The organism is Streptomyces sp. NPDC107550, from assembly GCF_055639095.1.
In genome coordinates this window covers 1-56,632 of sequence record NZ_JBVKBC010000030.1, presented here as the reverse complement: position 1 = coordinate 56,632, position 56,632 = coordinate 1, and the positions used below count along the sequence as shown (strand labels likewise).

50 protein-coding genes and 1 pseudogene (1 of these 51 cut by a window edge) are annotated in these 56,632 nt (G+C 71.8%); 23 read left to right on the top strand and 28 right to left on the bottom strand.

The genetic code is table 11. The annotated features are described in order from the left end of the window. Positions 1–91, bottom strand: the beginning of a protein-coding gene (locus ACZ7LY_RS28455) for a hypothetical protein (protein WP_471627592.1). The gene continues 662 nt to the left of window position 1, outside the view; only the first 91 of its 753 coding nucleotides appear in the window; its start codon is at positions 89–91; the stop codon falls past the left edge of the window. Positions 92–205: 114 nt separating this feature from the next. Between ACZ7LY_RS28455 and ggt the strand changes: the two genes are divergently transcribed. Beyond that, on the top strand, positions 206–2,020 hold the full coding sequence (gene ggt / locus ACZ7LY_RS28450; RefSeq protein ID WP_471627591.1) for a gamma-glutamyltransferase: 1,815 nt from the start codon (positions 206–208) through the stop codon (positions 2,018–2,020). A gap of 370 nt (positions 2,021–2,390) precedes the next feature. Here ggt and map read toward each other — a convergent pair whose 3' ends face one another. Next, a complete protein-coding gene (gene map / locus ACZ7LY_RS28445) occupies positions 2,391–3,158 on the bottom strand; it encodes a type I methionyl aminopeptidase (RefSeq protein WP_471627590.1) in 768 nt (255 codons plus the stop codon). A gap of 63 nt (positions 3,159–3,221) precedes the next feature. On the opposite strand from map, the gene ACZ7LY_RS28440 reads away from it, so the two are divergent. The 7 genes from ACZ7LY_RS28440 (at position 3,222) to ACZ7LY_RS28410 (ending at position 11,857) form a co-directional block, all read left to right on the top strand. Next, positions 3,222–3,473, top strand: a complete 252-nt coding sequence (locus ACZ7LY_RS28440; RefSeq protein WP_471627589.1) for a helix-turn-helix domain-containing protein — start codon at positions 3,222–3,224, stop codon at positions 3,471–3,473. A 235-nt stretch (positions 3,474–3,708) separates the two neighbouring features. After that, positions 3,709–4,998, top strand: a complete 1,290-nt coding sequence (locus ACZ7LY_RS28435) for an aspartate aminotransferase family protein (RefSeq protein WP_471627613.1) — start codon at positions 3,709–3,711, stop codon at positions 4,996–4,998. A 72-nt stretch (positions 4,999–5,070) separates the two neighbouring features. After that, positions 5,071–6,633, top strand: a complete 1,563-nt coding sequence (locus ACZ7LY_RS28430) for a PucR family transcriptional regulator (RefSeq protein WP_471627588.1) — start codon at positions 5,071–5,073, stop codon at positions 6,631–6,633. Between the two features lie 112 nt (positions 6,634–6,745). Continuing rightward, positions 6,746–7,588 carry a nitrilase-related carbon-nitrogen hydrolase gene (locus tag ACZ7LY_RS28425; RefSeq protein WP_471627587.1) on the top strand — a complete coding sequence of 281 codons (843 nt, stop codon included), beginning with the start codon at positions 6,746–6,748 and terminating at the stop codon, positions 7,586–7,588. A gap of 106 nt (positions 7,589–7,694) precedes the next feature. After that, positions 7,695–9,101, top strand: coding sequence for a dihydropyrimidinase (gene hydA, locus ACZ7LY_RS28420; protein WP_471627586.1), 1,407 nt, complete (start codon positions 7,695–7,697; stop codon positions 9,099–9,101). 20 nt (positions 9,102–9,121) lie between these two features. Then, positions 9,122–10,147 carry a TIGR03842 family LLM class F420-dependent oxidoreductase gene (locus ACZ7LY_RS28415; protein WP_471627585.1) on the top strand — a complete coding sequence of 342 codons (1,026 nt, stop codon included), beginning with the start codon at positions 9,122–9,124 and terminating at the stop codon, positions 10,145–10,147. Between the two features lie 198 nt (positions 10,148–10,345). Continuing rightward, positions 10,346–11,857, top strand: a complete 1,512-nt coding sequence (locus ACZ7LY_RS28410) for an NCS1 family nucleobase:cation symporter-1 (RefSeq protein WP_471627584.1) — start codon at positions 10,346–10,348, stop codon at positions 11,855–11,857. 141 nt (positions 11,858–11,998) lie between these two features. Here the strand turns inward: ACZ7LY_RS28410 and ACZ7LY_RS28405 are convergent, their stop codons facing one another. Both ACZ7LY_RS28405 and ACZ7LY_RS28400 read right to left on the bottom strand, forming a co-directional pair. Next, complete coding sequence (locus ACZ7LY_RS28405; RefSeq protein ID WP_471627583.1) at positions 11,999–12,724, bottom strand: CDGSH iron-sulfur domain-containing protein; 726 nt, start codon at positions 12,722–12,724, stop codon at positions 11,999–12,001. 36 nt (positions 12,725–12,760) lie between these two features. Next, positions 12,761–14,329: an MFS transporter gene (locus ACZ7LY_RS28400; RefSeq protein ID WP_471627582.1), complete on the bottom strand. Its 1,569-nt coding sequence runs from the start codon at positions 14,327–14,329 to the stop codon at positions 12,761–12,763. Between the two features lie 245 nt (positions 14,330–14,574). Here ACZ7LY_RS28400 and ACZ7LY_RS28395 point away from each other — a divergent pair, with 245 nt between their 5' ends. Both ACZ7LY_RS28395 and ACZ7LY_RS28390 read left to right on the top strand, forming a co-directional pair. Then, complete coding sequence (locus ACZ7LY_RS28395) at positions 14,575–16,065, top strand: NCS1 family nucleobase:cation symporter-1 (RefSeq protein ID WP_471627581.1); 1,491 nt, start codon at positions 14,575–14,577, stop codon at positions 16,063–16,065. Positions 16,066–16,223: 158 nt separating this feature from the next. Beyond that, entirely contained in the window at positions 16,224–16,949 is a 726-nt protein-coding gene (locus tag ACZ7LY_RS28390) for an aspartate/glutamate racemase family protein (protein WP_471627580.1), read from the top strand. Between the two features lie 52 nt (positions 16,950–17,001). Here the strand turns inward: ACZ7LY_RS28390 and ACZ7LY_RS28385 are convergent, their stop codons facing one another. Continuing rightward, a complete protein-coding gene (locus ACZ7LY_RS28385) occupies positions 17,002–17,655 on the bottom strand; it encodes a hypothetical protein (protein WP_471627579.1) in 654 nt (217 codons plus the stop codon). Positions 17,656–18,054: 399 nt separating this feature from the next. On the opposite strand from ACZ7LY_RS28385, the gene ACZ7LY_RS28380 reads away from it, so the two are divergent. Continuing rightward, positions 18,055–18,456, top strand: coding sequence for a cold-shock protein (locus ACZ7LY_RS28380; RefSeq protein WP_471627578.1), 402 nt, complete (start codon positions 18,055–18,057; stop codon positions 18,454–18,456). A 30-nt stretch (positions 18,457–18,486) separates the two neighbouring features. Here ACZ7LY_RS28380 and ACZ7LY_RS28375 read toward each other — a convergent pair whose 3' ends face one another. Then, positions 18,487–18,699, bottom strand: coding sequence for a hypothetical protein (locus ACZ7LY_RS28375; RefSeq protein ID WP_471627577.1), 213 nt, complete (start codon positions 18,697–18,699; stop codon positions 18,487–18,489). A gap of 632 nt (positions 18,700–19,331) precedes the next feature. Here ACZ7LY_RS28375 and ACZ7LY_RS28370 point away from each other — a divergent pair. Continuing rightward, positions 19,332–19,595 carry a hypothetical protein gene (locus tag ACZ7LY_RS28370; RefSeq protein WP_471627576.1) on the top strand — a complete coding sequence of 88 codons (264 nt, stop codon included), beginning with the start codon at positions 19,332–19,334 and terminating at the stop codon, positions 19,593–19,595. A gap of 342 nt (positions 19,596–19,937) precedes the next feature. Here ACZ7LY_RS28370 and ACZ7LY_RS28365 read toward each other — a convergent pair whose 3' ends face one another. After that, positions 19,938–20,279 carry a hypothetical protein gene (locus ACZ7LY_RS28365; RefSeq protein WP_471627575.1) on the bottom strand — a complete coding sequence of 114 codons (342 nt, stop codon included), beginning with the start codon at positions 20,277–20,279 and terminating at the stop codon, positions 19,938–19,940. Between the two features lie 644 nt (positions 20,280–20,923). Here ACZ7LY_RS28365 and ACZ7LY_RS28360 point away from each other — a divergent pair. From ACZ7LY_RS28360 to ACZ7LY_RS28335, 6 genes are all read left to right on the top strand, one after another. After that, positions 20,924–22,801, top strand: a complete 1,878-nt coding sequence (locus tag ACZ7LY_RS28360) for a gamma-glutamyltransferase family protein (RefSeq protein ID WP_471627574.1) — start codon at positions 20,924–20,926, stop codon at positions 22,799–22,801. A 78-nt stretch (positions 22,802–22,879) separates the two neighbouring features. Then, positions 22,880–23,758, top strand: a complete 879-nt coding sequence (locus ACZ7LY_RS28355; protein ID WP_471627573.1) for an inositol monophosphatase family protein — start codon at positions 22,880–22,882, stop codon at positions 23,756–23,758. Between the two features lie 621 nt (positions 23,759–24,379). Beyond that, the gene (locus ACZ7LY_RS28350) at positions 24,380–25,801 is read left to right on the top strand and encodes a phytoene desaturase family protein (RefSeq protein ID WP_471627612.1); all 1,422 of its coding nucleotides are present in this window, start codon (positions 24,380–24,382) and stop codon (positions 25,799–25,801) included. After that, a complete protein-coding gene (locus ACZ7LY_RS28345) occupies positions 25,798–26,328 on the top strand; it encodes an O-acetyl-ADP-ribose deacetylase (RefSeq protein ID WP_471627572.1) in 531 nt (176 codons plus the stop codon). The genes ACZ7LY_RS28350 and ACZ7LY_RS28345 overlap by 4 nt, the downstream gene beginning before the upstream one ends. 62 nt (positions 26,329–26,390) lie before the next feature. Next, the gene (locus ACZ7LY_RS28340; RefSeq protein ID WP_471627571.1) at positions 26,391–27,857 is read left to right on the top strand and encodes a DNA-3-methyladenine glycosylase 2 family protein; all 1,467 of its coding nucleotides are present in this window, start codon (positions 26,391–26,393) and stop codon (positions 27,855–27,857) included. A gap of 39 nt (positions 27,858–27,896) precedes the next feature. Next, positions 27,897–28,445, top strand: coding sequence for a methylated-DNA--[protein]-cysteine S-methyltransferase (locus tag ACZ7LY_RS28335; RefSeq protein WP_471627611.1), 549 nt, complete (start codon positions 27,897–27,899; stop codon positions 28,443–28,445). A gap of 8 nt (positions 28,446–28,453) precedes the next feature. Here ACZ7LY_RS28335 and ACZ7LY_RS28330 read toward each other — a convergent pair whose 3' ends face one another. The 3 genes from ACZ7LY_RS28330 to ACZ7LY_RS28320 are packed head-to-tail and all read right to left on the bottom strand — an operon-like array spanning position 28,454 to position 31,472. Then, a complete protein-coding gene (locus ACZ7LY_RS28330) occupies positions 28,454–29,197 on the bottom strand; it encodes an SIR2 family NAD-dependent protein deacylase (RefSeq protein ID WP_471627570.1) in 744 nt (247 codons plus the stop codon). Positions 29,198–29,211: 14 nt separating this feature from the next. Then, positions 29,212–29,736 carry an NUDIX domain-containing protein gene (locus ACZ7LY_RS28325; protein WP_471627569.1) on the bottom strand — a complete coding sequence of 175 codons (525 nt, stop codon included), beginning with the start codon at positions 29,734–29,736 and terminating at the stop codon, positions 29,212–29,214. Positions 29,737–29,771: 35 nt separating this feature from the next. Continuing rightward, complete coding sequence (locus tag ACZ7LY_RS28320; protein ID WP_471627568.1) at positions 29,772–31,472, bottom strand: BCCT family transporter; 1,701 nt, start codon at positions 31,470–31,472, stop codon at positions 29,772–29,774. Positions 31,473–31,629: 157 nt separating this feature from the next. Between ACZ7LY_RS28320 and ACZ7LY_RS28315 the strand changes: the two genes are divergently transcribed. The 3 genes and pseudogenes from ACZ7LY_RS28315 (at position 31,630) to ACZ7LY_RS28305 (ending at position 33,858) form a co-directional block, all read left to right on the top strand. Then, the gene (locus ACZ7LY_RS28315; protein WP_471627567.1) at positions 31,630–32,781 is read left to right on the top strand and encodes a glycerate kinase; all 1,152 of its coding nucleotides are present in this window, start codon (positions 31,630–31,632) and stop codon (positions 32,779–32,781) included. Positions 32,782–32,976: 195 nt separating this feature from the next. After that, a pseudogene (locus ACZ7LY_RS28310) lies at positions 32,977–33,264 on the top strand (SAM-dependent methyltransferase); the annotation flags it as partial. A 129-nt stretch (positions 33,265–33,393) separates the two neighbouring features. Then, complete coding sequence (locus tag ACZ7LY_RS28305) at positions 33,394–33,858, top strand: class I SAM-dependent methyltransferase (RefSeq protein ID WP_471627566.1); 465 nt, start codon at positions 33,394–33,396, stop codon at positions 33,856–33,858. Positions 33,859–33,926: 68 nt separating this feature from the next. On the opposite strand, the gene pssA is transcribed toward ACZ7LY_RS28305, so the two are convergent. The 9 genes from pssA to ACZ7LY_RS28260 form a co-directional block, all read right to left on the bottom strand. Then, complete coding sequence (gene pssA, locus ACZ7LY_RS28300; RefSeq protein WP_051127192.1) at positions 33,927–34,709, bottom strand: CDP-diacylglycerol--serine O-phosphatidyltransferase; 783 nt, start codon at positions 34,707–34,709, stop codon at positions 33,927–33,929. Between the two features lie 55 nt (positions 34,710–34,764). Further along, positions 34,765–35,421, bottom strand: coding sequence for a phosphatidylserine decarboxylase (locus ACZ7LY_RS28295; RefSeq protein ID WP_471627565.1), 657 nt, complete (start codon positions 35,419–35,421; stop codon positions 34,765–34,767). Between the two features lie 183 nt (positions 35,422–35,604). Next, entirely contained in the window at positions 35,605–36,810 is a 1,206-nt protein-coding gene (locus tag ACZ7LY_RS28290; RefSeq protein WP_471627564.1) for an acyl-CoA dehydrogenase family protein, read from the bottom strand. A gap of 2 nt (positions 36,811–36,812) precedes the next feature. Further along, positions 36,813–37,322: a MaoC family dehydratase gene (locus ACZ7LY_RS28285; RefSeq protein ID WP_471627563.1), complete on the bottom strand. Its 510-nt coding sequence runs from the start codon at positions 37,320–37,322 to the stop codon at positions 36,813–36,815. A 3-nt stretch (positions 37,323–37,325) separates the two neighbouring features. Next, the gene (locus tag ACZ7LY_RS28280; RefSeq protein WP_471627562.1) at positions 37,326–38,285 is read right to left on the bottom strand and encodes an HpcH/HpaI aldolase/citrate lyase family protein; all 960 of its coding nucleotides are present in this window, start codon (positions 38,283–38,285) and stop codon (positions 37,326–37,328) included. Next, complete coding sequence (locus ACZ7LY_RS28275; protein ID WP_471627561.1) at positions 38,282–40,330, bottom strand: protein meaA; 2,049 nt, start codon at positions 40,328–40,330, stop codon at positions 38,282–38,284. The genes ACZ7LY_RS28280 and ACZ7LY_RS28275 overlap by 4 nt, the downstream gene beginning before the upstream one ends. Positions 40,331–40,352: 22 nt before the next feature. Then, on the bottom strand, positions 40,353–41,690 hold the full coding sequence (gene ccrA, locus ACZ7LY_RS28270) for a crotonyl-CoA carboxylase/reductase (protein ID WP_471627560.1): 1,338 nt from the start codon (positions 41,688–41,690) through the stop codon (positions 40,353–40,355). Positions 41,691–42,562: 872 nt separating this feature from the next. Further along, positions 42,563–43,387 (bottom strand): TetR family transcriptional regulator, encoded by an 825-nt coding sequence (locus ACZ7LY_RS28265; protein WP_471627610.1) that lies wholly within the window; start codon positions 43,385–43,387, stop codon positions 42,563–42,565. 109 nt (positions 43,388–43,496) lie between these two features. Continuing rightward, positions 43,497–45,287: a 3-hydroxyacyl-CoA dehydrogenase family protein gene (locus ACZ7LY_RS28260; protein ID WP_471627559.1), complete on the bottom strand. Its 1,791-nt coding sequence runs from the start codon at positions 45,285–45,287 to the stop codon at positions 43,497–43,499. 325 nt (positions 45,288–45,612) lie between these two features. Between ACZ7LY_RS28260 and ACZ7LY_RS28255 the strand changes: the two genes are divergently transcribed. Then, on the top strand, positions 45,613–46,185 hold the full coding sequence (locus ACZ7LY_RS28255) for a HEAT repeat domain-containing protein (RefSeq protein WP_471627558.1): 573 nt from the start codon (positions 45,613–45,615) through the stop codon (positions 46,183–46,185). Positions 46,186–46,250: 65 nt separating this feature from the next. Here ACZ7LY_RS28255 and ACZ7LY_RS28250 read toward each other — a convergent pair whose 3' ends face one another. From ACZ7LY_RS28250 to ACZ7LY_RS28235, 4 genes are all read right to left on the bottom strand, one after another. Beyond that, the gene (locus ACZ7LY_RS28250; RefSeq protein ID WP_471627557.1) at positions 46,251–46,766 is read right to left on the bottom strand and encodes a GNAT family N-acetyltransferase; all 516 of its coding nucleotides are present in this window, start codon (positions 46,764–46,766) and stop codon (positions 46,251–46,253) included. A 60-nt stretch (positions 46,767–46,826) separates the two neighbouring features. Beyond that, positions 46,827–48,416, bottom strand: a complete 1,590-nt coding sequence (locus ACZ7LY_RS28245; protein WP_471627556.1) for an alpha/beta hydrolase — start codon at positions 48,414–48,416, stop codon at positions 46,827–46,829. A gap of 180 nt (positions 48,417–48,596) precedes the next feature. Next, entirely contained in the window at positions 48,597–49,622 is a 1,026-nt protein-coding gene (locus tag ACZ7LY_RS28240; protein WP_471627555.1) for a 2-oxoacid:ferredoxin oxidoreductase subunit beta, read from the bottom strand. Further along, positions 49,612–51,507, bottom strand: coding sequence for a 2-oxoacid:acceptor oxidoreductase subunit alpha (locus tag ACZ7LY_RS28235; RefSeq protein ID WP_471627554.1), 1,896 nt, complete (start codon positions 51,505–51,507; stop codon positions 49,612–49,614). Before ACZ7LY_RS28235 ends, ACZ7LY_RS28240 begins: the two co-directional genes overlap by 11 nt. 529 nt (positions 51,508–52,036) lie before the next feature. On the opposite strand from ACZ7LY_RS28235, the gene ACZ7LY_RS28230 reads away from it, so the two are divergent. Continuing rightward, a complete protein-coding gene (locus ACZ7LY_RS28230) occupies positions 52,037–52,777 on the top strand; it encodes a response regulator transcription factor (RefSeq protein WP_471627553.1) in 741 nt (246 codons plus the stop codon). A gap of 220 nt (positions 52,778–52,997) precedes the next feature. On the opposite strand, the gene ACZ7LY_RS28225 is transcribed toward ACZ7LY_RS28230, so the two are convergent. The 5 genes from ACZ7LY_RS28225 to ACZ7LY_RS28205 all read right to left on the bottom strand — a co-directional run. Next, positions 52,998–53,267, bottom strand: coding sequence for a hypothetical protein (locus ACZ7LY_RS28225; protein WP_471627552.1), 270 nt, complete (start codon positions 53,265–53,267; stop codon positions 52,998–53,000). Positions 53,268–53,398: 131 nt separating this feature from the next. Beyond that, entirely contained in the window at positions 53,399–53,836 is a 438-nt protein-coding gene (locus ACZ7LY_RS28220) for a DUF6069 family protein (RefSeq protein ID WP_471627551.1), read from the bottom strand. 129 nt (positions 53,837–53,965) lie between these two features. Continuing rightward, positions 53,966–55,549: an FAD-binding oxidoreductase gene (locus tag ACZ7LY_RS28215; protein ID WP_471627550.1), complete on the bottom strand. Its 1,584-nt coding sequence runs from the start codon at positions 55,547–55,549 to the stop codon at positions 53,966–53,968. Positions 55,550–55,708: 159 nt separating this feature from the next. Then, on the bottom strand, positions 55,709–56,365 hold the full coding sequence (locus tag ACZ7LY_RS28210; protein ID WP_471627549.1) for a DsbA family oxidoreductase: 657 nt from the start codon (positions 56,363–56,365) through the stop codon (positions 55,709–55,711). Positions 56,366–56,442: 77 nt separating this feature from the next. Beyond that, positions 56,443–56,632: carboxyl transferase domain-containing protein (locus ACZ7LY_RS28205; RefSeq protein ID WP_471627548.1), on the bottom strand; the 190-nt coding region annotated here is incomplete at its 5' end.

Below are 56,632 nucleotides of genomic sequence, written 5' to 3'. Positions count from 1 at the left end.
TCCAGAGGTAGGTACGGCCGAGCCAGCCCAGCGCGGCGCTGATGCCCGCCGCTATGAGGCCGAGGACGATGTTGCGCACGTCGTCAGTCATGGGCGGGCACTTTAGCGGGCACGGCGCGCGGCGGCGCGCGGGGGACCGAGGGGGTCCTGACGGCGGGCGGAAGTCAAGTTACGCTGCGCGGACGGCTGTTGACCGGAGGTATCGATGAGACGTTCAGTCGGGCGGAATCTGTCGTTCTGCGCGGTCGCGGCGAGTGTGACGCTCGTCGCCGGGGCGGTGGCGCCGGCGTCCGCCGCCGGGTCCCCGGGCACCCCCGAGAAGGTCCCGCTCGCGGTGGGCAGGGGCGGCGCCGTCTCCAGCGTCGACGCGGACGCCTCCGCCGCCGGCATCGAGGTGCTGCGGAAGGGCGGCAACGCGGTGGACGCCGCCGTCGCCACGGCCGCCGCGCTCGGCGTCACCGAGCCGTACTCCGCCGGCGTCGGCGGGGGCGGCTACTTCGTCTACTACGACGCGAAGACCCGCAGCGTCCACACCATCGACGGCCGCGAGACCGCGCCGCGCACCGCGGGCTCCGACCTGTTCCTGGAGGACGGCAAGCCGCTGCCCTTCAACGACGCGGTCAACAGCGGCCTGAGTGTCGGCACCCCGGGCACGCCCGCGACCTGGCAGTCCGCGCTGGACGCGTGGGGCAGCAAGCCGCTGCACAGCGTCCTCGGGCCGGCGACCAGGCTGGCGCGGGACGGCTTCACGGTGGACGGCACGTTCCGCTCGCAGACCGCCGCGAACGAGGCCCGCTTCCGTAACTTCCCCGCGACGGCGAAGCTGTTCCTGCCCGGCGGGAAGCCGCCCGAGGTGGGCTCCACGTTCAAGAACCCCGACCTCGCCCGCACCTACGAGGAACTGGCCCGCGAGGGCGTCGGGGCGATGTACCGCGGGGACATCGGCGCCGACGTCGTACGGACCGTGAACGCGCCGCCCGTCGACCCCGCCTCGGGGTACCGGGCGCGGCGCGGGGACCTCTCCGCCAAGGACCTCGCGGGGTACGCGACGAAGTTCCGGGCGCCGACCCGGACCTCGTACCGGGGGCTCGGCGTGTACTCCATGGCGCCCTCGTCCTCCGGCGGCACGACGGTCGGCGAGGCGCTGAACATCCTGGAGCGCACCGACCTGTCGAAGGTCTCCCAGGAGCGCTATCTGCACCGCTTCATCGAGGCGAGCCGGATCGCGTTCGCGGACCGGGGGCGCTGGGTGGGCGACCCGGCGTTCGAGAACGTGCCCACGAAGGAGCTGCTGTCCCAGCGGTACGCGGACTCCCGCGCGTGCCTGATCAAGGACGACGCGGTGCTGACCAGTCCGCTCGCGCCCGGCGATCCCCGGCACCCCGGGGCGTGCGGCAAGGCCGGGGACAAGGCCGCGCCGACGACGTACGAGGGCGAGAACACCACGCATCTGACGGTCGCCGACAAGTGGGGCAACGTCGTCGCCTACACCCTGACCATCGAGTCGACCGGCGGCAGCGGGATCACCGTGCCGGGGCGCGGGTTCCTCCTCAACAACGAGCTGACCGACTTCTCGTTCGCGCCGGCGAGCCCGGGTGTGCACGACCCGAACCTGCCCGGGCCGGGGAAGCGGCCGCGGTCCTCGATCTCGCCGACCATCGTGCTCGACGGGCGGCAGCGGCCGGTCGTCGCGCTCGGGTCGCCGGGTGGGGCCACCATCATCACCACGGTGTTGCAGACGCTGACGGGGTTCCTCGATCGGGGGCTGCCGTTGGTCGACGCGATCGCCGCGCCTCGGGCCAGTCAGCGGAATGCCGCGCAGACGGAGCTTGAGCCTGGGTTGTACGACAGTGCTGTGCGGGGGCGGTTGGAGGCGCTCGGGCATTCCTTCAAATTGAACCCGGAGATCGGGGCGGCGACGGGGGTTCAGCGGTTGCCGGGTGGCGCGTGGCTCGCGGCGGCGGAAAAATCCCGCAGAGGCGGAGGCTCAGCCCAGGTAGTAACCCCGTCCCCCCACTAGGGAAGCGCCCGTCCAGTCCAGCCCCGCCAGGGGCGCGGGGAACTGCGCGCCCAGCCCCAACGCACCCGGCACCCTGGGGCGCCACCCCAGCCCCCGCTCCTCAATCGCCGGAGAGGCTGGGAGTTGGCGCTGAGGTCGACTCCTTAAGGGGCGCGGGGAACTGCGCGAGAAGCCCCACCGGGGCTGCACCCGAAGCACAACGATCACGCACCCGGCGCTGGGGTGCCGCCTTGCCCACCCTGCCGCCCCAGGCGGCAGACTGCCCAAGGCGGCGGGGCGGCTCCCCCAGGGCACCGGTGCTGGCAGCCCCGTCAGGGGCGCGGGGAACTGCGCGAGCGGCCACGACGCACCCGGCACCTTGGGGGTCAGGTCAGACGGACGTGAGTACTCGGGGCCCCGTAGAGGTGATCGCCACCGTGTGTTCCGCATGCGCCGCCCGCGACCCGTCCCCACTCCGCAGCGTCCACCCGTCCGCCGCCTCGTAGTACGCGTCACCCCCACCCGCGATCACCATCGGCTCGATGGCCAGCACCATGCCCGCCCGGAGCACCATCCCCCGCCCGGCGCGCCCCTCGTTCGGCACGGACGGGTCCTCGTGCATGTGGCGTCCGATGCCGTGCCCGCCGAAGTCCTGCGGCACCCCGTATCCGGCGGCCCGGCACACCGTGCCGACGGCGTGGGCGATGTCGCCGATGCGGTTGCCGGCGACGGCCGCCTCGATGCCCGCCGCGAGCGCCCGCTCCGCCGTCTCGATGAGCCGCGTGTCCTCGGCCCGCGCACGCCCGACCGTGAAGCTGATCGCGGAGTCACCCGCCCAGCCGTTCAGGAGCGCCCCGAAGTCCGCCGAGAGCAGGTCCCCGTCGCGCAGCCGGTAGCTGTTCGGTACGCCGTGCACGATCGCGTCGTTCACGGAGGTGCACAGCACCCCGGGGAAGGGCGTCGGCGCGAAGGAGGGCCGGTAGCCGAGGAAGGGGGAACCGGCGCCGGCGGCGCGCAGCACGTCGTGCGCGACCTCGTCCAGCTCCAGCAGGCTCACGCCCACGGCGGCGTGTTCCCGTACGGCGGCGAGGCCCTGGGCCACGACACGGCCCGCCTCCCGCATCGCGTCGATCGATGTGTCCGTCTTCAGTTCCACCATGCCAATAACTATACCGGTATTTAAATCCGGTACAAGAATGGGTGCCTCGGGTACCCTGAGGGCATGGTCCGTACCCCCTTGACCCCCGAAGAGCGCGAGCGCGGCGAGCGCCTCGGCAGGCTGCTGCGCGAGGCCCGCCAGGGCCGCAGCATGACCGAGGTGGCCGCCGCCGCGGGCGTCTCCGTCGAGACGCTGCGCAAGATCGAGACGGGCCGCGCCCCCACGCCCGCCTTCTTCACCGTCGCCGCAGTCGCGGGCGTCCTCGGTCTGTCGATGGACGAGCTGATCGTCCGCTGCGCCCTCGTCCCCGTCTGAGCCCTACGGGCTTGACGGGTCGTCAGCGCGGCGAGCGCCCCCTCACCCGCACGGGTGCCGAAACATGATCGTTCCAGCGGGTTGACGGCAATGGTCTTGGCAAGCCCCCCGGGTGGGCTTACGTTCGCCCTCTACGTCCCTCTACGGGCGTAGAGGAACAGGCGGAAGGAGCGGGCACGAGCCGCGCGAGGGGCGCCGCCCGCGACGACGACCGAGGAAGGGACCCGCTGCCGTGATGACCCCCGACCTGCACGCCCGCCACCGTGCCGTCCTGCCCGACTGGCTCGCCCTGTACTACGACCGGCCCATCGAGATCACGCACGGCGAGGGCCGCCACGTATGGGACGCCGAGGGCAACCGCTACCTCGACTTCTTCGGCGGCATCCTCACCACCATGACCGCGCACGCGCTGCCCGAGGTCACCAAGGCGGTCAGCGAGCAGGCCGCGCGCATCGTGCACTCCTCGACGCTCTACCTCAACCGGCCGATGATCGAGCTGGCCGAGCGGGTCACCCAGCTCTCCGGCATCCCCGACGCCCGCGTCTTCTTCACCACCTCCGGCACCGAGGCCAACGACGCGGCGCTGCTGCTCGCCACCGCGTACCGCCGCTCGAACCAGATCCTGGCGATGCGCAACAGCTACCACGGCCGTTCCTTCGCCACGGTCTCCATCACCGGCAACCGCGCCTGGTCGCCCACCAGCCTCTCCCCGCTCCAGACGCTCTACGTGCACGGCGGCGTCCGGGGCCGGGGGCCCTACGCCCACCTCGGCGACGCGGAGTTCATCGACGCCTGCGTCGCCGACCTGCGCGACATGCTCGGCCAGACCCGGGGCGACATCGCCGCGCTCATCGCCGAACCGGTGCAGGGCGTCGGCGGGTTCACCTCCCCGCCCGACGGCCTGTACGCCCGCTTCCGCGAGGTCCTCGCCGAGCGCGGCATCCTGTGGATCTCCGACGAGGTGCAGACCGGCTGGGGCCGCACCGGCGACCACTTCTGGGGCTGGCAGGCGCACGCCCGCTCGGGCCCGCCCGACATCGTCACCTTCGCCAAGGGCATCGGCAACGGCATGTCCATCGGCGGGGTCATCGCCCGCGCCGACATCATGAACACCCTCGACGCCAACTCCATCTCCACCTTCGGCGGTTCGCCCATCACCATGGCCGCCGGCCTCGCCAACCTCTCCCACCTGCTGGAACACGACCTCCAGGGCAACGCCCGCCGGGTCGGCGGCCTGCTCATCGAGCGGCTGCGCGCCATCGCCGCGACCGTCCCCGCCGTACGGGAGGTGCGCGGGCGCGGCCTGATGATCGGCGTCGAACTCACCCGCCCCGGCACCGACGAGGCCGACCCCGCCGCCGCGTCGGCCGTCCTGGAGTCCTGCCGCGCGGGCGGCCTGCTCGTCGGCAAGGGCGGCGGACACGACACCAGCGTCCTGCGCATCGCGCCGCCGCTGTCCCTGACCGTCGCCGAGGCCGAAGAAGGCGCCGCCGTCCTCGAACGGGCGCTGCGCGACCTGCCCTGAACCGCCTGGCCCCCGCCCGCCGTCACCCGAGACCCGCGCCGCACGGCGCTCATCCGCACGAGGGAGGCGCCGATGCCCGGTCGAGCGACCGGCGACGCACACGCCCTGTCCGTCCGCCAGATACTGGCCCTGGAGCGCATCGCCGCGGGCGAGCCCGAGGTCGTCGCGGGGGCCGACCAGCTCGACCGGCCGGTGCGCTGGGTGCACGTCGCCGAGGCCGCCGACGTCGGCGTCATGCTCAGCGGCGGCGAGATGGTCCTCACCACCGGCGTCCTGCTCGCCGGTGACGCGCACGGCCAGACCGAGTACATCAAGTCGCTGCACCGCGCCGAGGCCGCCGCCCTCGTGCTCGGCCTCGGCCGCGCCTTCCCCTCCCCGCCGCGCCCCATGCGCAGCGCCGCCGAACGCTACGGGCTGCCGATGGTGGTGCTGCACCGGCCGTTCCCGTTCGCGCAGCTCACCGAGGAGGTCCAATCACGCCTGGTGCGCCGCAAGTTCGCGGCGGTCAGTCTCTCCGAGGGCATCCGCACCGCGCTCACCGGACTGATCACGGCCGGCGCCCCGTTGCAGAGCCTGCTCGACGAGATCGCCGCGCACAGCGCCTGCCCTGTCGTCGTCACCAACCTCGCCCACCGCGTCCTCGCCACCGCAGGCGAACGGCCCGCCGTGGACGACGTGTTGCGCGACTGGGAGCGCATCGCTCGCCAGCCCGGGGGAGTGGACGGCGAGGGCTGGATCCGCGCCGAACTCGGCGGCCGCGGCGAACGCTGGGGCGCCGTCGTCCTGTGCGGCCACCGCGGCGACGCCGCCTCCGGGCGCCTCCTCGCCGACCGCGCCGCCGAGGCCCTCGTCCTGCACCGCATGCTCTCCGGCTCCGCCGCCACCTGGGAGGAGCAGTCCGCGCGGTGCCTGCTCGCCGACCTCGTCTCGGGCGCGGCCCCCGTACGCCACCTCCTGCCCCGCGCGCGGGCCGCCGGGCTGCCCGTCAACCGGCGCGCCTTCCTGCCGCTCGCCGTGCGCGACGCGACACCGGGCGAACTCGACCGCGTACTGCGCCTGTTGGGGCTGCAAGGGCTCGTGGCCGACCTCGCCGAGCACACCACCGCCGTCCTCCTCAGCCTCGCCCGCGACCAGGAACCCGCCGCCCTCGCCGCCCACTTCGCCGCCCGGCTGCGCGCCGAGACCGGCCGCCCCGCCGTCGTCGCAGCCGGACCGGACTGCCCCGCCTGGGACGAGGTGCCCGACGCGCTGCGCGAGGCCCTGCACGTCGCCGACGCCGTCGCGGGTGCCCCGCCCGACCTGCCGCCCGTCGTCCGCATCGGTGACGTACGGCTGCGCGGTCTCGTACGGCAGTTGCGGGACGATCCGCACGTACAGGCCTTCGCGGAACGGGAGTTGGCCGGGCTGCTGCACGCCGAAGAGGACCCGGGCGGGCTCCTCGCCGTGCTGCGCACCTACCTCGCCACCGGGCGCAACAAGTCCCGCACCGCCCAGCTCCACCATATGAGCCGGCCCGCCCTGTACCGCCGTATCGAAGCCATCGAGCAGCTCCTCGCCATCGACCTCGACGACTTCGAGCAGGCCGCGTCCCTGCACATCGCGCTGCTCGCGCACGACTGCCAGCACCGGACGTGACACCGTGCAACGCGGTGCGCCGCCGGACGTGACACGGTGCGACTCCTCGCGCCGCACCGCCCTTCCTATCGTCGTGGGCACACCGAGCGCCCCACCAAGCCGGAGGTCCTGAATGAGCCCTGTCATCCGCGCCGCGATCTTCCAGACCGGGTGGACCGGCGACAAGGAGTCCATGATCAAGGTGCATGAGCAGGCGGTGCGTGACGCCGCCGCCCAGGGCGCCCAGGTCCTGTGCTTCCAGGAGCTGTTCTACGGCCCCTACTTCTGCCAGGTGCAGGACCCGAAGTTCTACGAGTACGCCGAGGCGATCCCGGACGGCCCCATCGTGCGCCGCTTCCAGGACCTCGCCCGCGAGCACGGCATCGTCCTCGTCCTTCCCATGTACGAGGAGGAGCAGCCCGGCGTCCTCTACAACACCGCCGCCGTCATCGACGCCGACGGCAGCTACCTCGGCAAGTACCGCAAGACGCACATCCCGCAGGTCAAGGGGTTCTGGGAGAAGTTCTACTTCCGCCCGGGCAACTCCGGCTGGCCCGTCTTCGACACCGCCGTCGGCAAGATCGGCGTCTACATCTGCTACGACCGGCACTTCCCCGAGGGCTGGCGCGCCCTCGGCCTCGAAGGCGCCCAGATCGTCTTCAACCCCTCCGCCACCAGCCGCGGCCTGTCCCGCTACCTGTGGCAGCTTGAGCAGCCGGCCGCCGCCGTCGCCAACGAGTACTTCGTCGGCGCCATCAACCGCGTCGGCGTCGAGGAGTACGGGGACAACGACTTCTACGGCACCTCCTACTTCGCCGACCCCGAGGGCCAGTTCGTCGGCGAGGTCGCCGACGACAAGGCGCCCGAACTCGTCGTGCGCGACCTCGACATGGCGAAGCTGCGCGAGGTCCGCGACCGCTGGCAGTTCTACCGCGACCGCGCCCCGCAGGCGTACGGGCCGCTGACCCGCCCGTAAGCCCGTAAGCGCGTGAGCCCGCAAGCCCGAACCCCCGTAAGGGCGAAAGGGCGTAGGCCCGAGGGCCCGCGCGTCATGTGAGTCCGTACTGCCCGAGGAGGAGAGCATGAGCGCCGTCCGTACCGTCGTCCGCGGCGGACTGGTCGTCACCGCCGCCGACGAGATGCACGCCGATGTCCTCATCGAGGACGGCCGGGTCGTCGCCCTCGCGGCGACCGGCAGCGACACCGCCGCGTCCTGGACGGACGCGCGGGTCATCGACGCCGCCCACAAGTACGTCATCCCGGGCGGCGTCGACGCCCACACCCACATGGAGATGCCGTTCGGCGGGACCTTCGCCGCCGACACCTTCGAGACCGGCACCCGCGCCGCCGCCTGGGGCGGCACCACCACCATCGTCGACTTCGCCATCCAGACCGTCGGCAGCACCCTGCGCGAAGGGCTCGACGCCTGGCACGCCAAGGCCGACGGGCAGTGCGCCGTCGACTACGGCTTCCACATGATCGTCTCGGACGTCAACGACGAGACGCTGAAGGAGATGGACCTGCTGGTCGGCGAGGGCGTCACCTCGTTCAAGCAGTTCATGGCCTACCCCGGCGTCTTCTACTCCGACGACGGCCAGATCCTGCGCGCGATGCAGCGCGCCGCCGACAACGGCGGCCTGATCATGATGCACGCGGAGAACGGCATCGCCATCGACGTCCTCGTCGAACAGGCCCTGGCCCGCGGCGAGACCGACCCCCGCTACCACGGCGAGGTCCGCAAGGCGCTCCTGGAGTCCGAGGCCACGCACCGCGCGATCAAGCTCGCCCAGGTCGCCGGCGCCCCCCTCTACGTCGTCCACGTCTCCGCGCAGGAAGCCGTCGCCGAACTCGCCCGCGCCCGCGACGAGGGCCTGCCCGTCTTCGGCGAGACCTGCCCGCAGTACCTCTTCCTGTCCACCGACAACCTCGCCGAGCCCGGCTTCGAGGGCGCCAAGTACGTGTGCAGCACCCCGCTGCGCCCCCGCGAGCACCAGGCGGCGCTGTGGCGGGCCCTGCGCACGAACGACCTCCAGGTCGTCTCCACCGACCACTGCCCCTTCTGCTTCGCTGGCCAGAAGGAGCTGGGCCGCGGCGACTTCTCCAAGATCCCCAACGGGATGCCCGGCGTCGAGAACCGCATGGACCTGCTCCACCAGGCCGTCGTCGACGGGCACATCTCCCGGCGCCGCTGGATCGACATCGCCTGCGCGAGCCCGGCCCGCATGTTCGGCCTCTACCCGAAGAAGGGCACCATCGCGCCCGGCGCCGACGCCGACCTCGTCATCTACGACCCGCACGCCGAGCAGACGATCTCCGCCGCCACCCACCACATGAACGTCGACTACTCGGCGTACGAGGGCAAGCGGCTGACCGGACGCGTGGAGACCGTGCTCTCGCGCGGCGAACTCGTCATCACCGACCGGGAGTTCACCGGACGCGCCGGGCACGGCAGTTACACCCCGCGCGGCATCTGCCAGAACCTGAACTGACGAAAGAGCGAGGGACCCACATGGACTTCGGGCTCGTCCTGCAGACCGACCCGCCCGCCTCCGGCGTCGTGGAGCTGATGAAGCGCGCCGAGAGCGCCGGCTTCAGCCACGGCTGGACCTTCGACTCGTGCGTGCTGTGGCAGGAGCCGTTCGTCATCTACAGCCGCATTCTCGCCGAGACCGAACGGCTCGTCGTCGGCCCCATGGTCACCAACCCCGGCACCCGCACCTGGGAGGTGACCGCCTCCACCTTCGCCACCCTCAACGACATGTACGGCAACCGCACGATCTGCGGCATCGGACGCGGCGACTCCGCGATGCGCGTGGCGGGCCGCGCGCCCAACACGCTCGCCCGGATCAGCGACGCCATGAAGGTGATCCGCGCCCTCGGCCGGGGCGAGGAGGCCGACCTCGGCGGCGGCAGCGTCGTGCGCTTCCCCTGGGTGCGCCCGGGCGCCGAACTGCCCGTGTGGATGGCCGCGTACGGGCCGAAGGCGCTGAAGATGACCGGCGAGGAGGCCGACGGCTTCATCCTCCAGCTCGCCGACCCCTTCCTCACCGAGTGGATGGTCAAGGCCGTACGGGACGCCGCCGTCGCCGCCGGCCGCGCCCCCGAGGACGTACGGATCTGCGTCGCCGCCCCCGCCTACGTCACCGACGACGACTCGCCGGCCGCGCTCGCCCACGCCCGCGAGCAGTGCCGCTGGTTCGGCGGGATGGTCGGCAACCACGTCGCGGACCTCGTCGCCAAGTACGGCGAGCACTCCGGGATGGTGCCGGACGAGCTGACCGAGTACATCAAGGCCCGCGAGGGCTACGACTACGCCCACCACGGCCGCTCCGGCAACCCCGACACCGCGTTCGTGCCCGACGAGATCGTCGACCGGTTCTGCCTGATCGGGCCCGCCGAGGCGCAGGTGGAGAAGCTGCGCGCGCTGCGCGACCTGGGCGTCGACCAGTTCGCGCTGTACGCGATGCACGACGCGAAGGAAGCGGTGATCGACCGGTACGGCCGCGACGTCATCCCCGCGCTCACCCCCGCATGAGCCCCGGCTTAGGGCCCGCGGCCCCGTTCGCCCCCACGCCCGTGCCGGTGCGGCCTCCCGCACCGGCACTCCCACCCGTACGACAGGCACCACCAGTGATCCCGTACGCGACACCCGCACCCGCCACGGCAGTTCGTGGCACGCGCACGCTCAGCCGTGCACCCCGTCCTCCTCCGTCCTGCGCAGAACGGACCGCCCATGACCGACACCGCCCCACCACCGCCCGCCGCGGTCGACCTGACCGCCGACACCTTCCCCGCCGATAGCCGCTACGCCAACGAGGACCTGCGGCCGGTGCCGCTCGCCGAGCGCCGCTGGACCACGTACAACTTCGTGGCCCTGTGGATCGGGATGGCGCACTGCATCCCCTCGTGGACGCTCGCCTCCGGGCTCGTCGCCCTCGGCATGGACTGGAAGCAGGCGGTCCTCACGATCGCGCTGGCCAACGTCATCGTGCTGCTGCCGATGCTGCTGACCGGGCACGCGGGACCCAAGTACGGCATACCCTTCCCCGTCCTCGCCCGCGCCTCGTTCGGGGTGCGCGGCGCCAATCTGCCGGCGATGGTGCGGGCCGCCGTCGCCTGCTGCTGGTTCGGCATCCAGACCTGGATCGGCGGCCAGGGCGTCTTCGTCCTGCTCGGCAAGATCTTCGGCGGCTGGGCCGACGCGGGCCGGATCGGCGGCTATCCGTGGACGCTGTGGCTCTGCTTCGTCATCTTCTGGGCGCTCGAACTCGCCATCATCTACCGGGGGATGGACACCCTGCGCCGCTTCGAGAACTGGGCGGCGCCCTTCGTCCTCGTCGGCGCGGCCGTGCTCCTCGTGTGGATCGCGAACAAGGCGGGCGGCTTCGGTCCCCTGCTGCACGAACCGTCCAAGGTCGGCTGGGGCGCCGACTTCTGGAAGGTGTTCTTCCCCGGACTCATGGGCATGATCGGCTTCTGGTCGACGCTGTCGCTGAACATCCCCGACTTCACCCGCTTCGGCAAGGGCCAGAAGGCGCAGATCTGGGGCCAGACCCTCGGCCTGCCCACGACCATGACCCTCTTCGCGCTGATGTCGGTCCTCGTGACGGCCGGCTCGGAGAAGGTGTACGGCGTCGCCATCTGGGACCCGGTCGCGCTCGCCGGCAAGACCGACAATGTCTTCGGCCTGCTGTTCGCGCTGGTCACGGTGTTCGTGGCGACGATCTCCGTCAACATCGCGGCGAACGTGGTCTCACCCGCGTACGACCTGGCGAACCTCGCGCCGAAGCTCATCAGCTTCCGCACCGGGGCGCTCATCACCGGCGTCGTCGGCGTGCTCGTGATGCCGTGGAAGCTGACCTCCACGCCCGAGCTGTACATCTTCACCTGGCTCGGGGTGGTCGGCGGGCTGCTCGGCACGGTCGCCGGCATCCTCATCGCCGACTACTGGATCGTGCGCAGGACCGTGCTGCACCTGAGCGACCTGTATCTGGAGGGCGGCCGGTACTGGTACCGGGGCGGGTGGAACTGGCGGGCCGTCGCCGCGTTCGTCATCGGCGGGGTGCTCGCGGTCGGCGGCTCGTACTCGACGCTCGACGCCGAGGGGGACAAGGCCGGGCCGTTCCCGCTCGACGGCCTGATCCCGTTCCTCAAGCCGCTCGCCGACTACGGCTGGGCCGTCGGCCTCGCCGCCTCGCTCCTCGCCTACCTGGCCCTCGGCGCGGGCTCCCGCGGCCGCGTCTGACCCGCCGCCGCGTCCGGCCCCGGCCCCGCGCCGACCCGCGTACGCCACCGCCCGCCGGCCCCCGGCGGGCGGTGGCGGGCGGTGGCGTACGCGGATGCCGCACGAGCACGGGTCGCGGATGCCTCAGGAGTCGCGGGCGCGTCAGGAGTCGCGGAAGCCGATCGCCGCGTGGGAGCCGTCGCAGAACGGCTTGTTGCGGGAGGCGCCGCAGCGGCACAGCGTGACCCGGTTGCGACGCTCGTACGAGGTCCCGTCGTGCGAGGTCAGCGGGATGCCGTCGCGCAGCCACAGCGGGCCCGAGACCTTCTGCTGGGGGTCCTCCACGACCCCGATGGACGGCGGCAGGTCCGGCTCGTAGGGGGTGCGCGCGGCGAGGTTCCAGGCGACGAGGCGGCCCGAGGGGCAGTTGCCCGCCTCCGCGACCACGGCGTCGCCCTTGCCGGGCTTGCGCACCTGCCGCCAGATCGAGCCGTCCACGTCGCAGAAGCGGGCGAACGCGCACAGCCGCTCCGCGTCCGTCAGGGTGACGTCGGGCCCGTCCTCCTCGCCGGCCTGCTCCAGGTAGGGGACGCGGGCGGCGGGCGACTCGGTGCCGTCGAAGCCGACGCGCTCGTGGGAGCCGTCGCAGAACGGCTTGTTCCCCGAGTGCCCGCAGCGGCACAGGTAGTACGGCTCGCTCGCCGCGTCTTCGGGCAGCTCGAACGCCTCGCCCTGCTCCCAGTCGACCGAGTCGCCAGCCGCGTCGGCGACGATCGTCTGGCGGTGCACGGGGACGGCGCCGGTCACCTCGTAGGGGCCGTTCTCCGTCACCCGGACGGCCATCGGTGGCGGGTCGGACTCGGCGGCGGGACGCGTCGGCTCACTCATGCGGGCTCGGCCTTTCCGGGTGCTCGGCCGGGGCGGTCACGCGGCCGGTCGCCCGGGACCGCCCTCCGGCTCGTCGTACGTCCCTTCCATGACACGGGGGATCGGGCCGCCGCGCGACTCGGGAGCGCGCTCGACGGCGGGCGGCGCGGAGAGCGCGGTGACGGCCGCCGCCACGAGCAGCGCCCCCACCGGCACCCACGCCGCCGTGGCGAAGCCGTGCAGGACTCCGGCGCGGCCCGCACCCGCGTGCGCGGCGGCCAGCGTCCCGAAGACGGCGACCCCGACCGAACCGCCCACCTGCTGCGCGGAGTTGACGAGCGCCGAGGCGATCCCGGAGTCCCGCTCGGGCACGCCCGCCGTGGCCGTCGTCATCAGCGCGAGGAAGCTCCCGCCGAGGCCGACGCTGAAGACGACCAGCGCGGGCAGCACCCCGGCCGCGTACGAGGAGGCGGGGGTGAGGGCGGTCAGCCGCGCGAGACCGGCCGCCGCGAGCAGCAGCGCGCCCGTGAGCAGCACCCGGGGCCCGAGCCGGGGCAGCAGCCGGGTGCCGAGCTGGGTGGCGGTGAGCGTGGTGACGACGTTGACGGGCAGGAAGCCGAGACCGGCGGCGAGCGCGGACCAGCCGAGGACCGTCTGCAAGTGGTAGGTGAGGAAGAACGACAGCGAGAGCTGCCCGGCCATCAGCGCCCCGCCCGCGAGCAGCGCCGCCCGGCGCGGGGCGCCGTGCAGCAGGCGCGGCGGGAGCAGCGGGTCGCGTACCCGGCGCTGGGTGAGCGCGAACGTGGTGAGCAGCGCGGCGGAAAGACCGAGCGCACCCAGCACCTCGGCGCCGGTCCAGCCGAGCGCCTCGGCGCGGGCGCAGGCGTAGACCAGTGAGGTGACGCCGCCGCAGCCGAGGGCGGCCCCGGTGAGGTCGAGGCGGGCGCGGGGCGCGGCCGGCGCGTCCCGGGGCACGAGGCGGGCGCCCACGAGGGCGAGCAGCGCGAGCGGCACGTTCACCAGCAGGCACCAGCGCCAGCCCGCGCCCTGCGTGAGCACCCCGCCGAGCAGCACCCCGAGCGAGCCGCCCGCGCCGCCGAGCGCCCCGAACACGGCGATGGCCCGGCGCCGCTCGGCGGGTTCGGGGTAGGCGGTGGTGACGAGGGCGAGCGCGGAGGCGGCGAGCAGCGCGGCGAAGGCGCCCTGGACCGCGCGGGCGGCGAACAGCCAGGGCGCGGCGGGCGCGAGCCCCGCGCCGGCGGAGGCCGCCGCGAAGCCGGCGAGGCCCGTGACGAACGCGCGGCGCCGGCCCGTGTGGTCGGCGATCCGCCCGGCGAGCAGCAGCAGCCCGCCGAACGCGAGCGTGTACGAGGTGACGACCCAGGCCCGCTGGCCGTCGGGCAGGGCGAGGTCGCGCTGGAGGGAGGGGAGCGCGACGTTCAGGATCGTGCCGTCCAGCAGGATCATCATCTGCGCGAGGCCCAGCACGGCGAGCGCGCCGGTGCGGTTCGCGCCGCGTCCAGGGGCGCTGCCGTCCCTTCTGTCGCCGCTGTCGCCGCTGTCGCCGCTGTCGCGGCTGCCGTGTGCGGGGTGCGGAGGTTTTGTCTCCGAAGTGTCCTGACCCATTGACGAGCGTGGCTTCACCCCCGTATTGGTATACCAAAGCAGCGCCGAGGTGAAGGGCGGGTTGCCGTCCCGTGCGCCACGGCGGTGCGGGTTGCCGTCAAATGCCGGAAATTCCACGGTAGTTGGCGCGTGAGAAACCGGTTCTTTCTTCGCAAACACCTCTTGACCCGGATGAAACCCCGACCGTAGCGTCACTCCGCCAAGAGGAAGTGAAATTCCTCATCGTGGAAAATCAGGAGCGCGTCATGGCTGCCGTGCACGAACAGTCCTCCGCCGTCGCCGCCGACGGCCCCGCCCGCACCTCGCCCGGCCTCTACAGCCCGGACCTCGCCCCCACCAAGAAGGAGGGGCGCCGCTGGGGCGCGTACAACGTCTTCACGCTGTGGGGCAACGACGTGCACAGCCTCGGCAACTACGCCTTCGCCATGGGCCTGTTCGCGCTCGGGATGAGCGTCTGGCAGATCCTCATCGCCTTCGCCGTCGCCTCCGCGCTGCTGTTCGGCCTGCTCACGCTCTCCGGCTACATGGGCCACAAGACGGGCGTGCCGTTCCCCGTCATGAGCCGCATCGCCTTCGGCATCCGGGGCGCGCAGATCCCGGCCGCCGTGCGCGGCGCCGTCGCCATCGCCTGGTTCGGCATCCAGACGTATCTGGCCGCCGCCGTCCTCGGCGCCCTCGTCAAGAAGCTCGCGCCGGGCGCCGACGCCCTCGCGCACAACTCGATCCTCGGCCTGTCCACGCTCGGCTGGCTCACGTTCCTGACGCTGTGGGTCGTCCAGGTCGTCATCGTCAGCTACGGCATGGAACTCATCCGCAAGTACATGGCGTTCGCCGCGCCGACCATCCTGATCACGATGTGCGCGCTCGCCGTCTGGATCTTCGTCAAGGCCGACATGTCCATCGCGGTCTCCACCGGCTCCGCGCCCACCGGCCTCGACGCGTGGCGGCAGATCCTGGAGTCCGCCGCGCTCTGGGTCGTCATCTACGGCACGTTCGTCCTGAACTTCTGCGACTTCACCCGCTCCGCGAAGTCCCGCCGCGCCATCGTCGCCGGCAACCTCGTCGGCATCCCGCTCAACATGCTGTTCTTCGCCGGCATCGTCGTCGTCCTGGCGGGCGGCCAGTTCAAGATCAACGGCCAGATCGTCGCGGGACCCGAGGACATCGTCGCCTCCATCCCGAGCACGGCCCTGATGGTCCTCGCCTCGCTCGCCTTCATCGCCCTGACCATCGCGGTGAACCTGCTCGCCAACTTCGTCGCGCCGGTCTACACGCTGGTCAACCTCTTCCCGCGCAAGCTCGACTTCCGCCGCGCCGGTGTCGTCAGCGCCGTCATCGGCCTGGTCATCCTGCCCTGGAACCTCTACAACAGCCCGACCGTCGTCAACTACTTCCTCGGCGGGCTCGGCGCGCTGCTCGGACCCGCGTTCGGCGTCGTCATGGCCGACTACTGGCTCGTGCGCCGCACCCGCGTCAACGTGCCCGACCTGTACACCGACGCGAAGGACGCCGACTACCACTACCGGGGCGGCTTCCATCTGCGGGCCGTCGGCGCGTTCGCCCCGGCCGCCGCCGTCGCGGTCGTCATCGCCCTCGTGCCCGCCTTCAAGGCCGTCTCCGGGTTCTCCTGGTTCATCGGCGCGGGGCTCGCCGCCCTGCTCTACCTCGCCGTCGCGGACCGCAGCCGGACGGCGACCGACGCGGACGGCGAGGAGATCGCGGTCCCGGCCGCCTGAGGTCAGGGGCGGCGCCTGGTTCTCCCACCCCGCTTCATCCACCCCCACCGCACGACCCGCGCCACCCGCATCGCCTGCATCACCCGCACCACCAGCTCCACCTCCGGCCGCGCCCACCGTCCTGGGCGCGGCCCCCGAACAGAAAGCCTGAGCCCGCCATGCGCATCCTCGTCTGCAACGTCAACACCACGCAGGACATGACCGAGAGCATCGGCGCGCAGGCCAGGGCCGTCGCCGCGCCCGGCACCGAGATCGTCGCGCTCACCCCGGCGTTCGGCCCGGAGTCCTGCGAGGGCAACTACGAGAGCTACCTCGCCGCCATCGCCGTCATGGAGACCGTGCGCGCCTATCCCGGGCCGTACGACGCCGTCGTCCAGGCCGGCTACGGCGAGCACGGCCGCGAGGGGCTTCAGGAACTGCTCGACGTGCCGGTCGTGGACATCACCGAGGCCGCCGCGAGCACCGCGATGTACCTCGGCCACAAGTACTCCGTGGTCACGACCCTCGACCGGGCGGTGCCGCTCATCGAGGACCGGCTCAGGGTCGCGGGCCTCACCGACCGGCTCGCCTCCGTACGGGCCAGCGGCCTCGCCGTCCTGGACCTGGAGCGCGACCCCGACGCCGCCGTCAAGGCCATCGTGGACGAGGCGGCCCGCGCCGTCGACGAGGACCGCGCCGAGGTGATCTGCCTGGGCTGCGGCGGCATGGCGGGCCTCGCCGACGAGGTCACCGCGCGGACCGGCGTCCCGGTCGTCGACGGGGTCGCCGCCGCCGTCACGGTCGCCGAGTCGCTGGTCCGCATGGGCCTGTCCACGTCCAAGTCCCGTACGTACGCGCCGCCGCGCCCCAAGCGGTTCAGCAACTGGCCGCCGGTGCTCGGCTGAGCCTGAGTCCGGGCCGGTCCCGGGGTCGGGGCTGAGCGCGCAGGGGCGGGCGTCAGCCCTTGGCGGGGCCGAGCGCGGCGAGCGCGTCGCGGGCCGCCGAGAGCGCGCCGTTGGCGACGGTGGTGGCGGGCGGGGCGCCCTTGGACTCGAAGTCGCTGCCGTTGTAGGTGACGGTGACCAGCACGTTCGCCCGGCGGACCGTCACCACCGCCTCCCGGGTGCGCTGCTTGTCCTTGGTGCGGAGCGTGCCGGACAGGCGGGCCTCGTCCCCGAGGTGCTGCGGCTCGCCCTGCCCGCCGCCCGCCGTGGCGAACGCCTGCTTCGCCAGCGCGTCGGAGTTCTTCACTTCGAAGGAGACGTCCAGCCAGCGGTAGTCGTACCCCTTCAGCGCGCTCCACGAGCAGCCCCGGCGCACGGCCTCGTCGGTCGCTGACAGCTCCTTGCCCGCCGGCTTCGCCCCCGGCACCAGCGCCGCCACCGTCTTCGCGGACACGGCCCCGCAGGGCGCGGGCGGGCGCGGAAACGTCTTCGGCGCCACGGACTCGCTCGGGCCGCTCGGCGCGGACGGGCTCGGCGCCGCCGCGTCACGGTGCGCGTCCGGATGATCGGCCATCGGGCCCGCGGACCAGGCCCAGCCGGCGCAGGCAAGCACCGCGACCGGCAGCACGCGGGCGGTCAGCGCGAGAGGGAAGGGGAGAGAACGCACGGCGTACGTCCCTTGCGTCAGGCGGGGTGGGGGACGCCAGTGTCACACGACTTCCTGTGCGCGGGTACCGCCACTTCCGTCACCCTCACGTCACACACCGGCATCGCCCCGGCGTACGGCTCCGGGGGCGATGCGGTGGCGTACGGAACCTGCGTACGAGGCGGCGTCGTACCGGGCGAGTACGTCTGTGAGGAGCGGGACGGCTCGGAGGGGCTAGCGCGGCTCTGCGAACACCCTCGCGTCCATCACGTCGAGTTCTTCGGGGGAGACCCGCCTGACGCGGGCACGGGGTCCGGCCCGCTAGGATCCGCGGAGCAGGACCCGCCGAGAGCGCGGGACCTGCCGAGGACGACACAGAGGACGCGGACGCAGGGTCCGCCGTGGGTGTGGGGGTGTGACGTGGCCGCTGGCCGAGTGGTGCGCTTCGACGGAGCGCGAGGGTACGGGTTCATCGCGCCGGACGACGGAGGAGAGGACGTCTTCCTGCACGTGAACGATCTGCTGATCCCGGAGTCGTATCTGCGCACGGGACTCAAGGTCGAGTTCGTCGTGGAGGAGGGCGACCGGGGCCCGAAGGCGTCGTCGGTGCGGCTCGCGGAGGGCGCGTCGGCGCCGGTCGGCGGGCGCGCGGCGGCGGACGGCGACGACGTGCTGTGCGATGTGCTGCGCGTCGACGAGTTCACGGCCGAGGTGACGGAACTGCTGCTGCGCGCGGCGCCGTCCCTGACGGGGGAACAGATCCTGGCGATCCGCCGGGAGTTGACGCAGAGCGGCCGCAAGCACGGCTGGGTCGACGGCTGAGCCGCGCCCGCCCAGGGCCTGTCCTTCGGGTCATGCCGGGGCCGTGGGCGGCCCCGCCTCCCACGCGGGGGCCCGCCCGCGGAACGCCACGGTGCGCGTCGCGTCACTCGCCTGTACGCGGATGGCGCTGCCCTCCCGTACGGCGTCGAGGACGAGCCGGTCGACGCCGTCGTCGTTCTCCCGGGACCGCGTGACGTCCCAACCGGCCGTGCGCGGCAACGGGAAGAGGCGTCCAGTCCCCACAGGGGAGCCGGATTCTGGTGTGGCGGCCACGCGGTGCATCAGCCACGAGGGGTTTTGAAGTCGTTGGTGTCAAAGAACGAACCCGGCCGGCCCCGGCGCTGCTCGTGCAGTCCTCACCGGGGCCGGGCCGGTCTCTCAGCTCAGGTGAGCGGGGGGATGTAGATGCTGACGTCGTGGGTGCCGATTCCATTCAGTTCATCGCCGCTGTACAGCTTCTGCGGCAGCGGCTTGCAGTCCGCACTGTTGTGCACTGGGCGGGGCGTCGAGCCACGGCCTTCCACGCCCTGTCCGCCGCTGCCTGGGACGGACTCGCCGCGGAGAGGCCCAGTCCCTGAGGGCGTTCCTCGTCGGCCGCGAGACGGAGGTCTACAGCCGCTACCACCACTGGTGGGCGAAGCTCCCCGAGGCAGCAGTCCGGACTCTGCGACCAGCCGAACCGCGCGCGGGCAGGTGGCGACGACTGGAGACGGCCCGCGCAACCGCAAGACCGGCATCGAAATTCTCAACGGCCTGCAGATCGACTACCTCGAACCGCTCGATGGCGTACGCGACGTCGCCCTGTGCGGTAACGGCTTCACCGCCCCGTGCAGCCCGCACGGTCCGTTCCTCTACGCCGCCCCGCCGCGGCCGACATGCTCCCGCCTCTTCCGCGTGCACGGACCCCGGAACGGCTCACCGTCCCCTACGACGGCGGCGCCCTCTCACGCTCGGGCGCCGAGTGGGTCCGCATCGACGCCGAGCTGACCTGGGAGGCCGCGCGTGCCCTGCTCGCCGAGGAACTGCCGCATCTGGCCCGCGACTTCGTCGCCCTCCGCGCCGGGGCGCTCGCCTCCGGCATCCACGACTACCTCGGTGGCCCGGTCGGCTCCCGGCGGTCGTGCTGCGCCGTCGAGTGAGACGCCGTCCGCACGGCTGGCGGCGTTCTCACGGGCGACGGCCAGCACGCTCTCAGCGGTTCCCTCGATACTCGGCGCGGCCCCGGGTGAGTCGACGCCCCGTACCCGGGAAAGTGGAACGCAACTTTCGTCCCGTCGATGCCGGCGCTGTACCGCCAGGACTCCTCGAGGGAACCCATGGCGCTGGGGGCCAGGAGCGTCACAGGAGCGCCCCCCTGCAGACGCGACTTCCAGGAAGGGGCTCTGAGGGCGCGGGCGCCTGCTGCCGTACAACCTCTGGGGCGCTCGTTGAAGCGCCCCAGTCTATTGAACACCGGATCGGCTGCTGCTCTCGCGGTGTGGTCAGTCGTGAAGCTTGTGCAGCCACAGTCCCACGCCCACGCCGTTGCCGGTGAGGACGCAAACGTGGTTGTCGAACTTGCCCGGGTCCGCGTTTACGGCGCTGGTCCCCGCTTTGTTGCAAGCGTCGTAGGTCCAGTACCAGGTCTGGTACTCCCAGCACGGAACCGTGTTGTTGTTGTCAGAGCAGCTCGGGGCGGGCTCGTTGTCATGTGGCCGCACCGGGGCGGCTGACCTCAGGGACGGGTGACTGTCGGTGGCTGCCTGCGCTGTCGTTGCGACGGCGCCAAGGCTGCTGATCGCAGCGGCCGTCACAGCGATAGCCATGCGCGCAGAAAAGCTCATCGGTACATCCTCTCCTTACGGCAGGCCCCCTCCCACAAGAGTAGGGGGCCTGTACCTCATTGGCAGCTCGAACCAGGCTCCCGCTCGGTGGCGAGTGCGAATCGTCAATGGCCGCAAGTATTCACGCTTCCAAAGGGCGGAAAAACGCGCTTTGTGGAAATGCCGCGTTCCGTGGCCGACGAGCTGGTGAAGCATGCCAGGGCCTACCCCGGGGACAAGGTTGAACTTCCCTGGGGCGGTCCTGAATCGGACAGGGAGCGCAAAAAAAGCGGCCTCGTACTGACAACGAAATACGGGAACGCGATTGCCGCCACATGTGGAGCACCGAGATCTACGAGTCTGCTCTGGCCAAGGCAGGTGTCATCCCTCCGCGTGTCAAGGGGGCGAAACGTCGGCAGTGGCAAGCGGCACCGAAGGACCCACGCTCCCCAAGTGGTTGGGGCGTTCATCGCCGACCATCACGCTCGATCACTACGCGCACTTCATGCCGGAGGCGGGGAAGGAGGGGCGCAGGGCGATCGATAACCTGCTGGGGGAGCGGGCGGAGGAGGTTGTTGGTCCCAACTCCCCAGATTCTCCCCAGGATCCGATCCTGAGCGCAGCTTCGACCGTCCGACCCCGTAAAGAGCGAGGTGCGAGCCCGTATGTTCACGACCCGGCCGACCCTTCAGGGCACCTTCGGCATGGTGTCCTCCACGCACTACCTCGCCTCGCAGACCGCGATGGCCGTCTTGGAGGACGGCGGCAACGCCTTCGACGCCGCCGTCGCCGCCGGTTTCGTCCTCCACGTCGTCGAGCCCCACCTCAACGGCCCGGCCGGCGAGGTGCCGGTCATCCTCGCCCCGGCCGGCGGGAACGTGCGCGTGCTGTGCGGGCAGGGCGTGGCCCCGGCCGGCGCCACCGTCGCCCACTACCGCGCGCTCGGGCTCGACCTCGTCCCCGGCACCGGGCCGCTCGCCGCCGCCGTGCCCGGCGCGTTCGACGCGTGGATGCTGCTGCTCAAGGACCACGGCACCAAGCGCCTCGCCGACGTGCTCGCCTACGCCATCGGCTACGCGCGGGACGGCCACCCGCCCGTCGAACGCGTCGGCCAGACCGTCGAGACCGTACGGGACCTCTTCGAGAAGCACTGGCCGACCTCCGCCGAGATCTACCTCACCGACGGCAAGGCGCCCGCACCCGGCGAACTCCTGCGCAACACCCGCCTCGCCGCCACCTGGCAGCGGCTCATCGCCGAGGCCGAGGCCGAGGCGGAGGCGTCCGAGGCGGCGCCCGGAGCGGGCGGCGGCGCGGAGCGCGAGGCCCAGATCGAGGCCGCCCGGCGGATCTGGCGCGAGGGGTTCATAGCCGACGCCCTGGTCCGCCAGGCCGCGCGCCCCACCATGGACACCAGCGGCACCCCGCACACCGGCACCCTCACCCACGCCGATCTGGCCGCCTGGCGGGCGACGTACGAGGACCCGGTCACGTACGACTGGAACGGCTGGACGCTGTGCAAGGCCGGCGGCTGGAGCCAGGGCCCCGCCTTCCTCCAGCAGCTCGCCCTGCTCCCGCCCGAACTCCCCGCCTACGGCAGCGCCGACTACGTCCATCTGCTCATCGAGGGCTGCAAGCTCGCCATGGCCGACCGCGAGGCCTGGTACGGGGACGCCGCCGAGGTCCCCGTCGACGCGCTGCTGTCCGAGCCGTACACCACCGCGCGGCGCGCCCTCATCGACCCGGCCCGCGCCTCCCGCGACCTGCGCCCCGGCAGCCCGCTCGGCGCGGAACCCCGGCTCAGCGCGCACGCGCGCGCGGTGGCGAACGGTGAGGCGGGCCTGCACGAGACGGCCGGCGCGGGCGCGGGCGAGCCGACCGTCGCCAAGAGCCCCACGTCACCGGTGCCGGGCGAGCCGGACGTCGGCGCGGACGGGCTGACCCGGGGCGACACCTGCCATCTCGACATCGTCGACCGCTGGGGCAACATGGTCGCCGCGACCCCCTCCGGCGGCTGGCTCCAGTCCAACCCCGTCGTACCCGAACTCGGCTTCCCGCTCGGCACCCGGCTCCAGATGACCTGGCTGGAGGAGGGCCTGCCGAACTCCCTCACCCCCGGCCGGCGCCCGCGCACCACGCTCACGCCGTCGCTCGCGCTGAAGGACGGGGTGCCCGTGCTGGCGTTCGGCACGCCCGGCGGCGACCAGCAGGACCAGTGGCAGGTCCACTTCTTCCTCGCCGTGGCGCTTCGCGCGCGTGTGCGTGGCGGGCTCGATCTCCAGGGCGCCATCGACGCCCCGAACTGGCACAACGACTCCTTCCCCGGTTCGTTCTACCCGCGCGGGATGCGGCCAGGTTCGGTGACTGTCGAGGGGCGGATAAACCCGGAGGTCGTCGCGGAGCTGCGGCGCCGGGGCCATGACGTCACCGTCGGCGAGCCGTGGTCCGAGGGGCGGCTGTGCGCCGTCGCGCGCGATCCGCGTACGGGAGTGCTGTCGGCGGCGGCCAATCCGCGCGGGATGCAGGGGTACGCCGTGGGGCGCTGAGCCGGGTGTTCCCGTGGATTCCATCTCCCGTTCACCCCTCCGGTGCGCGTTGTCAGTGGGGCGTGCTCTCATGGAGGCATGATCGAAACCATCACGGAAAGCATCGACGACTTTCTGACCAGCGAGATCACCGACAGCCTCGTCCGCGACACCGAGCGCGTGATCCGCGCCGCTGCCGCCGCCGAGATCACCCCGCGCTTCCGCCGGCTCGGCGCGCACGAGATCCAGCAGAAGAGCGCCCCGCACGACCTCGTCACCGTCGCCGACCGGCGCGCCGAGGAGTACCTGACGCGTGAACTGCCCGCGCTGCTGCCCGGGTCCGTCGTCGTCGGCGAGGAGGCCGTCGCCGCCGATCCCGGGGCGTACGAGGCGATCCGGGGCGCCGCGCCCGTGTGGATCGTGGACCCCGTCGACGGCACGCGCCAGTTCGTCCACGGCGACCCCGGGTTCTGCACGCTCGTCGCCCTCGCGCTCGACGGTGTGGTCCTCGCCTCGTGGACGTACGCGCCCGCGCTGGACGAGTTCGCCGTCGCCGTACGGGGGCGGGGGGCCCGGCTCAACGGGGAGGTGCTGCGGGCCGGGTCGCCCGTGGCCGGGGCGGAGCTGACCGTGGCGACGTCGCACCCCGACTTCACCACGGATGAACAGAAGCGGGCGTTGCTCGGGTTGCGGGCGGAGGGGGTCGCGGCGCGGCCCTGCGGGTCGGCGGGGCTGGAGTATCTGGCGGTGGCCCGGGGGGACCTCGATGCCACGGCGTTCAGCTGGGAGCTGGCCTGGGATCACGCGGCGGGGATTCTTCTCGTCGAGGAGGCGGGGGGTGCGCAGCTCACCCGTGCGGGGGTGCCGTTCGCGATCACCGGGGGGAATGTGTTGCCGTTCACGGCGGCGAGGGATGTGCGGGTTGCTCGGCGGGTCGTGGGGTTGCTCGGCGACGGTGCCTCAGCGCCGGGTGCGTGATCGTTGTGCCTCGGGTGCAGCCCCGGTGGGGCTTCCCGCGCAGTTCCCCGCGCCCCTGAGGGGGCTGACCTCAGCGCCAACTCCCGGCCTCCGGCCCTGGCGGGGCTGGCCTCGCCGTCAACTACCGGCCTTCGGCCCTGGTGGGCTGGCCTCAACGCCAACTCCCAGCCCCTCCGGCGCTTGAGGAGCGGGGTCTGGGGCAGCGCCCCAGAGTGCCGGGTGCGTCGTGGCCGAGCGCGCAGTTCCCCGCGCCCCTGACGGGGCTGCAACCCCGGGTGCCTTTTAGGCGCCGCCCCCGCCGCCGTGGGCAATCTGCCTCCCCCAGACTTCGTCCGGGGGGACCCCCAGGGCGGCAGGGTGGGCAAGGCGGCACCCCAGCGCCGGGTCAGTGCACGTTGTGCCTCGGGTGCAGCCCCGGTGGGGCTTCTCGCGCAGTTCCCCGCGCCCCTTATGGGGCTGACCTCAGCGTCCCCTTCTCGCGGCAGCGTGCCCGCGCCCCTGAGGGGGCTGGCCTCAGCGTCGAACTTCCAGCCTCTCCGGCGATTGAGGAGCGGGGTACGGGGCTGGGATTCGGGGTGCATATGCTGGGCGGAGGCCAACGGGTTACGAGGGAGTTCCATGGTGCCGGCGATGTTCGACGCGGTCGTGGTGGGCGCGGGCCCCAACGGGCTGACCGCAGCCGTCGAGCTGGCCCGCCGCGGCTTCTCCGTAGCCCTCTTCGAAGCGGACCGCACCATCGGCGGAGGCGCCCGCACCGAAGAACTGACCCTGCCCGGCTTCCGCCACGACCCCTGCTCCGCCTCCCACCCCCTCGGGATCAACTCCCCGGCGTTCCGCGCGATGCCGCTGGAGCGGTACGGCCTGGAGTGGGTCCAGCCGGACCTGCCGATGGCCCACCCGTTCCCGGACGGCACCGCGGCCGTGCTCTCCCGCTCCGTGGGCGAGACCGCCGCCTCCTTCGGCCCCCGCGACGCGGGCACGTACCGCCGCCTGGTCGAGCCCCTGCTGCCCCGCTGGGACACGCTCGTACGGGACTTCATGTCGTTGCCGGCCAGCTCCCTGCCCCGCGACCCGGTGGGCCTCGCCCGGTTCGGCCTCGCGGGACTGCCACCCGCGAGCCTGCTCCTGCGCCGGTTCCGCGACGAGCGGGCCCGCGCCCTGTTCGCCGGGCTCGTCGCCCACACCATCGCCCCGCTCGACGGCCTCGCCACCAGCGCGATCGGCCTCGTCTTCGCGCTCAGCGCCCACGCGCGCGGCTGGCCGCTGGCCCGCGGCGGCTCCCAGGCCGTCTCCGACGCGCTCGCCGCGTACTTCGCGGACCTCGGCGGCACCCTGTACACCGACTTCGAGGTCAAGCGGCTCGACGACCTGCCGCCCGCCCGCGCCTACGTCTTCGACACCTCACCCACCGCCCTCGCCCGGATCGCCGGCCTCGGCGGCTACTACGACCGCTTCCGTTACGGCGCGAGCGTCTTCAAGATCGACTACGCGCTCGACGCGCCCGTCCCCTGGACCGCGGAAGAGGCGAGGCGCGCCGGCACCGTCCAGATCGGCCCGTACGCGCGCGACATCGACACCGCGCTGCGCAGCGCCTCCCGGGGCGGCCGGGCACCCGAGCAGCCGTTCCTCATCACCGTGCAGCCCACCCTCGCCGACCCGACCCGCGCCCCCGAGGGCAAGCACACCTTCTGGGTGTACGGACACGTGCCGAACGGCTGGGAGGGCGACCTCACCGACGCCATCGAGCGCCAACTGGAACGTTTCGCCCCGGGGTTCAAGGACGCCGTGCTCGCCCGCGCGGTCACCGGCCCGCCCCAGCTCGCCGCACGCAACGCGAACTACGTGGGCGGCGACATCGCCTGCGGAGCCGCCAGCGGACTGCAACTGCTGCTGCGGCCCCGGCTGACCCTGTCCCCGTACACCACCCCGCACCCGGCGGTCTTCCTCTGTTCCTCGGCCACGCCCCCGGGCCCCGGCGTCCACGGCATGTCCGGGCACAACGCGGCGAAGGCCGTCTGGCGCAGGCTGCGGGCGGCGTCATGAGCACCGGAGGACCCCGCCTGGTCCTCGTCCGGGGCGACATCACCGCCCAGCACGTCGACGCCGTGGTCAACGCGGCGAACTCCTCGCTCCTCGGCGGCGGCGGAGTGGACGGCGCGATCCACCGCGCCGGCGGCCCCGAGATCCTCGCCGCGTGCCGCAGACTGCGCGCCGCCCACTACGGCAAGGGCCTGCGCGCCGGCCGCGCCGTCGCCACGACCGCCGGCCGGCTGCCCGCCCGGCACGTCATCCACACCGTGGGCCCGCGCTGGTCCGCCGACGAGGACCGCTCCGACCTGCTGGCCTCCTGCTACCGGGAGTCGCTGAAGGTCGCCGACCAGCTCGGCGCCCGCACCGTCGCCTTCCCCGCGATCTCCACCGGCGTCTACGGCTGGCCGCTCGACGACGGCGCGCGGATCGCCGTCGCCACCGTCCGCGCCGCCGCCCCGCGCACGGTCGAGGAGGTCCGGTTCGTCGTCTTCGACGAGCGGGCCGAAGCCGCGTTCACCCAGGCACTCGCCGCGCGCTGAACGCCGACCATGATGTCGGATTTCCGCCAGCCGGTTCCCTCACCATGGCCGATGCTTGAGGCATGCACACCGACACCGAGCGTTGCGTACGGGCCGTGCAGGCCAAGGACAGCCGTTTCGACGGCGTCTTCTTCACCGCCGTCGTCACCACCCGGATCTACTGCCGGCCCGGCTGCCCGGTCGTCCCGCCGAAGCCCCGCAACATGGTCTTCTACCCGAGCGCCGCCGCCTGCCAGCAGGCCGGCTACCGCGCCTGCAAGCGCTGCCGCCCCGACACCACCCCCGGCTCCCCGCAGTGGAACCAGCGCGCCGACCTCACCGCCCGCGCCATGCGCCTGATCGCCGACGGCGTCGTGGACCGTGACGGGGTGCCCGGCCTCGCCCGCCGCCTCGGCTACAGCGCCCGCCAGATCGAACGCGCGCTGCGCGCCGAACTCGGCGCGGGCCCCCTCGCCCTCGCCCGCGCCCAGCGCGCCCAGACCGCACGCCTGCTCATCGAGACCACCGACATGACCATGGCGGACATCGCCTTCGCCGCCGGCTTCTCCTCGGTGCGCACCTTCAACGACACCGTCCGCGAGGTCTTCGCCCTCGCCCCCGGCGACCTGCGCGCCCGCGCCCCGCACCGGGCGAGCGCCGCCCCCGGCGCGCTCACCCTGCGCCTGCCGTTCCGCGCGCCCCTGAACCCCGACAACCTCTTCGGGCACCTCGCCGCCACCGCCGTGCCCGGCGTCGAGGAGTGGCGCGCGGGCTCCTACCGGCGCACGCTCCGCCTCCCGTACGGGCACGGCATCGTGACCCTCACCCCGGGTGAACGGCACATCGGCTGCCGGCTCGCCCTCACCGACCACCGCGACCTCACCGTCGCCATCAGCCGCTGCCGCAGGCTCCTCGACCTCGACGCCGATCCCGACGCCGTCGACGACCGGCTGCGCGCCGACCCGCTGCTCGCCCCGCTCGTCGACAAGGCGCCCGGACGCCGGGTGCCGCGCACGGTCGACGAGGCGGAGTTCGCCGTGCGGGCCGTGCTCGGGCAGCAGGTCTCCACGGCCGCCGCCCGCACCCACGCCGCCCGCCTCGTCCTCGCCCACGGCGAGCCCGTCGAGGACCCCGAGGGCGGACTCACCCACCTCTTCCCCGACCCCGCCGCCCTCGCCGCACTCGACCCGGCCGCGCTCGCCCTGCCCGCGAGCCGCCGCACCACCCTCACCACCCTCGTCGCGCACCTGGCCGACGGGCGGCTCGTCCTCGGCCCCGAGACCGACTGGCAGGAGGCCCGCGCCCGCCTCGCCGCCCTGCCCGGCTTCGGGCCCTGGACCGTCGAGGCCATCGCCATGCGCGCCCTCGGCGACCCCGACGCCTTCCTCCCCACCGACCTCGGCATGCGCCGCGCCGCCCGCGCGCTCGGGCTTCCGCACACCCCGGCCGCGCTCACCGCGCGGGCCGCCGCCTGGCGCCCCTGGCGCGCGTACGCCACTCAGTACCTGTGGGCGACCGACGACCACCCCATCAACGTCCTTCCCGCGTAAGGAGTTTCCGCCATGAGTGCCATGAGTGCCAGGAGTGCCATGACCGCCCTGCCCGCCTCGCCGGCCGTGCCCGCGCCGGCCGCCGACATCCGGCACACCGTCACCGACAGCCCCTACGGACCGCTCACCCTCGTCGCCGCCGACGGCGTCCTGTGCGGCCTCTACATGAGCGGGCAGCGCCACCGCCCCGCCGAGGAGACGTTCGGCCCGCGCGACGAGCGCCCCTTCGGCGCAGCCCTCGACCAGCTCGACGCCTACTTCCGGGGCACGGTACGGGAGTTCGACCTGCCGCTGAACCTGCGCGGCACCCCGTTCCAGCGCGCCGTGTGGGAGCGGCTGCGGCAGATCCCGTACGGACAGACGCGCAGCTACGGGGAGTTGGCGAGGGAGCTGGGCAACCCGGCCGCCTCCCGGGCCGTCGGCCTCGCCAACGGCAAGAACCCCGTGGGCGTCATCGTGCCCTGCCACCGCGTCGTCGGCGCCGACGGCAGCCTCACCGGCTACGGCGGCGGCCTCGACCGCAAGCGCCGCCTGCTTGCCTTCGAACGCGCCCACGCCCCGGCCGCCCCCGGCACCCTCTTCGACTGAACCGGCGGTCAGCCCCCGGCGAGCGCGCCGAGCAGCCGGGGCAGCGCCGCCCCGATGGGTTCGCGCACGACCTCGTCGGCCAGCTCGTCGTACGGGGTCGGCTCGGCGTTCACCACGACCAGCCGCGCGCCGTGCTCGGCGGCGAGCCCCACCAGGCCCGCCGCCGGGTGCACCTGGAGGCTGGAGCCGACCGCGAAGAACACCTGGCACGCCTTCGCCACCGCGACGGCCTGCCCCAGCACCAGCGGATCCAGCTCCTGCCCGAACATGACGGTCGCCGGCTTCAGCACGCCCCCGCAGACCGGGCACGCCGGATCGTCCTCACCCGCGTCGAGGCGCGCGAAGACGTTCTCGACCGGGCCGCCCGCGCCGCAGCCCGTACACGTGAACCGCCGTGCGGAGCCGTGCAGTTCGAGCACCTTACGGGCGGGCAGCCCCGCGTCCTGGTGCAGCCCGTCGACGTTCTGCGTGAGGACCCGCACCGGGACGCCCGACCGGTCGAGCGCGGTGATCGCCTCGTGCGCCGCGTTCGGCCGCGCCGCGACGGCGGCCGTCTCGTACCGCATCCGCCACGAGCGGCGCCGGACCTCAGGGTCCGCCATGTACGGCCCGTACGTGACGAGCCGCTCCGCGTCCGGGTCCGTGCGCCACAGCCCGGCCGGGCCGCGGTAGTCCGGGATGCCGGAGTCGGTGCTGATGCCGGCGCCGGTCAGGACGGCGACCAGCGGGGGAGCGGAGGGCGAGGCGGTCATGACGCGAGCGTAGGTCAGCCGCCCGCCAGGTCGGCGGCGGGGGAGCGGACCCCGGGGAAACCGTCCTCCAGCTCCACCGCGCCGGCGCCCGCCGCGAGGGCGTCGAGCGCCGCCCGCACGCCACGCTCCGACGCCGGCGGCAGGTACGTGCCGAGGTCGTCCGGGGCCACGAGCCGCCACGACAGCAGCTCGCCCTCCTGCACCTCGATCCGCGCGAGCTGCTCGGGCTCCAGCACGCCACCGTCGTACAGGTACACCACCAGCGGCGGCCGGGGCGGCTTCGCGGGCGTCCAGTCCACCGCGAGGAGCCGCCCCGGCGGCACGTCGAGCCCGATCTCCTCCAGCGTCTCGCGGTACGCCCCCTGCCGGGGCGTCTCCCCGGTGTCCGACTCCACCGTGCCGCCGGGCAGCACCCAGTCCGGCCGGTAATCGGGCTCGACCAGCAGGACATGTCCGGCGGCGTCCCGGAACAGGACCGCTGCCCCGCAGACCACACGGGGCAGCCCGGCCACGTACGCGGCGTAGTCTTGGCTGCTCATCGCTCCAGCCTAACGACAGCGGCGCCGCCCGTGGCTCATTCCTCGTCCTGCGTACGGGACTTGGCGGCCCGGCGCAGCCGGTGGTGGCGGGCGCCGCCAGGACCCTGCTCGGTCAGCGCGTCCCCGACCATCGTGCGCACCGCGTCCCGCAGGCCGTGCAGCGCGTGCCCGCGCGCGGGGCCCGCCCCCGGGTCCTCGCGCAGCTCCTTGAGCAGCGCCCAGCACAGCGCCAGCATGACGAGGACGAACGGCAGCGCCACGAGGATCGTCGCGCTCTGCAACGAGTCGAGGCCGCCCGCCAGCAGCAGCACCGCCGCGACCGCCGCCATCAGCACGCCCCACGTCACCACCAGCCAGGTACGCGGATGCAGCGCGCCCCGGCTGGTCAGCGAGCCCATGACGAGGGACGCCGAGTCGGCGCTCGTCACGAAGTACGTCATCACGAGGATCATGGCGATCCACGACGTGACCGTGCCCGCGGGCAGCGCGTCCAGCATGGCGAACAGGGACGCCTCGGCGCCCTTGGAGACCTGCGCGGCCATGTCGACCTTGCCCGTCGCGTCGAGGCGGATGCCGGTGCCGCCCATCACGCAGAACCAGACGACGGTCGCGCCGCTCGGCACCAGCAGCACCCCGATCAGGAACTCGCGGATGCGCCGGCCGTGCGAGATCCGCGCGATGAACGTGCCGACGAACGGCGCCCACGACAGCCACCACGCCCAGTAGAAGACCGTCCACGTGCCGAGCCACTTCGGGTCGGTGAACGCGCCCGTGCGCGTCGCCATCGGCAGCAACTGGTGCAGGTAGCCACCGACGCTCGCCGGGATCGCGTCGAGGATGTACACCGTCGGGCCGAGCACGAACACGAACAGCATCAGGCAGGCCGCCAGCACGATGTTCGACGTGCTCAGCCACTTCACGCCCTTGTGCAGCCCGGAGAACGCCGAGCCGACGAACGCGGCGCCGAGCGCCACGATGATGATCAGCTGCACGGTCGTCGTGTTGTCGAGGCCCGTCGTCAGCTCAAGACCGGTCGCCACCTGGAGCGCGCCGACGCCGAGGCTGGTCGCCGTGCCGAAGACGGTGGCGAACACCGCCAGCAGATCGATCACGCGCCCCGGCCAGCCCGCCGCCCTGCGCTCGCCGATCAGCGGCACGAACACCGAACTGAGCCGGTTGCCCCGCCCCTTGCGAAAGCCCGCGTAGGCGAGCGCGAGGCCCGCGATGCCGTAGATCGCCCACGGTGTCAGCGTCCAGTGGAAGAACGAGTACTCCATCGCCACCAGCGCCGCCCCGCCCGTACGCGGCTGCGCGCCGCCGGCCGGGGGCGGGTTCAGATAGTGGGTGAGGGGCTCGCCGACGCCGTAGAACATCAGGCCGATGCCCATGCCGGCGCTGAACATCATGGCGATCCAGGCCAGGTTGGTGAACTCCGGCTCGGAGTCGTCGGCGCCGAGCCGGATGCGGCCGAAGCGGCTGAGGGCGAGCAGGACGCACAGGACGAGGAAGACGTCCGCCGCGATCACGAACAGCCAGGCGAAGTTGTTCAGCACCCAGGCCAGTGCCGTGCCCGACGCGCTCTCGAACGACGTCCGCCCGAGTGCCGCCCACGCGACCACGGCCAGGACCGCGACCACGCCGATCCCGACGACCGCGCGATCGGGGGTGTCGTCCTCGCCCGGCAGGGAGGGCCCCGGACCCTCCGAGGCACTTTGATCGATCGTTTCCGTGCTCATGGCGCCCCACTATGGCCTGTAATAGCGGCAATTTTCGGCGGGCCACGCCGTCCCGCGAGCCGGACGGCCATGGGCAGGGGCCCCTTCCTGCGGTTAAGGTCGCAGCGGCGCGACTGCCTTGACGCGAGCAAGGCCCGAACAGCAAGGGGAGAGCAAGGTGGCGGACGCTGCACAGGCCGCGCGGCACGTGTTGATCGCGGCGGACAAGTTCAAGGGCTCGCTCACCGCGGTGCAGGTCGCACAGCGTGTGACGGCCGGCCTGCACCGGGTGGCACCCGACGTCACGGTCGAGTCCGTGCCCGTCGCGGACGGCGGGGACGGCACGGTGGCCGCCGCCGTCGCGGCCGGGTTCGAACGCCGCGAGGTGCGGGTGACCGGCCCGCTCGGCGAGCCCGTCACCGCCGCGTACGCGCTGCGCGAGGGCACCGCCGTCGTCGAGATGGCCGAGGCATCCGGCCTGCAACTGCTGCCCGAGGGCGTCTTCGCGCCGCTCACCTCGACCACGTACGGCTCCGGCGAGGTCATCGCCGCCGCCCTCGACGCCGGGGCCCGCTCCATCGTCTTCGGTGTCGGCGGCAGCGCCACCACCGACGGCGGCGCCGGGATGCTCGCCGCGCTCGGCGCGCGGTTCCTCGACGCGGACGGCAAGCCGGTCGGCCCCGGCGGCGGCCCGCTCGCCCAGCTCGCCTCCGCCGACCTGTCGGGGCTCGACCCGCGCCTGAAGGACGTCGACATCGTCCTCGCCAGCGACGTCGACAACCCGCTCACCGGGCCGAAGGGCGCCCCCGCCGTCTACGGCCCGCAGAAGGGCGCGAGCGAGGCGGACGTGGCCGAGCTCGACGCCGCACTCGACCACTTCGCGCGGGTCCTCGCCGACTCCGTGGGGCCGAGGGCCCTGGAGTACGCGCAGTCGCCGGGTGCCGGAGCGGCCGGCGGCATCGGCTACGGGGCCCTCGTCGGCCTCGGCGCGAGCTTCCGCGCCGGCATCGAGGTCATGCTCGACGTCCTCGGCTTCGCCCCCGCGCTCGCCCGCGCCACGCTCGTCGTCACCGGCGAGGGCTCGCTCGACGCGCAGACCCTGCACGGCAAGGCCCCGGCCGGAGTGGCGTCGGCGGCGCGGGCCGCGGGCGTCGAGGTCGTCGCGGTGTGCGGGCGGCTCGCCCTGCCCCCGGAGGAGCTGGGGCGGGCCGGGATCAGGCGCGCGTACCCGCTGACCGACGTCGAGCCGGACGTGGCCCGTTGCATCTCCGACGCGGGGCCCATCCTGGAGCAGGTCGCGCAGCGGATCGCCGAGGACTTCCTCGCCTGAGGCCCTGAGCCCTGAGCGCTGAGGTCCTGAGCGCTGAGCGCTGAGCGCTGAGCGCTGCGCCCAGAGGCGCTGGGCCCCGCGCCCGGCGGGATTCGGCTTGATCCGGTCCCCGCCGGGCCCTGGGAACGGGCCCCCGCGCCGGTAGGTTGGAGGCCGGCCGGCGGGAGGGGCGGGAACGCGGTGACGGCACGGTGGGTGCGGGACGCGGAGGATCTGTACCGGGCGCTCGACGCCCTCTTCCCGGAGTCGGGCGGCGCCGACTGGTGGGACCGGTTCTACGCCGACCGGCACAAGAGCGTCCCGTTCTTCGTCGACAAGCCCGACGAGAACCTGGTCGCCCATCTCGCCCCCGGCGGCGCCCTGGCCCGCCCGGGACGCGCCCTCGACCTCGGCTGCGGACCCGGCCGCAACGCCCTGCGCCTAGGGCCTGTCCTTCGGATCATGCCGGGGTCGCGGGCTCTGGCACCGCACCTCGCGGCGTTGTCGTCGGTTGCCATGGCTCCGCCATGACGCCCTCCTCCGCCTTGCGATGCACGGCACCAGAGCCCGCGCCCTGATCCGGCCTGACCCGAAGGAAAGGCCCTAGCCCGTCACGGCTACACCGTGGACGCCGTGGACCTCTCCGCGACCGCCCTCGCCTGGGCCCGCGAGCGCGCCGAGCAGGCCGGTACGGCACTGCGCCTGCTGCACGGCGACCTCCTCGCCGCGCCGGGCGAAGGCCCCGCCCTGGAGACCGGCGCCTACGACCTCGTCTACGACTCGGGCTGCCTGCACCACCTCACGCCCCACCGCCGCCTGCGCTACCTCGACCTCGTGGACCGCGTCCTCGCGCCCGGCGGCCACTTCGCCGTGGTCTGCTTCGCGCAGGACAGCGAGGGCTCCCGCACGAGCGACGCGGACGTCTACCGCAAGGGCGACCTGGAGGGCGGGCTCGCCTTCACGCCCGGCGAACTGCGCCACCTCTTCGCCGGTCTGGAGCCCGTCGAGGTGCGGCCCATGCGGGAACAGGGCGAGGACGCGGACACGTACGGCGTGCCGTATCTGCTCACGGCCCTGTTCCGGCGCCCCGCGCCCTGAGTGGACCCGGAACGCGCGAAGGGCCCGAACCGTGTGGTTCGGGCCCTTCGCGGGCGTCTGGAGGCGGGCTACGGAAGCTGCGCCGCACGCGCCTCGCGCCGGTTGTCGCGGAAGTTGTTCACCCGGCGGGCCGTGGCGAACAGGGGGATGACCGCGCCGAGGACGAGCTGCAACGCGCAGCCCGTCTGGAGCAGGAGCTGCCCGCCGGGGGCGTCGAACGCCCAGGCGGCCAGCAGGCCCATGCTCAGCACGATCCACGACAGCATGGCGACGGCGAGCCGGCCGCGCGGCTTCGGGTACTCCACGCGGCTCACCATCAGCCACGCCGTCCCGATGATGGCCAGCAGCGTGGCGACGAACGGCAGCTCCAGCAGCACGATCGAGACGACCGTCAGCGCGCCGAACGGCGACGGCATGCCCTGGAAGGTGCCGTCCTTCACCGTCACGCACGAGAACCGCGCGAGCCGCAGCACCACCGCCAGCAACACGACGATGGCCCCCACCGCCGCCACTCTCTGGTGCGCGTCGTCGGCGACCATGCCGTACACGAGCACGAAGTACGCGGGGGCGAGGCCGAAGCTGATGAGGTCGGAGAGGTTGTCCAGCTCCGCGCCCATCGGCGACGACCGCAGCTTGCGGGCGACGAGACCGTCGAACAGGTCGAAGATCGCGGCGGCCAGCATCAGGATCACGGCGGTCGCGGCGGAGTGCCGCGCCATGCCCGAGTCGTTGCTGCCCTGGATGTGCGGGATCAGGATGCCGGTCGTCGTGAAGTAGACCGCCATGAAGCCGCACGTCGCGTTGCCCAGGGTGAGGGTGTCCGCTATCGACAGGCGCAGTGAGAGCGGCATCTCCTCCGCCTCGTCGGCGCCGTCGGCCTCGGTGGCCCAGGTCTGGGTCTCGTGATCAGTCACGGTCAATGCGAGTCACCCCAGCCACCGTCTTCTGCCCGACCTCGACGTCGGCCTCGACGCCCTCGGGCAGATAGATGTCCACGCGCGAACCGAAGCGGATCAGGCCGATCCGCTCGCCCTGCTCCACCTTCGTGCCCTGCGGGATGTACGGCACGATGCGGCGGGCGACCGCGCCGGCGATCTGGATCATCTCGATGTCACCGAGTTCGGTGTCGAAGTGCCAGACGACGCGCTCGTTGTTCTCGCTCTCCTTGTTGAACGCCGGAACGAAACCGCCGGGGATGTGCTCGACGGACGTCACGGTGCCGGCCAGCGGCGCCCGGTTGACGTGGACGTTCAGCGGGCTCATGAAGATGGCGACGCGCGTCCGGCCGTCCTTCCACGGCATGATGCTCTGCACCACGCCGTCGGCCGGGGAGATGACCCGGCCGGTGGCGATCTCGCGCTCGGGGTCGCGGAAGAACCACAGCATGCCGGCCGCCAGAGCGGTGGTCGGGACGGCGAGTGCTGCTGCCTTCTTGGAACGGCGCGAACGGGCCAGGCTGTACGCGGCCGTGGCCACGGTCGGAAGGAGCCACGGCGATGCTCCGCGCGCAAGGCGACCACCGAGGAAGCCGTCGCGTGGTGCAGAGGTTTGGCTGTGGGGCATGGATGACCTTCGTAGCGGATGAGGCCGCGCTGGTTACGGGGGGACGGCGGCTTTTCCGGGGATGCTATCGGTTGCGAGCCACAACTGGGCAAGCCAGGAAGCCGAGTCAGCGGCCGAAGAGTGCTGACGGGGTGTGATCTTCTTCGCGGAGAAAACACCCCGAACAGGACATCTCGCCCAGTCTCAGCCCTGGGCTCGATACTCTTCGAGCAGCCGGCGGCCAATGATCATTTTCTGGATCTCGGCGGTGCCTTCGCCGATCAACAGCATCGGCGCCTCGCGGTACAGGCGCTCGATCTCGTACTCCTTCGAGAACCCGTATCCACCATGGATACGGAACGCGTCCTCCACGACTTCCTTGCAGTATTCGGAGGCCAGGTACTTGGCCATCCCCGCTTCGAGGTCGTTTCGCTCCCCGGAGTCCTTTTTGCGTGCCGCATTCACCATCATCGCATGGGCGGCCTCGACCTTGGTAGCCATCTCGGCCAGCTTGAACTGAATGGCCTGGTGCTGGGCGATGGGCTTTCCGAAAGTGTGACGTTGCTGGGCGTAAGCGACGCCCAGTTCGAAAGCACGCTGTGCGACGCCACAGCCACGCGCCGCGACATTCACGCGCCCGACCTCGACACCGTCCATCATTTGGTAAAAGCCGCGGCCGGTTTCGCCGCCGAGCACACGATTGGCTGGAATACGCAGGTCGTCCATGACCAGTTCGGTCGTGTCGACGCCCTTGTACCCCATTTTGTCGATCTTCCCGGGGATGGTCAGGCCCGGACGGACCTCACCGAAGCCCGGTTCCTTCTCGACCAGGAACGTCGTCATCGAGCGATGCGGCGCGGTGCCCTCGGGATGACCTTCATCACTCCGCGTGAGAACCGCCACAAGCGTTGACGTACCACCGTTCGTCAGCCACATCTTCTGACCGTTCAAGACGTACTCGTCGCCGTCCCTGACCGCCTTCGACGTGATCGCCGACACGTCCGAGCCGAGCCCCGGCTCCGACATCGAGAACGCGCCGCGCACCTCGCCGAGCGCCATCCGCGGCAGGAAGTGGTCCTTCTGCTCCTGGGTGCCGTGCTGCTTGAGCATGTACGCCACGATGAAGTGCGTGTTGATGATGCCGGAGACCGACATCCAGCCGCGCGCGATCTCCTCCACGCACAGCGCGTACGTCAGCAGCGACTCGCCCAGACCCCCGTACTCCTCGGGGATCATCAGCCCGAACAGGCCCAGTTCCTTCAGCCCGTCGACGATCGCTTGCGGGTACTCGTCGCGGTGCTCCAGCTCGGTCGCTACCGGGATGATCTCCTTGTCCACGAAGTCCCGGACGGTGGACAGGATCTCCTGCTGCACGTCCGTCAGGCCGTGGGTCTGGGCGAGTCGGCTCATCGTTACTTGCTCTCCCGAAGTTCCGGGCGGCCGGGCTGCTCGCCGCCGCGCTCCTTGATGTACGTCTCGGTGGGCACCATCACCTTGCGGCGGAAGACGCAGACGAGCGTGCCGTCCTGCTTGTAGCCCTTGGTCTCGACGTACACGATCCCGCGGTCCGACTTGGACTTCGAGGGCGTCTTGTCGAGGACCGTCGTCTCGCCGTAGATCGTGTCGCCGTGGAAGGTCGGCGCCACGTGCTTGAGCGACTCGATCTCCAGGTTGGCGATGGCCTTGCCGGAGACGTCCGGCACGGACATGCCGAGCAGCAGCGAGTAGATGTAGTTGCCGACGACGACGTTCTTGCCGAAGTCCGTCGTCTTCTCCGCATAGTTGGTGTCCATGTGGAGCGGGTGGTGGTTCATCGTCAGCAGACAGAAGAGGTGGTCGTCGTACTCGGTGACCGTCTTGCCGGGCCAGTGCTTGTACACGTCCCCGACGGTGAACTCCTCGTAGGTGCGGCCGAACTGCATCGCTTACGCCTCCGGGGCCTCGAACTTGCTGGTGCGGCGCATGCCGGCCGCGCGTCCCTTGCCGGAGATGACCAGCGCCATCTTCCGGCTCGCCTCGTCGATCATCTCGTCGCCGAGCATCGCCGAGCCCTTCTTGCCGCCCGCCTCGGACGTGTAGTACTCGTACGCGTCGAGGATCAGCTCGGCGTGGTCGAAGTCCTCCTGGGACGGCGAGAAGATCTCGTTCGCCGCCTCCACCTGGCCCGGGTGCAGCACCCACTTGCCGTCGAAGCCGAGCGCGGCGGCGCGGCCCGCGACCTCGCGGAAGCCGTCCACGTTACGGATCTGGAGGTAGGGGCCGTCGATGGCCTGGAGGTCGTTGGCGCGGGCCGCCATGAGGATCTTCATCAGGATGTAGTGGTAGGCGTCCGCGCCGTAGCCGGGCGGCTGCTCGCCCACGACCAGGGACTTCATGTTGATCGACGCCATGAAGTCGGCCGGGCCGAAGATGATCGTCTCCACGCGCGGGGAAGCCTGCGCGATGGCGTTCACGTTGTTCAGGCCCTGCGCGTTCTCGATCTGCGCCTCGATGCCGATGCGGCCCACCTCGAAGCCCATCGTCTTCTCGATCTGCGTCAGCAGCAGGTCGAGCGCGACGACCTGGTCGGCCGTCTGCACCTTCGGCAGCATGATGCAGTCGAGGTTGTGACCGGCGCCCTCGACGACGGTCACGACATCGCGGTACGTCCACTCCGTCGTCCAGTCGTTGACCCGCACGACGCGCGTCTTGCCGCTCCAGTCGCCCTCGTTGAGGAACTTCACGATGGTGTGCCGGGCGTCGGGCTTGGCGAGCGGCGCGCAGGCGTCCTCCAGGTCCAGGAAGACCTGGTCGGCGGCGAGACCCTGGGCCTTCTCCAGGAAGCGCGGGTTGCTTCCGGGCACCGCGAGGCAGGAGCGGCGCGGACGGAGACGGTTCACAGTCATGCGGGGACCTCCAGAGGGTCGAGCTGGTTCGCTAGCCGGATCTCGTCGACGATACGGCCGATGATCTCCGTGATGCCGAAGTCCTTCGGCGTGAAGACGGCGGCGACGCCCGCCCGCCTCAGCTCCTCGGCGTCGGCGCCGGGGATGATGCCTCCGACGATCACGGGGACGTCGGTGGCGCCCGCCTCGCGCAGCCGGGTCAGGACGTCGGGCACCAGCTCGGCGTGCGACCCCGACAGGATCGACAGGCCGACGCAGTGCACGTCCTCGGCGAGCGCGGCGGACACGATCTGCTCCGGGGTGAGCCGGATGCCCTGGTAGACCACCTCGAACCCGGCGTCACGGGCCCGTACGGCGATCTGCTCGGCGCCGTTGGAGTGCCCGTCGAGGCCCGGCTTGCCGACCAGGAGGCGCAGCTTGCCGCCCAGTTCCTCACCGGTGCGGCGGACCTTCTCGCGGACCTCGGCGAGCGGCGTGCCCGCCTCGGCGGCCACCGCGACCGGCGCCGACGAGACGCCCGTCGGCGCGCGGAACTCGCCGAACACCTCGCGCAGCGCGCCCGCCCACTCGCCGGTCGTGACCCCGGCGCGGGCGCACTCCAGGGTGGCCTCCATCAGGTTCTCGGTGCCGGCCGCGGCCTCCTTCAGCCGCTCCAGGGCCTGCTGGGTGGTCGGGTAGTGGAACGGGTCGCCCATGCCCTGGCGGTCGCTCGACTCCTGACGCGTCGTACGCCACTCGCCGATCGCCCTGACGACCCGCGCCTCGACCGCGTGGTCGACCGTCATGATCGCCGCGTCCAGGTCCGCGGTGAGGGGGTTCGGCTCGGTCGACTCGTAGACGTTGACGCCGACGATCTTCTCCTCGCCGGCCTCGATACGGGCCCTGCGCTCGGCGTGCGAGGAGACGAGCCGCGACTTCAGATAGCCGGACTCCACGGCGGCCATCGCGCCGCCCATCTCCTGGATGCGCTCGATCTCCGCGAGGGAGTCGGCGACCAGCTCGTCGACCTTCTTCTCGATGACGTGCGAGCCGGCGAAGATGTCCTCGTACTCCAGCAGGTCGCTCTCGTGCGCGAGGACCTGCTGGATGCGCAGCGACCACTGCTGGTCCCACGGGCGCGGCAGGCCCAGCGCCTCGTTCCACGCGGGGAGCTGGACGGCGCGGGCGCGGGCGTCCTTGGAGAGCGTGACGGCCAGCATCTCCAGGACGATGCGCTGCACGTTGTTCTCCGGCTGCGCCTCCGTCAGGCCGAGGGAGTTGACCTGCACGCCGTAGCGGAAGCGGCGCTGTTTCGCGTTCTCGATGCCGTACCGTTCGCGCGTGATCTGGTCCCAGATCCGCCCGAACGCCCGCATCTTGCACATCTCCTCGATGAAGCGGACACCCGCGTTCACGAAGAAGGAGATGCGGGCCACGACGTCCCCGAACCTCTCGGCGGGGACCTGCCCTGAGTCGCGTACGGCATCGAGAACGGCGATGGCGGTGGACATCGCGTACGCGATCTCCTGGACCGGCGTGGCCCCCGCCTCCTGGAGGTGGTACGAGCAGATGTTGATCGGGTTCCACTTGGGCATGTGCGCCACGGTGTACGCGATCATGTCGGTCGTCAGCCGCAGCGAGGGCCCCGGCGGGAAGACGTGCGTCCCGCGCGAGAGGTACTCCTTGACGATGTCGTTCTGCGTGGTGCCCTGGAGCGCGGCGATGTCCGCGCCCTGCTCCTCCGCGACGACCTGATAGAGCGCCAGAAGCCACATCGCGGTGGCGTTGATGGTCATCGAGGTGTTCATCTGCTCCAGGGGGATGTCCTGGAACAGACGCCGCATGTCACCGAGGTGCGACACCGGGACGCCGACCCGGCCGACCTCGCCGCGCGCGAGGACGTGGTCGGGGTCGTAGCCGGTCTGCGTCGGCAGGTCGAAGGCGACCGAGAGACCCGTCTGGCCCTTGGCGAGGTTGCGGCGGTACAGCTCGTTGGACGCCTCCGCCGTGGAGTGACCGGCGTAGGTCCGCATCAGCCACGGCCGGTCCTTCTGACGCTCAGTCATGAGCCGCTGCTCCTTGGGGTGTTCAGACGTTGCGGAACCGGTTGATGGCGTCGATGTGCTGCTCGCGCTTGGCGTGGTCGCGCACGCCGAGGCCCTCCTCGGGGGCGAGCGCGAGGACGCCGACCTTGCCCTGGTGGAGGTTGCGGTGCACGTCGTACGCGGCCTGGCCGGTGTCCGCGAGGGAGTAGACCTTGGAGAGCGTCGGGTGGATCTTGCCCTTGGCGATCAGGCGGTTGGCCTCCCACGCCTCGCGGTAGTTGGCGAAGTGCGAGCCGATGATCCGCTTCAGCGACATCCACAGGTAGCGGTTGTCGTACTCGTGCATGTAGCCCGAGGTGGAGGCGCAGGTGGTGATCGTGCCGCCCTTGCGGGTGACGTAGACCGAGGCGCCGAAGGTCTCGCGGCCGGGGTGCTCGAAGACGATGTCGATGTCCTCGCCGCCGGTCAGCTCACGGATGCGCTTGCCGAAGCGCTTCCACTCCTTGGGGTCCTGGGTGTTCTCGTCCTTCCAGAACTTGTAGCCCTCGGCGTTGCGGTCGATGATCGACTCCGCGCCCATCGAGCGGCAGATCTCCGCCTTCTGCTCGCTGGAGACGACACAGATCGGGTGGGCGCCGCCGGCCAGCGCGAACTGCGTGGCGTACGAGCCGAGGCCGCCGCTCGCGCCCCAGATCAGGACGTTGTCGCCCTGCTTCATGCCGGCGCCGTTGCGCGAGACGAGCTGGCGGTAGGCGGTGGAGTTGACGAGGCCGGGGGATGCGGCCTCCTCCCAGCTCAGGTGGTCGGGCTTCGGCATGAGCTGGTTGGACTTCACGAGCGCGATCTCGGCGAGGCCGCCGAAGTTCGTCTCGAAGCCCCAGATGCGCTGCTCCGGGTCGAGCATCGTGTCGTTGTGCCCGTCGCTCGACTCCAGCTCGACGCTGAGGCAGTGCGCGACGACCTCGTCGCCGGGGTGCCAGGCGTTGACGCCGGGGCCGGTGCGCAGGACGACGCCGGCGAGGTCGGAGCCGATGATGTGGTACGGCAGGTCGTGACGCTTCGTCAGGTCGCTCAACTTGCCGTAACGCTCAAGGAAGTTGAACGTCGACAGCGGCTCGAAGATCGAGGTCCACACCGAGTTGTAGTTCACGGAGGAGGCCATGACGGCGACCAGCGCCTCGCCCGGGCCCAGCTCCGGGACCGGCACGTCGTCCAGGTGGAGCGACTTGCGCGGGTCCTTCTCGCGGGTGCTCAGCCCCGCGAACATCTCCGTCTCGTCCTTGTGCACGGTGATCGCGCGGTACGAGTCGGGCAGCGGCAGGGCCGCGTAGTCGGCAGAGGTGGCGTTCTGCGACTGGATCGCGTCCAGGATTTCCTTCACGGTGGTGCCTCCGGCGGTGAGCGTCTGAGGGGAACGCTGAGTCGGGGTCGTCTGAGAGGGGTGTTGCGTGTGGGGTGCGTGATGCGTATGCGGGTGCGGTGCGTAGCTCTTGCGGTGCGGGCCGTCGGTTCGGCGGTGCGGTGGGCTGTGGCAGCGCGGGGTGGTGCGCGAAGGGTGCCTGTGACGCAGGCGTCCGGGCGGCACGGGTCACTGGCGTGGCCTGTGGGGACAGCCGGCGTACGGAAGTTCTCCGCGTGCCGGTCGCTCGGACCTCTTCAACGTATGGCACGGCGTGACAACGCACAAGGCACTGGGTGCCATTGATTTCGCTCAGGTGAAATCTTTACGGTTCAGGTGAGCGATGATCGATCATCCGTGGTCAGGGGGGTGGGGGCCTGCCTTTTGGGGGCGGATGATCGATCAGGGGGTTCGCCCTGGGGCGGGGGTGGGGGGATTGGGGTGGCACTCCGTGCCAGGCCCCTGCGGGGGGCGGGGCGGGGTCGTTAGTGCGCCCGGGTGGGTTCTGGCGGGGGCCGGCTTTATTGGGGGGTGCCCCTTCGGGCGGGCTCCTCGGGCTCGACTCTCGTCGTGGCTGGTCGCGCAGTTCCCCGCGCCCCTGGGGAGTTCTCCAGGCGGAGGCCGCTTGCAGCTGAGGTTGCGCAGTTCCCCGCGCCCCTGAGGAGCGGGGCTTCCCCCCGGCTCCCCCCCGGGGGGGGGTGCGACGTAGTCGCCCCTTCAGGGGCGCGGGGAACTGCGCGACCAGCCACCCACCGGGTGGAAGGTGAATGACTGCCTAGGGGCGCGGGGAACTGCGCGGCCAGCCACCCGCCGGGCGGAACGTGAACGACAACCCAGGGGGTTGGGAACTGGGGTCAGTTCTTTTGGAGGGCCTGTTCGATGGTGTGCATGATCTCGGAGAGCGGCGCATCCGTGCGGGCGACGGTCACCAGGACCTCCCCGGAAGAAGCGACCTGCACGCCCGACGCCGGCGCCGCCGGAGTACGGCCCGCCCCGATCCCCGTACCGAAGGTCCGCCGCACGATGGCGAACGCGTGATCGAGCTGGGACTCGACGTCCCCCTGCCCCCCGGCCCGCAGCCACCGCCGCAGCACATGGTTGTGCGCCGTGACGACGGCCGACGCGGCGACCTCCGCGAGCAGCGGATCGTCGTTGCCGTCGTGATGGGCCTGCTCGTCGAAGTGCCCGAGGAGATACCGCGTGAACAGCCGCTCGTAGCGCGCGACGGACGCGATCTCCGCCTCCCGCAGCGTCGGCACCTCCCGCGTCAGCCGGTACCGCTCGACGGCGACGGTGGGGGAGGAGGCGTACATCTTCATGACCTCCTTGATGCCCCGGCAGACCGTGTCGAGCGGATGCTCGTGCTGCGGCGCGGCGTTCAGGACGGCCTCGGCCCGTACCAGCGTGTCGTCGTGGTCGGGGAAGATCGCCTCTTCCTTGGAGCGGAAGTGCCGGAAGAAGGTGCGCCGGGCGACGCCGGCCGCCGCCGCGATCTCGTCGACCGTCGTCGCCTCGTACCCCTTCGTGGAGAAGAGTTCCATCGCCGCCGCCGCGAGCTCGCGCCGCATCTTGAGCCGCTGGGCGGCGGCGCGGTTGCCGGCGGCGCTCTCCGGCGCGTCGGGCTGGGTCGGAGTACGGGAGGACTGGTCGGCCTTGGGCATGCCCCGAACGTACTGCATGTACGTACCAAGACGCGCCCCGGTCAGCGGGCCGCCCGTCCCCCCGAGCAGCCCGCCCCAGTCCTCCTGGCGGCCCGGCGCGGCGCCGGGGCCCGCGTCCGTCCCCGGATCAGCGCCGGGCATATTCGCGGAAGCCACGGCCGGTCTTGCGGCCGAGGCAGCCCGCGGCCACCAGGTGCTCCAGGAGCGGGGCCGGTGCGAGGCCCGGGTCGCGGAACTCGCGGTGGAGCACCTTCTCGATGGCCAGGGAGACGTCGAGGCCGACCACGTCGAGCAGTTCGAAGGGGCCCATCGGGTAGCCGCCGCCGAGCTTCATCGCCGCGTCGATGTCGTCGAGGCTCGCGTAGTGCTCCTGCACCATCTTGATCGCGTTGTTCAGGTACGGGAACAGCAAAGCGTTCACGATGAAGCCGGCCCGGTCGCCGCAGTCCACGGGGTGCTTGCGCACCTTCAGGGTCAGGTCGCGGACGGTGGCGTGCACGTCGTCGCCGGTCAGTACGGTCCGCACGACCTCGACGAGCTTCATCGCGGGCGCCGGGTTGAAGAAGTGCATGCCGATGACGTCCTGCGGGCGCGAGGTGGCGCGGGCGCAGGCCACGACGGGCAGCGAGGAGGTCGTCGTGGCGAGGATCGCGCCGGGCTTGCAGACCTTGTCGAACGTGGCGAAGAGCTGCTGCTTGACCTCCAGGTCCTCGGCGACGGCCTCCAGGGCGAGATCGACGTCGGCGAAGGCGTCGTAGGTCCCGGCCGGGGTGATCCGCGCGAGGGCCTGCTCGGCGGCCTCGGGGGCGAGCCGTCCCTTGTCGACGGAGCGGCGCAGCGACTTGCCGACGCGGTCCTTGGCGGCCTGCGCCTTCTCCTCGCTGCGGGCGGCGATGACCACGGAGAGGCCCGCCTTGGCGAAGACCTCCGCGATGCCGGACGCCATGGTCCCCGAGCCGGCGACACCGACCGAGGCCACCGTGCGGGCGGGCGCCGCCGCCGTGTCGGGCCGCGGGGTGAGCGCGTCGGGCACGACGGTCTCGCTGCCGGGCGCCTCGTACGTGTAGAAGCCGCGGCCCGCCTTGCGGCCGGTCAGACCCGCCTCGCTGAGCTGCTTGAGGATCGGCGCGGGGGCGTGCAGCCGGTCGCGGGACTCGGCGTACATCGCGTCGAGGACGGTACGGGCCGTGTCGACGCCGATCAGGTCGAGCAGCGCCAGCGGACCCATGGGCAGCCCGCAGCCGAGCCGCATCGCCGCGTCGATGTCCTCGCGGGAGGCGTACTTGGCCTCGTACATCGCGGCGGCCTGGTTCAGGTAGCCGAACAGCAGGCCGTCGGCGACGAAGCCGGGCCGGTCGCCGACCGCGACGGGCTCCTTGCCCAGTTCGAGCGCGAGGTCCGTGACGGCGGCGACGGCGGCCGGCGCGGTGAGCACGCAGGAGACGACCTCGACGAGCTTCATCGCGGGTGCCGGGTTGAAGAAGTGCAGGCCGAGGACGCGCTCGGGGCGCGCGGAGTCGGCGGCGAGCCGGGTCACCGACAGGGCGTTGGTGCCGGTGGCGAGGATCGCGGTGGGCCGCACGACGGCGTCCAGCTCGCGCAGGACCTGCTGCTTGATCTCGTACGACTCGGGCACGACCTCGATCACCAGATCGGCGTCGGCGGCGGCCTGGAGGTCGGTGAAGGTGCGGAAGCGGGCGAGCAGGTCGGCGCGCTCCTGCTCGGTGAGGTGCTCGCGGCGCACGGCACGCGCGGTCGACGCCTCCAGGGCGGCGACGGCCTTGGCGGTGGCGGCCTCGCTGATGTCGATGCCGACGACCTCGCGGCCGGCGCGGGTGAGGACCTCGGCGATGCCGGTGCCCATGGTGCCGAGGCCGACGACGGCGACGGTCGAGATGCGGGACAGGGGAGCGTCCATCCGGGAACTCCAGAGATGAGGGGTGACGACGAGGGCGCGTGCGGCGCCGGCGAACGGGCGCACGGCACGCGGGAGTTGAACGGGTGCGGCCGGCCCTGTCCCCAGGCCGAGCCGTACTGCTGCGGTACGGGGGCGCTGCCCCGGCCGTACCGAACCGACGGAACCTCTCGGCGGCTGCGTCACCAAACCGCCGAAAGGAGTGCTGCGAGGAGTGTGCCCCGCTCACCTGAGCTTAACCACCGGGTAACGAGCGCGCCAGCCCTCCGCGTTGACGAGTCGCTGTGATCTATGTCGCCGCAGGCCCGGCGGCTTTACCCTCGTCCTCATGGACGAAGAGTCGCGGACGGTGACGGAACGCATCCGGAAGGAAGCCGGCGGGACGCCCGCCTTCGAGGAGCTGGCCGGCACGGGGGACCTCGACCGGCTCGCGGCGGTGCTCACCGCGCCGCAGCAGCCGCTGTGGGCGCGCGAGTTGGCCGCGTACCGGCTCGGCATGGCCCGTGACCGGCGCGCCTTCGAGGCCCTCGTCCTGCTCCTGAACCACCGCGACCCGGAGCGCTGCGCCGCCGCCGCGCGCGCCCTCGCCGCGCTCGGCGACCCGCGCACCGCCCGCGCGGCGGCGGCCCTCGCCACCAACGAGCTGCGCGTGGCCTACGCCCTGTATCCCGTCCGGCTGCTCACCCAGCTCCGCGCCCCCGAGTCCGCCCCGGCCCTGATCACCGCCCTGCGCCGCCGGCTCGCGCCGCACGACCCGTACCGCAAGGTCGCCCTGGCCTGTGTCGAGGGGCTCGGCAGCCTCGCCGACCCGCGCGCCCGCGAAGTGCTGACCGAGGCCCAGGCCCACCCCCGGCTCGCCATGGCGGCAGCGGCGGCCCTCGCCAGACTGCCCGAGCCCTGAGGCGCCGCATTCCGAGAGGGACGGCGGAGGGGCGGCGGGCGCGGTGAGGAGGGCGGGCGGTCCGGTCAGCCCGCGTACCGGACCTCCGGCACCGCCACCCCGCCGACCTCGTACGGCTCGCGTGCCCCGTCCGGGACGAAGCCCGCCCGCTCGTAGAAGCGGCGGGCGCGCGTGTTGCCCTCCACCACCCACAGCCGCATCACGCCGAAGCCGGCTGCCCGCGCCTCGGCCCGGCAGGTGGCGAGCAGGGCGCGTCCGATGCCGGAGCCGACCTCGGCGGGCTCCACGTACAGGGCGTACAACTCGCTCTCGCCGGGCGGCACATCGGCGTCGCGGGACGGGCCGTAACAGGCCCAGCCGAGCACTCGTCCCGCGCGCTCGGCGACGAACTCCGGTATGCGGCCGAACAGTTCGCGGCGCCGCTCCGTGTCCCGCTCCACGCTCATCGCGTCGAGATGCGCGCGCGGCATCAGACCCGCGTACGCGAACTGCCAGCCGCGCACCCGGATCCCGGCCACCGCCGGGCAGTCGTCGAAGCGCATTCCGCGTACGTGCGGTGGGGGAGTGGGTGTCGCGGTCATGGCCGTATCGTCACCCACGCCCCCGCCGAGACCCCAGCGCTTTTACCTGCGCGGGCCGCTTTACCCGCGTGGGCCGAGCAGCCGGTGCAGGCCGTCCGCGCCCGACGGGAGCGCCGCGCGGGTCGTGCGCGACCGGCCGGGCTTCGGGTCGGGCTGGCGCGCGCACACCGCGTCGGGCGCGCCGTGGCCCGCGTCGCGCGCTACCGCGCCGGTGGCGAGGTAGCGCGCCAGGTGCGCGTCGAGGCAGTCGTTGCCGCTGAGGGTGACGCCGTGGTTGCCGCCGCCCTGCTCGACGATGAGGCGCGAGCCGCGCAGCAGCCGGTGGGTCATCACCGCGCCCTCGTACGGGGTCGCGCCGTCGTCGGTGGCCTGGAACAGCAGGGTCGGCGGCAGCGCCGCGTTCGCCACCTGCACGGGCGCCCGCGAGGGCGTCGGCCAGAACGCGCACGGCGCGTTGTACCAGGCGTTGTTCCACGTGGTGAAGGGCGCCTTCGCGGCGACACGCCGGCTGTCGGCCCGCCACACCGCCCACGAGCGCGGCCACCAGGCGTCACGGCACTGCACGGCCGTGTAGACGCTGTAGCCGTTGTCGCCGGACGCGTCGACCGCGCCCAGCTCCTTGTACGCGGCGAGCAGCGGCCGGGGGTTCTTGTCGACGACGTACGCGGAGAACGCCTCGGCGAGCAGCGGCCAGTAGCCGTTGTAGTAGCCGCCGGGCAGGAACGTGTCCTCCAGTTCGCCGCCGCCGACCTTGCCGCCGGCCGGCCTGCGCGTCACCTTGTCGCGCATCGCGTACCAGGCGGCCTCGACGCGCTCCGGGTCCTTGCCCAGGTGGTACGTCGAGTCGTACCTGGCGACCCAGGCGGTGAACGCCTGGTGGCGGGCGTTGAAGGCGGGGTCCTGGTCGAGGTTGTCGCGGTACCACACGCCTGTCGGGTCGACGATGGAGTCGAGCACCAGGCGGCGCACCCGCTCGGGGAACAGCTTGGCGTACACCGCGCCGAGGTAGGTGCCGTAGGAGTACCCGAAGTAGTTGATCTTCGGCGCGCCGAGCGCGGCCCTGATCGCGTCCATGTCACGGACCGTGCTGACCGTGTCGATGTACGGCAGCACGTCCCGGTACTTCTTGCCGCACGCGGCGGCGAACGCCTGGGCCCGGCGCAGCCCCGCCCGCTCGACCGCCTCGCTCGTCGGCACGCTGGGCGGGCGCGGCGGGTCGAAGTGGTGGGGGAGGCAGTCGAGCGCGGGCCGGCTGCGGCCCACGCCGCGCGGGTCGAAGCCGATGACGTCGTACTGCGCGGCGACCTTCGCGGGCAGGGCGGAGGCGACGTACCCGGCGAGGGTCAGGCCGCTGCCGCCCGGCCCGCCCGGGTTCACGAGCAGCGGGCCCTGCGAGCGCTTCGCCGTGTGCGGGACGCGCGACAGGGCGAGCGTGATCTGCCGCCCGCCGGGGTCGTCGTGGTCGAGCGGGACGCGCAGCGAGGCGCATTGCAGGCTCGGGTACGCCTTGGTGGCGCACTTCTTCCAGACCGGCGCGGGTGCGGCGGCCGGGGCGGGCGAGCCGTGGGCGGCGCTCGCGGCCGGAGCCGTCACGACGGTGCTGGCGGCCAGGGCCGCGATGCCGCACAGGGCGGCCGCGCGTCTTCTCATGGGGTCTCCCGGGGGCGCAGGGGCACGGACCGTGGGTGCACGGTCGTGTCGGCTGTTCCCGCAATCCCCGGGAGAGAGGAGCGCTTGCGCCGAACGTGACCCGTTTGCAGCCACGCGCGCGTACGGGACTGCCGCTCGTCGCCCCGGCCGGCGCGCCGGGCTCGGGGTCTCCGGGGCCCGTCAGCCGACGACGGTCCACGTGTCGCCGCCCGCGAGCAGCGCCGTCAGGTCTCCCTTGCCGTTCTGTTCGACGGCGGTGTCGAGCTGGTCGGACATGAGGGTGTCGTAGACCGGGCGTTCGACGTCGCGCAGGACGCCGATGGGGGTGTGGTGGAGGGTGTCGGGGTCGGCGAGGCGGGAGAGGGCGAAGGCCGTGGTGGGGGAGGTGGCGTGGGCGTCGTGGATGAGGATGTCGGCCTTGTTGTCCTCGGTGACGGCGACCACGCGCAGGTCGCCGGTGGCGGGGTCGCGGACGACACCCTTCGAGCCCCCGGCGCCGAAGGTGATGGGCTGTCCGTGTTCGAGGCGGATGACGGCTTCCTCGGCCTGTTGTTTGTCCTTGAGGACTTCGAAGGCGCCGTCGTTGAAGATGTTGCAGTTCTGGTAGATCTCGACGAGGGCGGTGCCGGGGTGGTCGGCGGCGGCGCGGAGCACGGAGGTGAGGTGCTTGCGGTCGGAGTCGACGGTGCGGGCGACGAAGCTGGCCTCCGCGCCGATGGCGAGGGAGACCGGGTTGAAGGGCGCGTCGAGGGAGCCCATCGGCGTGGACTTGGTGATCTTGCCGACTTCGGACGTGGGGGAGTACTGGCCTTTGGTGAGTCCGTAGATGCGGTTGTTGAAGAGGAGGATCTTGAGGTTGACGTTGCGGCGCAGGGCGTGGATGAGGTGGTTGCCGCCGATGGACAGGGCGTCGCCGTCGCCGGTGACGACCCACACGCTCAAGTCCCGCCGGGAAGAGGCGAGTCCGGTGGCGATGGCGGGGGCGCGGCCGTGGATGGAGTGCATCCCGTAGGTGTTCATGTAGTACGGGAAGCGGGAGGAGCAGCCGATGCCGGAGACGAAGACGATGTTCTCCTTCGCAAGGCCCAGCTCCGGCATGAAGCCCTGGACGGCGGCGAGGATCGCGTAGTCACCGCAGCCGGGGCACCAGCGCACTTCCTGGTCCGACTTGAAGTCCTTCGCCCGGAGCTCGATGTCAGTCTTCACGGAGCGCCTCCTCCAGTACGAGTGCCAGTTGTCCTGCCTTGAACGGCATGCCGTTGACCTGGGTGAGGGACCGCACGTCACGCAGACACCGCGCGCGCAGCAGCATCGCCAACTGCCCCAGGTTCATCTCGGGCACGATGACCCGCTCGTACCGGGCGAGTACGTCACCGAGGTTCTTCGGGAACGGGTTGAGATGGCGCAGATGGGCCTGCGCCACGGCCTCCCCGGCAGCGCGCAGCCTGCGTACCGCCGCCGTGACGGGCCCGTAGGTGGAGCCCCAGCCCAGGACCAGGGCGCGCGCCCCGTGCGGGTCGTCGACGGTGAGGTCGGGTACGTCGATGCCGTCGATCTTCGCCTGGCGGGTGCGGACCATGAAGTCGTGGTTGGCCGGGTCGTAGGAGATGTTGCCCGTGCCGTCCTGCTTCTCGATCCCGCCGATCCGGTGTTCGAGGCCGGGGGTGCCGGGGACGGCCCAGGGGCGGGCGAGGGTGTGCGGGTCACGCTTGTACGGCCAGAAGACCTCGCTGCCGTCGTCAAGGGTGTGGTTCGGGCCCTGCGTGAACTGCACCCGCAGATCCGGGAGTTCGTCGACCTCGGGGATGCGCCAGGGCTCGGAGCCGTTGGCCAGGTAGCCGTCCGACAGCAGGAAGACCGGGGTGCGGTACGTGACCGCGATCCGGGCCGCTTCCAGCGCCGCGTCGAAGCAGTCGGCGGGCGTGCAGGGGGCGATCACCGGGACGGGTGCCTCGCCGTTGCGGCCGTACATGGCCTGGAGGAGATCGGCCTGCTCGGTCTTGGTGGGCAGGCCGGTGGAGGGGCCGCCGCGCTGGATGTCCACGATCAGCAACGGCAGTTCGAGCGAGACCGCGAGCCCGATCGTCTCCGACTTCAACGCCACACCCGGACCCGAGGTCGTGGTGACGGCGAGGGAGCCGCCGAAGGCCGCGCCCAGCGCCGCCCCGATCCCGGCGATCTCGTCCTCCGCCTGGAAGGTGCGGACGCCGAAGTTCTTGTGCTTGGACAGCTCGTGCAGGATGTCCGAGGCCGGCGTGATCGGGTACGAGCCGAGGTAGAGCGGGAGGTCCGCCTGGCGGGACGCGGCGATCAGGCCGTAGGACAGGGCCAGGTTCCCGGAGATGTTGCGGTAGGTGCCGGCCGGGAAGGCGGTGGCGGCCGGGGCCACCTCGTAGGAGACCGCGAAGTCCTCGGTCGTCTCGCCGAAGTTCCAACCCGCGCGGTACGCCGCGATGTTGGCCTCGGCGATGTGCGGTCTCTTGGCGAACTTCCGCTTCAGGAAGGCTTCCGTGCCCTCCGTCGGCCGGTGGTACATCCAGCTCAGCAGGCCGAGCGCGAACATGTTCTTGCTGCGCTCCGCCTCCTTGCGCGAGAGGTCGAACTCCTTGAGCGCCTCCACGGTCAGCGTCGTCAACGGCACCGGGTGGACGTGGAAGCCGTCCAGTGAGCCGTCGTCGAGCGGGTCGCCGTCGTAGCCGACCTTCCGCAAGGCCCGCCCGGTGAACTCGTCCGTGTCGACGATGATCTCCGCGCCCTGCGGAAGATCCCGCACGTTCGCCTTCAACGCGGCCGGATTCATGGCCACGAGCACGTTCGGCGCGTCGCCCGGCGTGAGGATGTCGTGGTCCGCGAAGTGCAACTGGAACGAGGAGACTCCGGGCAGGGTCCCGGCGGGCGCCCGGATCTCGGCCGGGAAGTCGGGCAGCGTCGACAGGTCGTTGCCGAACGACGCGGTCTCCGCCGTGAATCGGTCACCCGTGAGCTGCATGCCGTCCCCGGAGTCGCCCGCGAACCGGATGATCACCCGGTCCAGCCGGCGGACCTGCTTCCGGTCCGGCGCCTCAGGGCTCACCGCATCTGCTGAGGTCATGTACGCGTTCCCTCTCCTTCGGGCGATGTCAAGATCACGTCTTGCGCCCACCGCCCATAAGCTGGCCGATTCATCTCTGCCTCTTCATAAAGCAACTCGATAGGGTGCCCTTTTGGCCGAGAACGTATGGTCCCCGGCCAGGCAGGGTGACCAGGCACACGTATACATCGTACGCACACGCGTGTACGATGTATCAAAAGTGTCTTATGTGACCACAGGGGGCGGACTGGCCGGTTAGGCTGGGTGGGGCGGGCGCGTTGTCGCCTGCGGAAAAGGCAGAAACTTGGAGCGCGTGACCGGCCTTCATCTCAGTGGAGTTTATGCGGGGCGAACCCCATTTTGTTTCGGCAGTGTTTCCCGTTTGTTGGTTTGCGTTATTCGCCAGCGTCGGCCGTTGAATCTTTGCGGGCCGACTGCCCGGGCTGTACGCTCTACGGGAACCGTATTCCCTATGGCTTGGCGCGACGCTCTGCTTTATCGGATGAATATGGGGGGGATTTTACGGATGGGGCATCAGACCATAACGCGAGTGGAATCGCGCATTCCGCAGCAGCTCGCCGGCCGGGGCGGGCCCGCCAGGTTCGAGGAGAAGAGGGCGCGCAGGACGCTTCGCGTGCTCGCGGTCGAGAGTGAGCCCCAGGTCGCCAAGGCGCTCGTGCGCGACCTGGCCCGGCACGGATACCAGGCGGAGAGCGTGCCGACCGGCGCGCAGGCCCTGCGGAAGTACCGGAGCGTCGACCTGGTCCTCGTCGACCTCGACCTGCCCGACCTCGACGGAGTCGAACTCTGCCGCAGCATCCGGGCCGTCTGCGACGTACCGATCATCGTCGTCACCGCCCGCGACTCCGAACTGGACCGGGTGATGAGCCTGCGCGCCGGGTCAGACGACTACGTGACCAAGCCCTACAGCCTCGCCGAGCTGATCGCCCGGATCGAGGCCGTCATGCGCCGGGCCCTGCGGCAGCCGGTCGCCGTCCCCGAGGCCATTACCGTCGGCTCGCTCGGAATCGACCCGGGCGCCCGGCAGATCAGCCTCGACGGCAGGACCGTAGAGGTGACACGCAAGGAATTCGATCTGCTGTATCTGCTGGCCTCGCGCCCGGGCAGCGTCGTCACCCGCAAACAGATCATGGCGCAGGTATGGAGGGATTCCCGGTCGGAACCGGGCCGCACCATCGACACCCACGTCAGCAGTTTACGGAGCAAGCTGGGATCGAGCAGCTGGATCATCACCGCCCGCGGCGTCGGATTCCGTATGGGGCACGCCTGATTCTCCGGGACGTCACCACGGGTTCTCCCGGATGTCATCCGTCCCTTCCATGGGATTCGCCTTCCCTTTCGAGACGCACCCCGCCGGGGGAAGTTTCCACGCAGGGAGCGAATTCGAGGGCACCTGGTCAACGGCGACCGGTGCGCCTCCCCTCCCGGCCGTCGTGACGTACCGACGAGACGGTTGACCATTCCACGAATTTCTTCTCTCTGAGGCGCGCTCATGCCGCGCCGCGCCACCCCGGAAGCGGGCCCGCGGCCCACGACGTGGCCGTCCTGCGCCTGGCCGACGACAGCGGCCACGGGGCCCTGCCGCGATAACCGGGCTCCGCCTCCCGCACCACCCGCACGGCCCGCGTGGTGAGGACGGTGGAGAGCGCGACCGCGACCGCCGCGACCTCCTCGGGTGTCGGAGCGCCGCTGGTGATACGCCAAGGCTCCGCGGCCGGCGTCCCGGAGGCGGTCGCCCCCGTGTCGACTCCTGCTGTCATCGGTTCCTCTCCCTCAGATGTGGTGCGGACGGATGTGCGGAGGCGGTGCGGTCGGCCGCGGTGTGGGTGCGGCGCGGCCCTCCGTCACCCGCAGCAGGTTCCGGAGGGCCGCAGGGCGCGCACCCCTCAGGTCACACGCGCGAGCGGCGGATCACTTCCAGCGCGGCCACCGCGACGAAGCCCACGAACAGATGCATCGTGATCAGCGTCGCCGCGGTGCCGCCGTCCGTGTCCAGGGTGAGCGGGCCGATGGCGGTGAGGACCGCCACCGCGCCGCTCACGACCTGGCCCACCCGCAGCAGCACCGGCTTCCAGCGGGCCAGGAGCACGATCGCCGTGATGCCGATCGCCGGCGCGACGAGCGACATGAAGATCACGTCACTGGCGCCGATGTCGTCGGACTTGCCGTTGAGCTTCAGCGCCAGCGAGGCGCCGGCCGCGTCCCCGACGTACAGGACGATGAGGTTGACGACCGCTGCGAGCACGGCGGCCCCCGCCACGGCCTGCCACACGGGCAGCGCCCGCCGCCTCGGGGCGGTGTCGGTGGCGGCGGGGTTACTGCTGGTCATGGAGCCCTCCGGGCTGTCGTGCCACGCCGGGACCGGGCTCGGCCCGGGCCCGGCGCGGTGTTCATGGAGATGGGGGAGTCGCGCTTGCGGCACGCACACGACCGGAGACCGGCCGCCTGACGGAGTGCGTCAGGAAGGGTCCAGGGACAGACCGTGCCGGAAGACGTTCTTGGGGTCGTACGTGTTCTTCACCCGCTGCAACCTGGGGTAGTTGTCCTTCCAGATGAGCGAGTACCAGGGCACCCCCGACGTGTTCTGCGCCGGATCGCGCATGTCGGTGTCCGGGTAGTTGATGTAGCCGCCGTCCTGCTGGTCGTTGGGCACCGGGAAACCGCCGGTCACACCATGGACGTTCTTGCGGAGCGTGCGCAGCCACTCGACCTCGGCCGCGTCATTCGCCGGATCCGACCAGTTGTCCGAGTACCACAGCTTGATGACGGAGTCCCGCTGCGGGATCGCCCGCGCGGACGACGACAGGGTGTTGATCTGGCAGCCGTACGCCGCCAGGTACACCAGGCCGACCCCGGTGTGGTTCGGATCGGTCAACGACCGGTAGATCGCACCGACCTGAGCAGTCGTCAGCGGCTTGCGCAGATGACCGCCCATGGACTTCTGACGCGAGTACGCGCCCGAGTCGGCGGTCGGCTCCAGGGCGATCTCCAGCCAGGTGCCTTCCTTGACGTCGATCGTGGGCTGCACCCCGACGCCCGCGTTCACCGCGTTGATGTAGTCGTCGTGCAACTGGGCGGTGTTCGCAAGCGTCGCGTCCATGCGGATCTCCAACTGCACCGTCTGCGCGAGCGACGAGTGCAACTGGAGCGAGCTGTGCAGCACCTGGTACGGAGAGCCCGGCGCGCTGTTCGCGGCGTGCCAGGCGCCGTGGTTCATCACCAGCCGCGTGAACGCCGCCTCCGTGAGCTGGGCCCAGGGCCAGGTCACATAGGTCTCCCGCATCCGCGCGGGCGGCTTGGGCAGCAGCGACGAGGGACCGCCGGTCGCGCCCGGGCTGCGGAACCAGAACCTCGTGACGATGCCGAACCCGCCACCCCCGCCACCGGTGTGCGCCCACCACAGGTCGCGGTGCGGGTCGTTCGCCTCGCGGGTGGCGACGATCGTACGGGCCTTGCCGCGGCCGTCCGCCACGACGATCTCGATGGCGTACAGATGGTCCACGATCAGGCCGAAGCGGCGGGACAGCGGACCGTACCCGCCGCCCGAGACATGGCCGCCGACGCCGACCTCGGGGCACACACCGCCCGGGACCGTGACGCCCCAGCCCTCGTACAGCGCCTTGTAGACCTCGCCCAGCCGGGCGCCGGCCTGCACGGCGAAGGCGTTCATGGCCGGGTCGAAGGTGACGCCCCTCATCTCGGACAGATCGACGAGAAGCCGGAACTGGGGGTTGTCGACCAGGTTCTCGAAGCAGTGACCGCCACTGCGCACCGTGATCCGCTGGTTGTTGGCGAGGGCCTGGTTCACGGCCTTCTCCACCTGGGCGGCGCAGTGCACGAGCCAGATCTCGTCCGGGGTGGCCGCGAAGCGGGAGTTGTAGCCGCGGTGCGTGAGTTCGGCGTAGCGGGCGTCGCCCGGCCGGACGATCACCTCCGGGTCGGCCTTGAGGGCCGTCTGGGCGGCGGCGGGCAATGCGGTGAACCCCGCGGTGGCACCGGCCACCGCTATCGCGGAGCCGAGGAAATGGCGTCGGGAAAACATGTCAAGCCCTATCTGTGCAGAGATATGGACAAATCACCGCATTGACGGATGCGTTCCGGGGGGTGAAGTTCAGCCAACCAGGTCCCGGGACGTGTCACCAAGGGCTTGACATGGATCTGTCCTGCCTCGATACCAGAATTGAGGTTCCGGCCGTCCGGGTCAGGTGTGCGAGGCCGCCGACGCCGCCTCGCGCAGCGCCGAGTACAGCGCGTCCTCCGACTGGGATCCGGTCAGCGGCGGGATGCCGTCGATGTAGAACACCGGCACACCGCTGACGCCGAGCCCCCGCACCCGGTCGAGTTCGGCCTGAAGGTGCGCCGACTCCTCGGCGGTCGCCGGTGCCGCCGGCTCCGTGCCCGAGGCGTCCCGCGTGACGCCGGCCTCCTCGGCGAGTCGCGCGAGCGTGGCGCGATCACCGATGTGCAGGCCGTCCGTGAAATGGGCGCGAAACAGCCGCTCCACCATCTGCTCGGCCCGGCCCTGCCGCGCGGCCCGCGCGATGAGCAGATGCGCCTCGAACGTGCCGGTGGCCACGGCGCGTTCGTAATGCAGCTCCAGCCCGTCCGCGCCCGCGTGCTCGGCGAGCTGGAGCGTCTGCCGCACGGCCTGCGGGCCGAACACCCGCTCCAGTACGGGGAGCAGGGGCTGCCCTTCGGTCCCCGCGCCCGGCGCGAGTTCGAAGGGCAGGAACTCCACCTGGACCGGGTGGCCCTCGGCGCGCAGCCGGTCCGCCGCACGGGTGAACCGCGTGTAACCGAGATAGGAGTGCACGCAGATCACGTCCAGCGCGATCCGTACCCGCACCGTCGTGCTCATCGGCGTTCGCTTCTCCACAGAGGTCGTCTCCCTCGGGTCGTTCGTCGGCACGCGCCCGTTCGTGGGCAAGTGCTCTCTCACTGTGGCTGATTGCCGTGTTTGCGTGACGGAAGGTCGGCGTGTTTCGTACGCAGCATCGCCAGCGATCCGGCCAGTACGCGGCGGGTTTCGGCGGGGTCGATGACGTCGTCGACCAGGCCGCGTTCGGCCGCGTAGTAGGGGTGCATGAGTTCGGACTTGTATTCCTTGACCATCTTCTGGCGCATG

Coding starts and splice junctions, on each gene's coding strand:
- ggt (WP_471627591.1), top strand. CDS start 206: ATGAGACGTTCAGTCGGGCGGAATCTGTCGTTCTGCGCGGTCGCGGCG.
- map (WP_471627590.1), bottom strand. CDS start 3,158: ATGGTGGAACTGAAGACGGACACATCGATCGACGCGATGCGGGAGGCG.
- ACZ7LY_RS28440 (WP_471627589.1), top strand. CDS start 3,222: ATGGTCCGTACCCCCTTGACCCCCGAAGAGCGCGAGCGCGGCGAGCGC.
- ACZ7LY_RS28435 (WP_471627613.1), top strand. CDS start 3,709: ATGACCCCCGACCTGCACGCCCGCCACCGTGCCGTCCTGCCCGACTGG.
- ACZ7LY_RS28430 (WP_471627588.1), top strand. CDS start 5,071: ATGCCCGGTCGAGCGACCGGCGACGCACACGCCCTGTCCGTCCGCCAG.
- ACZ7LY_RS28425 (WP_471627587.1), top strand. CDS start 6,746: ATGAGCCCTGTCATCCGCGCCGCGATCTTCCAGACCGGGTGGACCGGC.
- hydA (WP_471627586.1), top strand. CDS start 7,695: ATGAGCGCCGTCCGTACCGTCGTCCGCGGCGGACTGGTCGTCACCGCC.
- ACZ7LY_RS28415 (WP_471627585.1), top strand. CDS start 9,122: ATGGACTTCGGGCTCGTCCTGCAGACCGACCCGCCCGCCTCCGGCGTC.
- ACZ7LY_RS28410 (WP_471627584.1), top strand. CDS start 10,346: ATGACCGACACCGCCCCACCACCGCCCGCCGCGGTCGACCTGACCGCC.
- ACZ7LY_RS28405 (WP_471627583.1), bottom strand. CDS start 12,724: ATGAGTGAGCCGACGCGTCCCGCCGCCGAGTCCGACCCGCCACCGATG.
- ACZ7LY_RS28400 (WP_471627582.1), bottom strand. CDS start 14,329: ATGGGTCAGGACACTTCGGAGACAAAACCTCCGCACCCCGCACACGGC.
- ACZ7LY_RS28395 (WP_471627581.1), top strand. CDS start 14,575: ATGGCTGCCGTGCACGAACAGTCCTCCGCCGTCGCCGCCGACGGCCCC.
- ACZ7LY_RS28390 (WP_471627580.1), top strand. CDS start 16,224: ATGCGCATCCTCGTCTGCAACGTCAACACCACGCAGGACATGACCGAG.
- ACZ7LY_RS28370 (WP_471627576.1), top strand. CDS start 19,332: ATGCTCCCGCCTCTTCCGCGTGCACGGACCCCGGAACGGCTCACCGTC.
- ACZ7LY_RS28365 (WP_471627575.1), bottom strand. CDS start 20,279: ATGAGCTTTTCTGCGCGCATGGCTATCGCTGTGACGGCCGCTGCGATC.
- ACZ7LY_RS28360 (WP_471627574.1), top strand. CDS start 20,924: ATGTTCACGACCCGGCCGACCCTTCAGGGCACCTTCGGCATGGTGTCC.
- ACZ7LY_RS28355 (WP_471627573.1), top strand. CDS start 22,880: ATGATCGAAACCATCACGGAAAGCATCGACGACTTTCTGACCAGCGAG.
- ACZ7LY_RS28345 (WP_471627572.1), top strand. CDS start 25,798: ATGAGCACCGGAGGACCCCGCCTGGTCCTCGTCCGGGGCGACATCACC.
- ACZ7LY_RS28340 (WP_471627571.1), top strand. CDS start 26,391: ATGCACACCGACACCGAGCGTTGCGTACGGGCCGTGCAGGCCAAGGAC.
- ACZ7LY_RS28335 (WP_471627611.1), top strand. CDS start 27,897: ATGACCGCCCTGCCCGCCTCGCCGGCCGTGCCCGCGCCGGCCGCCGAC.
- ACZ7LY_RS28330 (WP_471627570.1), bottom strand. CDS start 29,197: ATGACCGCCTCGCCCTCCGCTCCCCCGCTGGTCGCCGTCCTGACCGGC.
- ACZ7LY_RS28325 (WP_471627569.1), bottom strand. CDS start 29,736: ATGAGCAGCCAAGACTACGCCGCGTACGTGGCCGGGCTGCCCCGTGTG.
- ACZ7LY_RS28320 (WP_471627568.1), bottom strand. CDS start 31,472: ATGAGCACGGAAACGATCGATCAAAGTGCCTCGGAGGGTCCGGGGCCC.
- pssA (WP_051127192.1), bottom strand. CDS start 34,709: ATGCCGCTCTCACTGCGCCTGTCGATAGCGGACACCCTCACCCTGGGC.
- ACZ7LY_RS28295 (WP_471627565.1), bottom strand. CDS start 35,421: ATGCCCCACAGCCAAACCTCTGCACCACGCGACGGCTTCCTCGGTGGT.
- ACZ7LY_RS28290 (WP_471627564.1), bottom strand. CDS start 36,810: ATGAGCCGACTCGCCCAGACCCACGGCCTGACGGACGTGCAGCAGGAG.
- ACZ7LY_RS28285 (WP_471627563.1), bottom strand. CDS start 37,322: ATGCAGTTCGGCCGCACCTACGAGGAGTTCACCGTCGGGGACGTGTAC.
- ACZ7LY_RS28280 (WP_471627562.1), bottom strand. CDS start 38,285: ATGACTGTGAACCGTCTCCGTCCGCGCCGCTCCTGCCTCGCGGTGCCC.
- ACZ7LY_RS28275 (WP_471627561.1), bottom strand. CDS start 40,330: ATGACTGAGCGTCAGAAGGACCGGCCGTGGCTGATGCGGACCTACGCC.
- ACZ7LY_RS28265 (WP_471627610.1), bottom strand. CDS start 43,387: ATGCAGTACGTTCGGGGCATGCCCAAGGCCGACCAGTCCTCCCGTACT.
- ACZ7LY_RS28260 (WP_471627559.1), bottom strand. CDS start 45,287: ATGGACGCTCCCCTGTCCCGCATCTCGACCGTCGCCGTCGTCGGCCTC.
- ACZ7LY_RS28255 (WP_471627558.1), top strand. CDS start 45,613: ATGGACGAAGAGTCGCGGACGGTGACGGAACGCATCCGGAAGGAAGCC.
- ACZ7LY_RS28250 (WP_471627557.1), bottom strand. CDS start 46,766: ATGACCGCGACACCCACTCCCCCACCGCACGTACGCGGAATGCGCTTC.
- ACZ7LY_RS28245 (WP_471627556.1), bottom strand. CDS start 48,416: ATGAGAAGACGCGCGGCCGCCCTGTGCGGCATCGCGGCCCTGGCCGCC.
- ACZ7LY_RS28235 (WP_471627554.1), bottom strand. CDS start 51,507: ATGACCTCAGCAGATGCGGTGAGCCCTGAGGCGCCGGACCGGAAGCAG.
- ACZ7LY_RS28225 (WP_471627552.1), bottom strand. CDS start 53,267: ATGACAGCAGGAGTCGACACGGGGGCGACCGCCTCCGGGACGCCGGCC.
- ACZ7LY_RS28220 (WP_471627551.1), bottom strand. CDS start 53,836: ATGACCAGCAGTAACCCCGCCGCCACCGACACCGCCCCGAGGCGGCGG.
- ACZ7LY_RS28215 (WP_471627550.1), bottom strand. CDS start 55,549: ATGTTTTCCCGACGCCATTTCCTCGGCTCCGCGATAGCGGTGGCCGGT.
- ACZ7LY_RS28210 (WP_471627549.1), bottom strand. CDS start 56,365: ATGAGCACGACGGTGCGGGTACGGATCGCGCTGGACGTGATCTGCGTG.